This is a genomic window from Pikeienuella piscinae (assembly GCF_011044155.1).
Taxonomy (GTDB): domain Bacteria; phylum Pseudomonadota; class Alphaproteobacteria; order Rhodobacterales; family Rhodobacteraceae; genus Pikeienuella; species Pikeienuella piscinae.
Map to the genome: position 1 here is coordinate 2,423,866 of NZ_CP049056.1, position 57,671 is coordinate 2,481,536.

49 protein-coding genes (2 of these 49 only partly in view) are annotated in these 57,671 nt (G+C 66.5%); 18 read left to right on the plus strand and 31 right to left on the minus strand.

Features of this window, described 5'->3' with window-relative positions; genetic code table 11:
- The 10 genes from G5B40_RS11620 to G5B40_RS11665 form a co-directional block, all read left to right on the plus strand.
- Positions 1-847 carry the 3' portion of an ATP-binding protein gene (locus G5B40_RS11620; RefSeq protein WP_165098747.1) on the plus strand. It extends 509 nt beyond the left edge of the window, so 847 of the gene's 1,356 nt are visible here — the last part of the coding sequence; the start codon falls outside the window, past its left edge; the stop codon is at positions 845-847.
- 79 nt (positions 848-926) lie between these two features.
- Positions 927-2,027 carry a CDP-alcohol phosphatidyltransferase family protein gene (locus G5B40_RS11625; RefSeq protein WP_165098750.1) on the plus strand — a complete coding sequence of 367 codons (1,101 nt, stop codon included), beginning with the start codon at positions 927-929 and terminating at the stop codon, positions 2,025-2,027.
- Positions 2,028-2,451: 424 nt separating this feature from the next.
- Positions 2,452-4,080 (plus strand): TolC family protein, encoded by a 1,629-nt coding sequence (locus G5B40_RS11630; protein ID WP_165098752.1) that lies wholly within the window; start codon positions 2,452-2,454, stop codon positions 4,078-4,080.
- Positions 4,055-4,906, plus strand: coding sequence for an efflux RND transporter periplasmic adaptor subunit (locus G5B40_RS11635; RefSeq protein WP_165098755.1), 852 nt, complete (start codon positions 4,055-4,057; stop codon positions 4,904-4,906). Before G5B40_RS11630 ends, G5B40_RS11635 begins: the two co-directional genes overlap by 26 nt.
- 171 nt (positions 4,907-5,077) lie before the next feature.
- Positions 5,078-6,091, plus strand: coding sequence for an efflux RND transporter periplasmic adaptor subunit (locus G5B40_RS11640; RefSeq protein WP_165098759.1), 1,014 nt, complete (start codon positions 5,078-5,080; stop codon positions 6,089-6,091).
- Positions 6,088-8,151 carry a site-2 protease family protein gene (locus G5B40_RS11645; RefSeq protein WP_165098761.1) on the plus strand — a complete coding sequence of 688 codons (2,064 nt, stop codon included), beginning with the start codon at positions 6,088-6,090 and terminating at the stop codon, positions 8,149-8,151. Before G5B40_RS11640 ends, G5B40_RS11645 begins: the two co-directional genes overlap by 4 nt.
- Positions 8,152-8,534: 383 nt before the next feature.
- Positions 8,535-9,632 (plus strand): TRAP transporter substrate-binding protein DctP, encoded by a 1,098-nt coding sequence (gene dctP / locus G5B40_RS11650; protein ID WP_165098763.1) that lies wholly within the window; start codon positions 8,535-8,537, stop codon positions 9,630-9,632.
- A gap of 86 nt (positions 9,633-9,718) precedes the next feature.
- A complete protein-coding gene (locus G5B40_RS11655; RefSeq protein WP_165098765.1) occupies positions 9,719-11,029 on the plus strand; it encodes a TRAP transporter small permease subunit in 1,311 nt (436 codons plus the stop codon).
- A 5-nt stretch (positions 11,030-11,034) separates the two neighbouring features.
- Positions 11,035-12,390, plus strand: a complete 1,356-nt coding sequence (locus G5B40_RS11660; protein WP_165098767.1) for a TRAP transporter large permease — start codon at positions 11,035-11,037, stop codon at positions 12,388-12,390.
- A gap of 87 nt (positions 12,391-12,477) precedes the next feature.
- A complete protein-coding gene (locus tag G5B40_RS11665; RefSeq protein ID WP_165098769.1) occupies positions 12,478-13,452 on the plus strand; it encodes a LysR family transcriptional regulator in 975 nt (324 codons plus the stop codon).
- 28 nt (positions 13,453-13,480) lie between these two features.
- On the opposite strand, the gene G5B40_RS11670 is transcribed toward G5B40_RS11665, so the two are convergent.
- From G5B40_RS11670 to G5B40_RS11700, 7 genes are all read right to left on the minus strand, one after another.
- Complete coding sequence (locus tag G5B40_RS11670) at positions 13,481-15,607, minus strand: acetate--CoA ligase family protein (protein WP_211907323.1); 2,127 nt, start codon at positions 15,605-15,607, stop codon at positions 13,481-13,483.
- A gap of 12 nt (positions 15,608-15,619) precedes the next feature.
- On the minus strand, positions 15,620-16,768 hold the full coding sequence (locus G5B40_RS11675) for an acyl-CoA dehydrogenase family protein (protein ID WP_165098771.1): 1,149 nt from the start codon (positions 16,766-16,768) through the stop codon (positions 15,620-15,622).
- 13 nt (positions 16,769-16,781) lie between these two features.
- Positions 16,782-17,561, minus strand: coding sequence for an enoyl-CoA hydratase/isomerase family protein (locus G5B40_RS11680; RefSeq protein ID WP_165098773.1), 780 nt, complete (start codon positions 17,559-17,561; stop codon positions 16,782-16,784).
- Positions 17,562-17,584: 23 nt separating this feature from the next.
- On the minus strand, positions 17,585-18,361 hold the full coding sequence (locus tag G5B40_RS11685) for an ABC transporter permease (RefSeq protein ID WP_165098775.1): 777 nt from the start codon (positions 18,359-18,361) through the stop codon (positions 17,585-17,587).
- Positions 18,358-19,272, minus strand: a complete 915-nt coding sequence (locus G5B40_RS11690) for an ABC transporter permease (protein ID WP_165098777.1) — start codon at positions 19,270-19,272, stop codon at positions 18,358-18,360. The genes G5B40_RS11685 and G5B40_RS11690 overlap by 4 nt, the downstream gene beginning before the upstream one ends.
- Positions 19,250-20,314 carry an ABC transporter ATP-binding protein gene (locus tag G5B40_RS11695; protein WP_165098780.1) on the minus strand — a complete coding sequence of 355 codons (1,065 nt, stop codon included), beginning with the start codon at positions 20,312-20,314 and terminating at the stop codon, positions 19,250-19,252. The genes G5B40_RS11690 and G5B40_RS11695 overlap by 23 nt, the downstream gene beginning before the upstream one ends.
- A gap of 104 nt (positions 20,315-20,418) precedes the next feature.
- Complete coding sequence (locus tag G5B40_RS11700) at positions 20,419-21,504, minus strand: extracellular solute-binding protein (protein ID WP_165098783.1); 1,086 nt, start codon at positions 21,502-21,504, stop codon at positions 20,419-20,421.
- 653 nt (positions 21,505-22,157) lie between these two features.
- Here G5B40_RS11700 and G5B40_RS11705 point away from each other — a divergent pair.
- From G5B40_RS11705 to G5B40_RS11715, 3 genes are read left to right on the plus strand one after another with little or no spacing between them, the layout of a single operon-like run.
- On the plus strand, positions 22,158-23,504 hold the full coding sequence (locus G5B40_RS11705; RefSeq protein WP_165098785.1) for a flavin-containing monooxygenase: 1,347 nt from the start codon (positions 22,158-22,160) through the stop codon (positions 23,502-23,504).
- A 24-nt stretch (positions 23,505-23,528) separates the two neighbouring features.
- Positions 23,529-23,954: a RidA family protein gene (locus G5B40_RS11710; RefSeq protein ID WP_165098788.1), complete on the plus strand. Its 426-nt coding sequence runs from the start codon at positions 23,529-23,531 to the stop codon at positions 23,952-23,954.
- Positions 23,951-24,625 carry a DUF1028 domain-containing protein gene (locus tag G5B40_RS11715; RefSeq protein ID WP_165098791.1) on the plus strand — a complete coding sequence of 225 codons (675 nt, stop codon included), beginning with the start codon at positions 23,951-23,953 and terminating at the stop codon, positions 24,623-24,625. The genes G5B40_RS11710 and G5B40_RS11715 overlap by 4 nt, the downstream gene beginning before the upstream one ends.
- Positions 24,626-24,727: 102 nt before the next feature.
- Here the strand turns inward: G5B40_RS11715 and G5B40_RS11720 are convergent, their stop codons facing one another.
- The 10 genes from G5B40_RS11720 to G5B40_RS11765 all read right to left on the minus strand — a co-directional run bounded on the left by G5B40_RS11720 (position 24,728) and on the right by G5B40_RS11765 (position 35,504).
- Positions 24,728-26,047, minus strand: coding sequence for an NAD(P)/FAD-dependent oxidoreductase (locus G5B40_RS11720; protein ID WP_165098793.1), 1,320 nt, complete (start codon positions 26,045-26,047; stop codon positions 24,728-24,730).
- Positions 26,044-27,063, minus strand: a complete 1,020-nt coding sequence (locus G5B40_RS11725; protein WP_165098795.1) for an ABC transporter ATP-binding protein — start codon at positions 27,061-27,063, stop codon at positions 26,044-26,046. The genes G5B40_RS11720 and G5B40_RS11725 overlap by 4 nt, the downstream gene beginning before the upstream one ends.
- A complete protein-coding gene (locus G5B40_RS11730) occupies positions 27,060-28,067 on the minus strand; it encodes an ABC transporter ATP-binding protein (RefSeq protein WP_165098797.1) in 1,008 nt (335 codons plus the stop codon). The genes G5B40_RS11725 and G5B40_RS11730 overlap by 4 nt, the downstream gene beginning before the upstream one ends.
- Positions 28,064-28,945: an ABC transporter permease gene (locus G5B40_RS11735; protein ID WP_165098799.1), complete on the minus strand. Its 882-nt coding sequence runs from the start codon at positions 28,943-28,945 to the stop codon at positions 28,064-28,066. The genes G5B40_RS11730 and G5B40_RS11735 overlap by 4 nt, the downstream gene beginning before the upstream one ends.
- 4 nt (positions 28,946-28,949) lie before the next feature.
- Positions 28,950-29,900 (minus strand): ABC transporter permease, encoded by a 951-nt coding sequence (locus G5B40_RS11740; RefSeq protein ID WP_165098801.1) that lies wholly within the window; start codon positions 29,898-29,900, stop codon positions 28,950-28,952.
- A gap of 54 nt (positions 29,901-29,954) precedes the next feature.
- Complete coding sequence (locus G5B40_RS11745; protein ID WP_246209486.1) at positions 29,955-31,616, minus strand: peptide ABC transporter substrate-binding protein; 1,662 nt, start codon at positions 31,614-31,616, stop codon at positions 29,955-29,957.
- An 80-nt stretch (positions 31,617-31,696) separates the two neighbouring features.
- Positions 31,697-33,028 carry an NAD(P)/FAD-dependent oxidoreductase gene (locus G5B40_RS11750; RefSeq protein WP_165098804.1) on the minus strand — a complete coding sequence of 444 codons (1,332 nt, stop codon included), beginning with the start codon at positions 33,026-33,028 and terminating at the stop codon, positions 31,697-31,699.
- The gene (locus tag G5B40_RS11755) at positions 33,029-33,730 is read right to left on the minus strand and encodes an SDR family NAD(P)-dependent oxidoreductase (RefSeq protein ID WP_165098807.1); all 702 of its coding nucleotides are present in this window, start codon (positions 33,728-33,730) and stop codon (positions 33,029-33,031) included.
- Complete coding sequence (locus G5B40_RS11760; protein ID WP_165098809.1) at positions 33,727-34,215, minus strand: MarR family winged helix-turn-helix transcriptional regulator; 489 nt, start codon at positions 34,213-34,215, stop codon at positions 33,727-33,729. The genes G5B40_RS11755 and G5B40_RS11760 overlap by 4 nt, the downstream gene beginning before the upstream one ends.
- Positions 34,216-34,715: 500 nt before the next feature.
- Positions 34,716-35,504 (minus strand): helix-turn-helix domain-containing protein, encoded by a 789-nt coding sequence (locus G5B40_RS11765; protein ID WP_246209848.1) that lies wholly within the window; start codon positions 35,502-35,504, stop codon positions 34,716-34,718.
- A 149-nt stretch (positions 35,505-35,653) separates the two neighbouring features.
- Here G5B40_RS11765 and G5B40_RS11770 point away from each other — a divergent pair, with 149 nt between their 5' ends.
- Complete coding sequence (locus G5B40_RS11770; protein ID WP_165098815.1) at positions 35,654-36,592, plus strand: S66 peptidase family protein; 939 nt, start codon at positions 35,654-35,656, stop codon at positions 36,590-36,592.
- Positions 36,593-36,599: 7 nt separating this feature from the next.
- Here G5B40_RS11770 and G5B40_RS11775 read toward each other — a convergent pair whose 3' ends face one another.
- Positions 36,600-37,568, minus strand: a complete 969-nt coding sequence (locus G5B40_RS11775; RefSeq protein ID WP_165098817.1) for a type 2 periplasmic-binding domain-containing protein — start codon at positions 37,566-37,568, stop codon at positions 36,600-36,602.
- Between the two features lie 71 nt (positions 37,569-37,639).
- On the opposite strand from G5B40_RS11775, the gene G5B40_RS11780 reads away from it, so the two are divergent.
- Positions 37,640-39,514 carry a hypothetical protein gene (locus tag G5B40_RS11780; RefSeq protein WP_165098819.1) on the plus strand — a complete coding sequence of 625 codons (1,875 nt, stop codon included), beginning with the start codon at positions 37,640-37,642 and terminating at the stop codon, positions 39,512-39,514.
- A 47-nt stretch (positions 39,515-39,561) separates the two neighbouring features.
- On the opposite strand, the gene G5B40_RS11785 is transcribed toward G5B40_RS11780, so the two are convergent.
- On the minus strand, positions 39,562-41,682 hold the full coding sequence (locus G5B40_RS11785) for a ComEC/Rec2 family competence protein (RefSeq protein ID WP_165098821.1): 2,121 nt from the start codon (positions 41,680-41,682) through the stop codon (positions 39,562-39,564).
- 89 nt (positions 41,683-41,771) lie between these two features.
- Between G5B40_RS11785 and gltX the strand changes: the two genes are divergently transcribed.
- From gltX to G5B40_RS11800, 3 genes are all read left to right on the plus strand, one after another.
- Entirely contained in the window at positions 41,772-43,187 is a 1,416-nt protein-coding gene (gene gltX, locus G5B40_RS11790) for a glutamate--tRNA ligase (RefSeq protein WP_165098823.1), read from the plus strand.
- A gap of 72 nt (positions 43,188-43,259) precedes the next feature.
- Positions 43,260-44,555: a citrate synthase gene (gene gltA, locus G5B40_RS11795; RefSeq protein ID WP_165098826.1), complete on the plus strand. Its 1,296-nt coding sequence runs from the start codon at positions 43,260-43,262 to the stop codon at positions 44,553-44,555.
- An 87-nt stretch (positions 44,556-44,642) separates the two neighbouring features.
- The gene (locus G5B40_RS11800; RefSeq protein WP_165098829.1) at positions 44,643-46,265 is read left to right on the plus strand and encodes a pentapeptide repeat-containing protein; all 1,623 of its coding nucleotides are present in this window, start codon (positions 44,643-44,645) and stop codon (positions 46,263-46,265) included.
- Between the two features lie 45 nt (positions 46,266-46,310).
- Here the strand turns inward: G5B40_RS11800 and fabZ are convergent, their stop codons facing one another.
- The 12 genes from fabZ to rpsB form a co-directional block, all read right to left on the minus strand.
- Positions 46,311-46,793 (minus strand): 3-hydroxyacyl-ACP dehydratase FabZ, encoded by a 483-nt coding sequence (gene fabZ, locus G5B40_RS11805; protein WP_165098831.1) that lies wholly within the window; start codon positions 46,791-46,793, stop codon positions 46,311-46,313.
- A gap of 86 nt (positions 46,794-46,879) precedes the next feature.
- Positions 46,880-47,461: an OmpH family outer membrane protein gene (locus G5B40_RS11810; protein ID WP_165098834.1), complete on the minus strand. Its 582-nt coding sequence runs from the start codon at positions 47,459-47,461 to the stop codon at positions 46,880-46,882.
- Positions 47,462-49,852: an outer membrane protein assembly factor BamA gene (bamA, locus tag G5B40_RS11815; RefSeq protein ID WP_165098836.1), complete on the minus strand. Its 2,391-nt coding sequence runs from the start codon at positions 49,850-49,852 to the stop codon at positions 47,462-47,464.
- A gap of 62 nt (positions 49,853-49,914) precedes the next feature.
- On the minus strand, positions 49,915-51,243 hold the full coding sequence (rseP, locus tag G5B40_RS11820; protein WP_165098838.1) for an RIP metalloprotease RseP: 1,329 nt from the start codon (positions 51,241-51,243) through the stop codon (positions 49,915-49,917).
- A 31-nt stretch (positions 51,244-51,274) separates the two neighbouring features.
- Positions 51,275-52,441 (minus strand): 1-deoxy-D-xylulose-5-phosphate reductoisomerase, encoded by a 1,167-nt coding sequence (dxr, locus tag G5B40_RS11825; protein ID WP_165098840.1) that lies wholly within the window; start codon positions 52,439-52,441, stop codon positions 51,275-51,277.
- On the minus strand, positions 52,441-53,271 hold the full coding sequence (locus tag G5B40_RS11830; protein ID WP_165098843.1) for a phosphatidate cytidylyltransferase: 831 nt from the start codon (positions 53,269-53,271) through the stop codon (positions 52,441-52,443). The genes dxr and G5B40_RS11830 overlap by 1 nt, the downstream gene beginning before the upstream one ends.
- A gap of 9 nt (positions 53,272-53,280) precedes the next feature.
- Positions 53,281-54,027 (minus strand): polyprenyl diphosphate synthase, encoded by a 747-nt coding sequence (gene uppS / locus G5B40_RS11835; protein ID WP_165098846.1) that lies wholly within the window; start codon positions 54,025-54,027, stop codon positions 53,281-53,283.
- A 73-nt stretch (positions 54,028-54,100) separates the two neighbouring features.
- A complete protein-coding gene (gene frr, locus G5B40_RS11840; RefSeq protein ID WP_165098849.1) occupies positions 54,101-54,667 on the minus strand; it encodes a ribosome recycling factor in 567 nt (188 codons plus the stop codon).
- 39 nt (positions 54,668-54,706) lie between these two features.
- Positions 54,707-55,438, minus strand: coding sequence for a UMP kinase (gene pyrH, locus G5B40_RS11845; protein ID WP_165103567.1), 732 nt, complete (start codon positions 55,436-55,438; stop codon positions 54,707-54,709).
- 148 nt (positions 55,439-55,586) lie between these two features.
- Positions 55,587-56,138 (minus strand): cytochrome P460 family protein, encoded by a 552-nt coding sequence (locus G5B40_RS11850; RefSeq protein ID WP_165098851.1) that lies wholly within the window; start codon positions 56,136-56,138, stop codon positions 55,587-55,589.
- Positions 56,139-56,262: 124 nt separating this feature from the next.
- Positions 56,263-57,153, minus strand: coding sequence for a translation elongation factor Ts (tsf, locus tag G5B40_RS11855; RefSeq protein ID WP_165098853.1), 891 nt, complete (start codon positions 57,151-57,153; stop codon positions 56,263-56,265).
- A gap of 116 nt (positions 57,154-57,269) precedes the next feature.
- A protein-coding gene (rpsB, locus tag G5B40_RS11860; RefSeq protein WP_165098855.1) for a 30S ribosomal protein S2 crosses the window boundary here: on the minus strand, positions 57,270-57,671 show its final stretch. Its footprint extends 447 nt past the window's final position; 402 of the gene's 849 nt are visible here — the last part of the coding sequence; the start codon falls outside the window, past its right edge; it ends in the stop codon at positions 57,270-57,272.

Here is a 57,671-nt window from a genome sequence, read left to right on the forward strand (position 1 = left end):
CTGGGTAGAGCGGATGACGCTCGGCGCGGTGGACATCCCGCCCTTCAGCGCCTCCTTCCCGGCCCGGCGAATCGAAACGGCGCTGGACTGGGACGATCTCGTACTGCCCGAATCGGCGCGCGCCCGGCTCGACGAACTGTTGCGCTGGGCGACCCACCGGCGCGCTCTGGAGGAGGACTGGGGTTTCGGCGCGCGGCTCCGTCCCGGCTACCGGGCGCTCTTTCACGGCGCCTCGGGCACCGGCAAGACCTTTGCGTCGACGCTGCTCGGCAAATCCACCGGCCGGGAGGTCTTTCGCGTCGATCTGTCGGTCGTCGTCTCGAAATATATCGGCGAGACGGAAAAGAACCTCTCCAGCCTCTTCGAGGCGGCGCACAGGCGCGACTGGATACTGTTTTTCGACGAGGCCGACGCGCTCTTCGGCAAGAGGACCTCGGTGAAGGACAGCCACGACCGCTACGCCAACCAGGAGGTGAGCTATCTGCTCCAGCGGGTGGAGGAATATGACGGGCTCTGCATTCTCGCCTCGAATCTCCGCGCCAATATCGACGAGGCGTTCCTGCGCCGGTTCAACGCGATCATCCGCTTTCCGGAACCCGGACCGGACGAACGCGCGGAGATCTGGCGGCGCGCCTTGCCGCCACGCGGCGACGACGGGGGACGCGCCGAACTGATCGAAGCGGTGAAAGGCTATGAGCTGACCGGCGGCGGCATCGTCAATGTCGCGCAATTCGCGGCGATCGAGGCGGTCGCGGCGGGTCGGCGCGACGTGACGCTAGAGGATGTCGAGCTTGGCGTCCGGCGCGAGCTGGAAAAGGAGGGCAAGGTTTTTCGAAGCCTCCGCTGACGCCCCGCCGATGGACCACCGCCGCTCGATCCCCTAAACAATCGCCGCGCCGGATGAACACGCGCCGCGAGGAACCGCCATGCCAGCCACCCGCCAGACCGCTTTCATCGCCGGAGAGAGTGCGGCGCGCGTATTCGGCCTCACCCCGCGTGAGCGTCTGACCCGGCAGGCCCTGCAGGCTGGCGTCGACATCACGTCAGACCCGGCGGAGGCCGGCGTCATTCTCTCCGGCGCGCATGTCTACGGCGCCGGGGTGATTTCGGCGCTGGCGAGCGCGGCGCCGGGAACGGCGCTGTCCGATAACACGGGCGCGTTTGCGGGAAGCAGGACCGTGGACGGCGCGCGGGATGCTGCGCGGATCGCGGCGGGCGCGGCGGCGCCGGCGGGCGCGCTTTCCGGCGCCGGCCTCGCCGGGCGATACGACAAGGCGCTGCGAAAACGCGCCGATCCGATGACGAACAGGGTCATCGCGGGCGAAGAGAAGCCCGCCGAGCAGGAAATTTTCGACGCCACCTACAAGGGCGTCACCGATTTCGTCACCAAGCATGTCTGGCCCGTCCCGGCGCTAGCGGCGGTCCGGTTCTGCGTTCGCTTCGGCATCACGCCCAATCAGGTGACGCTGGCGAGCCTCGCGCTCGTCTTGCTGACGTTCTGGCTCTTCTGGACCGGTTCGTTCGCCATCGGCGTCGTGGTCGCCTGGGCGATGACGTTTCTCGATACGGTCGATGGCAAACTCGCCCGCGCCACGCTCACTTCGTCGCGGTTCGGCGACGTGCTCGATCACGGTATCGACCTCATCCATCCGCCGTTCTGGTGGTGGGCCTGGTGGGTTGGCCTTGGCGGGACCGACGCCGGCCTCAACGATGGCGGGCTCGCGCTTGGCGTCATTCTGGCGGGCTATGTCCTTCAGCGGGTGATGGAGGGGATATTCATCGCGCGTTTCGGCATCCACATGCATATCTGGCGCCCTTTCGACAGCTTCTTCCGGAAGATCACCGCGCGCCGAAACCCGAACCTGGCGATCCTAACCGTCGCCGTTCTGCTGGGCGCTCCCGACGCAGGGTTCGTCGCGGTCGCGCTCTGGGTGTTCGTCGGGCTGATCGTGCACGGCGCGCAGATCGCGCAGGGCCTCTTCGCCGCGAAGCGCGGTCCGATCACCTCCTGGCTGGCCGAAGACTGACGGAACGCACCCCCCCGGCGGGCGTGACGAGGCGCGGAAACAAGCCTCTCAAATCCGATTCAACTATCTTCTGTATTGGCTTACGGAAATAGATTTGCGTTTCATTGTTTCTGTAGTCGATTTGCGGACATTTCATGACGTTGCGTGCAATTCTTCCCAGTCGTGGCGGCGGATGGGCCGTCCCGTTTCCGTCAGTTCGGTGCTGGCGGGCCGCCATCTTCATTCTCACGACAGGCTGCGCCTCGGAGATGGTGGAGAACGTGAACCCGAACAGCGAGGTCGCCGCCGCCGCGCGCTAGCAATACAGAACCTTCGTGGTCGAGGCGCAAGAGGATCTCGGGCGAAGGTTTGCGACCGAAGACGGCCGCGTTGTCCCGGCCCCGGACGATCGCGGCTCCGGCGCGGCGCCTATTGGGCGGACCGGATGTCGCAACCGCAGGGCGACGGCGCCAATATCGTCGAACTGGACGTCAACGATCTTCTCGACCGGATGCTCGCCCGTTCCAACCAGCTCAAGGCGTTCTCCGACCTGCCCCTGATCCGCGAGGCCGTCGTCCGCGAGGCCGAGGACAGATGCGACACGTTCATCTTCGGCGAGGCGGATGTCCGGACGGCGGACGACATCCGCTCCAGCACGTTGGAGCCCGGAACCTCCGGCTCCGCCCCCGACAATCTCGAGGAGGACGAGTTCGGCATCGAGGTCGGCCTTCGTCAACCGCTGATTACAGGCGGCGAAGTTCGCCTTTCACAGCGCTTCGGCGGCCGCGACAGCAATTCGGAATTCTTCGTGCCGGACGACCAGGCCGAGAGCGAAATCAGGCTGGAGCTGCGCCAGCCCCTGTTGGAGGGCGCCGGCGTCACCGTCAACTCGGCGCCGATCCAGCTCGCGCAGCTGGAGCGGGACCGCTCCGGCGCGGAGCTTCAGCGCCAGATCGACACCCAGATGCTGGAGGCGCTGCGCACTTACTGGGCGCTGTATTCCGAGCGCAGCCGGGTGCTCCAGCGCCAGCGTCTGATCGCCGATCTCGGCGGAATCTCGGCGCGCCTGTCTTCGCGCGCCGGGTTCAACGCCCTGCCGGGCGAAACGGCGCAGGCGCGCGCCGCGTTGCGCAAGGCCGAGGCGGCGCTGATCCGCGCCCGCGCCGGCGTCGACAATTCCGAGGCGCGGCTGGCCGCGCTGCTGAGCGATGGTTCGCTCTACAGGCGGGATATCGAGATCATCCCCGCCCAGCCGGTGATGGTGGAATTCATCGACGCGCCCCTCGACGATGTATCCATCCTCGCGCTGGAGAACCGGCCCGAAGTGAAGGTGGTGGCGCTGGAGCTGCGCGGCGCGGAAATTCGGACCGAAGTGGCGCGCAACCGCCTGCTACCCGATCTCGATCTTTTCGCCTCGGCCTCCAGCGCCGGGCTGCAGGGCGACTATGACTTCGACAGGGCGTTCGGAAAACAGTTCGGGCAGACCGGCATCGATGCGGCGGTTGGCGTCCGCTTCGAGATTCCGATCGGCAACACCACCGACAAGGCGCGCTATGACCGCCGTCGGGTCGAGGCGCGGCAGCTGACGTCGCGGCTTCGCAATGTCAGCGACTCCGTGCTGCTGGAGACGCAGGTCGCCGTACGCGAGGTCAGAACCTCCTATGAGGAGATGCGCGCGCGCGAAGCCGAACTCTCGGCGATCAATTCCGAACTCAGCGCGCTCCGCTCGTTGGCCGTAAACGGCGCGGAAGGCGGCAGCGCGTTCCTCGCGACGCTGATTTCGAGCTATGAGGACCGCGCCAACGCCGGGGAGCGGCCGATGCTGTCCGCCGTGTCCTACACGCCCGCGCTCTATACGCTTGAGAACGTCGCCGGCACGATGCTTTCAGTGCGCGATATCCGCGCCGAGCGGGTCAACACGAACAATCTCGATTACATCCGTCTGGTGCGCGGGAACGTCCCCCCGCCGCCGGGTGAGAGCGTCAGCCCCGACATTCTCACCGACCCGGATGCGATCCTCGACGCGTCGACCATTCCGAACGCCGTCGATGATGCCGCGCCGGAAGCGGAGTAGTCTGCTCGGCGCTGCGTGTCTCTGCGCGCTTTCCTCGGCCGGCGCGGCGGACGAATGCGCCGCGACAAGCGCGATCGGCTTCGCGGACCCGGCGAAACGCGTGGAGGTCGCGGCGCGCGAGCCCGGCATCATCGCCCGCCAGCACGTGGATGTCGGCGCGCGGGTGACGAAGGGCGATCTTCTGGCTGAACTGGACAAGCGACTCGGTGCGGCGGATGTCGCGTTGGCCCGCGCCCGCGCCGAAGCCGAGGGCCGCATCGCCGCGGCGGAGGCGCGACGGGATCAGACCCGGCGACGAGCCGAAGAGCTCAAGCGTCTGAGCCGCTCAGGCGCCGCGCGCCCGTTCGAGGTCGCGGAGGCCGGGGCTCAACTGACGATCGCCGAAGCCGAACTCCAGACCGTTCTCGACGAACGGCGCGTCGCGCGGCTTGAGCTCGAAAGCGCCGAAGTCCGGCTTGCGCTGCTCGATGTGCGCGCGCCGTTCGATGGCGTTGTGGAGGACATCCTGCGGCGCGAATCCGAACTTGCGGGCGCCGGCGGCGACGCCCGGATTCTTACTCTGGTGGAGACGGACAGCCTGCACGTCGAAATATTCGCGCCGGCCGCATGTCTCGACGATATCGCCATCGGCGATGTCTTGACCGTCGCCGCCGTGCGTTCCGGCGCCGACTTCTCCGCCCGGGTGCGGGAGCTTGGCGGCGAGATCGACGCCGCGACCGGGCTGCGCGGCGTCGTGCTGGAGATCCGAAACGAAAAGACCGGCCTTCTGGTCGGCGAACGCATCAGCCTCGCCCTGCCCCCGGATCCGCGCCCCGGCGAGCGATGAGCCAGCCGCAAAAGCTCTCCAGGGGCGCCCCCAAGCCGCCCGCCGCGCCGCCGCCAAGCGCGCGGATCAGGGCGCTCGCGCCCGGCGCCCCGCTTGACCCTTGCGCGGAGCGCGGCTTTCTCGTTGCGCTGGCCGAGACGGTCGACGCCGAAGCCGCCGCCGTGGTGGTCAATGAGGGCGCGCCGGTCATCCGCAGCATCGCGCTCGACGCCCGCCGCGGCGCTGGAGCTGGCCGCCCGCGCCTTCGGCGGCGCCGGCGAACAGGGCGAGGCGCCGTTGAGGACCGCGCTGAACCAGTATCTGGCGGCGCTCGACGGTGATGCGCCCGAAGACGCCGCCGGCTTCGTCGCGCGGCTGCGCGCGGCGTTCGGCGCCCGACAGGCGGTGCTGGGGAGCTGGGACGGAAAGGTGATCGCTACGGGGCTGGTGATCGGCGCGCTATTCATCCCCCTCCCGGACCGGGTCAGGGACGACGCGCAGCTTGAGCCTGAGGGCCGCCGCTTCGTCGCCGCCAGCTTCTCGGCGGTGCTGCGGCGAACACTGGTCGAGCCGGGCGACAAGGTCGCGGCCGGCGAAGCGCTGGCGGAACTGGAGGGCGAGGCGCTGCGCCTCTCACGCGTCGCCGCCCAGGCCAGGTTCGAGGAAGCGACCCGAAAACACGACGCGGCGCTCGGCGAAAAGCGGCTCGCGGCGGCCGAGCTCGCGCGCGCCGAGGCCGAGGCGGCCGAAGCCGAGCGCGACCTGCTGGACTGGCGCATCGCCCGGCTCGCGCTCGTCTCGCCCGTCGACGGCGTGGTCATCGAGATGCCGCTGCGCGACGCGGACGGCGCGCCCGTGCGCGAAGGCGACGTGATCGCCGAGGTCGCGCCGCTCGATCGCCTGCGGGTGCGCGTCGACCTGCCGATCGGCGACCTGCCGCGCCTGCCGGAGGCGCCGGTGGCCGAGATCACTTTCGACGGCGGGGACTCCGGCGCGCTCGAAGTCCGCGGCCTCTCACCCGCGAGCCGGGTCGAAGCGGCGGAGGAAGAAGGCGTCCTGCCCCTCACCGCGACGATCGACAACCCCGGTGGCGACCTGAGACCGGGACAGAGCGGGGTCGCGCTGATCCGGATCGGGTTCACGCCGCTCGGGATCATCATCTTTAGCGACGCCTGGCGCGCGCTTGAGCGCTGGGCGCTGCGGTGACAGGGGCGGGTGATCCGGTCCTGCGGCGCGAGCTTCGGTTTCGCCGGCGCGCCACGGGCGACACGGTGCTGATCGAAGACCCGATGACCGGCGGCTATTTCGAAACCGACAGGGAAACCTCGAGCTTCGTCCGGCTCCTCGACGGAAGACGCTCGCCGGAGGCGGCGCTAGCACGGCTGCGCCGCGACCTGCCGGACGCCCGCCTCACCGAGGAGGACGCGCCACGACTGCTCGACGAGTTGGACCGCCAGGGCCTGCTGGAGAAGCGCGCCGCCGGCCCGCCGGAGCGGGCGCCGGCCAGGCGGCTCGACGCGGTCTCCCAGAGGTTGCGGCTCGGCGCTTATGACGCCGCTTTCGCGTGCTGCGCGCGGCGCCTCGGCGGGATGCAAAGCTGGGCGACGCTGCCGTTCTGGCTGCTTCTGCTCGCGGCGGCGCTCGGCGCGCTGGCCGGGAGTTGGGACCGCTTCGCTTTCGAGATCGGACGGTTGATCGCCGTCGACTCCGTGATCTGGCTCTGGCTCGCCTGGCTGCTCAGCGAGGCGTGGCATGAGTTCCAGCATGGTCTCACCGCCCGGCGCTACGGCGTGGCAGTGCGCGAGGTCGGGCTGCTCTTCGTCATCTTCCTGCCATTGGGCGCCTATGTCGACGTGACCGGCGTCTGGCGCGTCGACAACCGCTGGAAGCGGCTTCACATCACCCTCGCCGGCATCCTCGGTGAACTGGCGCTCGGCGCGGCGGCGCTCCTGCTCTGGACGCAAACACCGACCGGCGAGTTGAGCGCGTTTCTCCAGTCCCTTGTGGTGGCGACGACGGTCAGCACGCTGCTTTTCAACGCGAGCCCGCTGATGCGCTTCGACGGTTATCACGCGCTCGTCGATCTCTTCGACGCGCCCAATCTCTATCAGCGGAGCGCCAGCGCGATCCGTGCGCAGGCGGTGCGCGCGATTTCGGGCGCGCGCACGACGACGCCGGAGCCGCGCGGCGTGATGATTTACGGCTGGCTGTCCTTCGCCTGGCGCATGAGGGTGATGGTGACGTTGACGGTTCTCGCGGCGCATCTGGCGTTCGGTTTTGGCGTCGCGCTCGGCGCGCTCGTCATCTGGCGTATGGCCATCGTTCCGCTCGGCCGGCTCGTCGCGCTGATCTGGCGGCTGGAGCCCGGCGCGCGGCGCGTGGCGGCGTTCCGGCTCGCGGCGGCGCTCGGCGCGGGCGCGATGCTCTGGTTCGCGCCGGCGCCGGTTTTCCTGCGCGCGCCCGGACTTGTGGAGTTGCGGGACGCGGTTCAGTTGCGGGCGACGAGCCCGGGAGAGGTCGTCCGGCTCTTCGTCGCGGACGGCCAGAGGGTCGCGGAGGGGGACCCGATCATGACCCTCGAAAACCCCCAGATCCGCTCGCAGGCGCGCAATCTGTCGGCTGAGCGCGCCAAGCTGGAAATCCAGCTCGCGGTCGCCCAGAGCGACGGCGCGCTCGCCGCGGCGAGCGACTTTCGACGCCGGATCGTTACGCTGGACAGCGAGATCGAGGAACTGGAGACGCGAATCGCGGGGCTTTCGATCACGGCGCCCAGCGCCGGGGTGTTTTTCCGCCGCGACTTCGACTCGCTGCTCGGCGCCTGGATCAATCGCGGAGATTTGATCGCGGAGTTCGCCGATCCGAAACGGCTCGACGCGCGGGTCTGGCTGACGCCGGAGGATGCGCGACGGCTTCGGCGCGAGCCCGACGGGCTGCGTCTCCTTTCCGACGGCGCGCCGCCGCCGGGCGTCCCCGTCCGGCTGAGCCGCATCGAACCTTCGGCGACCACCGATCTGCCGCCGGCCGCGATCACCGCAGAGGGCGGCGGCCCGCTGCTGGTGCTGGCTGACCAGGAAGAGCGACGCCTCGCGGAAACCTGTGTCGAGGCGACGTTCACGCCCGCCGCGACGACACCCGGATGGCCCCCCGGCGCGCCGGGAACGCTTTCCGCGCCAACACGCTGGCGCCGCTTCGGCGGCATCGCCCTCGAATGGATCGGAGAGGTCGATCTGTTGGGACCGGCGAGCTGGAATTTCTCATCGAGGTGAAGCGAAATATGCATCCGCGGCCTGTTCCCAGGCCCGGATGACGCGCTCTTTTCGCAAAAGCCAAGGGTGTGAGCCACGGCCCATCTCCGCCACGCGAAAGCCGCGGCGCCGATTCTGCTCTCCCTTCTCCAGCGATCACGAACCGTCGGTGCGTGAAATTGGCCCACCACGGGCGCGGCCTTGCAAAGGCGGCGATTTTTGGCATTTATGCGAGAAGTAGGCAGGGTGGAACTTGTCGACTCTAAATGTTTGACGCGTTTACCAAGGGTGAACGCTTCGTAACGCCCGCTCAAAGACGATCGTCGGTGCAGGTTAACGAGGCGCGTTCTTGCAAATAGGGCCGGTGGATTGCCTGCGTCGCCGGCGCGATAGGTGAGGAAAGCATGAAACAAATCACAAACCGCAGAAGCGTTCTCCGGTCGCTCGCTGGCGCCAGCGCCGTCGGGCTGGCCGCGCCGCATATCGCGACCGCCGCCGGAAAAGGCACGACCTGGAAGATCCAGACCTCCTGGCCTGGCGGCATCGGGCTCCAGACCTTCAAGGACTGGTGCGGCACCATTCAGGAGAAAACCGGCGGCGAATTGGCGTTCACGCCCTTCGGCGCAAACGATGTCGTCGGCGATTTCCAGCTGTTCGACGCCGTGAAGAACGGCGTTCTCGACGCGGTGAATCCGTTCACGATCTACGCACAGGGGATCATCCCCGCCGCGTCGTTCCTGACCAGCTACCCGCTTGGCATGCGCAACCCGCACGAATGGGACGTCTTCTTCTACAGCCTGGGCGGGCTCGAGATCGCGCGCGAGCTCTACGCCAGCCAGGGCATGTATTTCGTCGGCCCGGTGCAGCACGGCGCGAACATCATCCACTCGAAGGTGCCGATCCGCTCGATCGACGATTTCGTCGGCCGCAAGATGCGTCTGCCTGGCGGCATGGTGGCGGAGGTGTTCGATGCGATCGGCGCGAAGACCACGGTTCTGCCCGGCTCGGAGATCTTCCCGGCGCTTGAGAAGGGCACGATCGACGTGGCCGACTATACCGGCCCGGCGGTAAACTACGCCCTCGGCTTCAGCCAGGTCACCAAATACATCTCCATGGGCCCTCCGGGTTTCATGTCGCTCTATCAGCCGGTCGATCTGATGGACATCACCGTGGGACAGGCGGCGTGGGACGCGCTTTCGCCCGAAATGAAACAGTTCGTCGAAATGGAGACGCATGTCTATTCGGACATGCACCATGCGGCGATCCAGAAAGCCGACCTGGAGGCCTGGGCCAAGTTCGAGGCCGACGGCACCGAGGTCACCCGGCTTTCGCAGGACGACGTCGAACTGATGACGGACGTCGCCGTGCCGATCTGGTTCAAATACGCCAACCGCGACAAGAATGCGGCGCGCATCTTCAAGATCCAGCTCGATTACATGCTGTCGGGATCCCTCGGCTATGTGACGCGCGAGCAGATTGAAGGGCAAACGCTCGACCTCTAGGCGTCGGCGCGTAGATTTTCTTTCGGGAGCGGCCCGCGCGGGCCGCTCCTTCCTGCGCATACTGAAAAAACAGACAGGATCGCCGAATGCCTGGCCTCAGCTTCATGCTGCCCCACTGGCTCTACCTGGTCGGGCTGATCGTCTTTCCCGCCATCGCCATGTATCTCGCCCGCAGACCCCGGCCCGCGCAGCGACGATATTCTTCCTGGCTCGGATACATGATCCTGTTCACCGGCGGCATCATCGGGCTGCACCGCTTCTATCTGAGAAGCCTGCTGGGAATTGTCTTCATTCCCGTTTTCGTCTTCATCCTCTACGCCAACAGCGCGGGTCATGACGCCCGATCCAATGTCTCGGATTTCGGGAATCGCGCCGACATCGCCCAGCGGGTCATCGACCGCGAGGGGCCGCGTGTCGAAGCCGCGCGCGCCAATCTGCCGGAGTTGGAGGCCGCCGTGGCCGCCAGCGAGGAAGGCTCCTTCAGCCGCCTCAGCGCCGAGAAGAAAGTCGCACGCGCGAAGGACGCTCTGAGCACCGGCGCGGCGAAACTGGAGGAGGCGCGCGCCGTGCTGGCGGAAATGAGGCCGCTCGCCGAAAAGGCCGCGGCGACGCGCGCATACTGGAACAACGCCGCCCGCTACGCCCTTTATGTTCTTCTCGCACTGCTCGCGATCGACGCCATTCTCATGCCGATCCTCGTCAGGCGCGCGAACGCCGGCATCAACGATGAAGAGGACGACACATCGCCCGACCCCGCTCTCGAACAGGTGGAGGGCGCCGAGTCCTCGGAGACGGACGCGCGGCGCGCGGACAATTTCATCGACCGTCTCTCACTTTTTTGCGGAGAATTCGTCGCTTATTGGTGTGTAATCGCAGTATTCGTGTATTATTATGAAGTAATAGCAAGATATGTTTTTAACAGCCCTACAAACTGGGCGCATGAGGGCATGTATCTGATGTTCGGCATGCAATACCTGATCTCAGGCGCCTATGCGATGTTGACGGAGAGCCATGTGCGGGTCGATATCTTTTACGCGCCGATGTCGCCACGCAGAAAGGCGCTCATCGATATCCTCACTTCGGTATTCTTCTTCATCTTCGCGGGAACCCTGATGGCGACATCATGGATCTTCGCGATGGACGCGCTCGCGGTCCCGACCGGCAACGGACTCCTTTCGGACTGGGCGCGGGGACAGATATCGACATCCGAGATGCTCTCCCGCTTCGATCTCGGGCAATTCACCGACCCGGCGATTCGCTGGGGCGAACTCAGTTTCAATGAATGGGAAGTGCCGCTCTGGCCGATGAAATGGGCGATGGTCGTCGGCGGCCTTCTGCTGCTGCTTCAGGGCGTATCGAAGATCGGCAAAGACATTCGCACGCTGGTCCGGGGGTAGCGGAAATGGGCATCGAGATATCGATCGAGATACTGACGCTGCTGATGTTCGGCAGCCTGCTGGTGCTGCTGATGGCGGGAATGCCGCTGGCCTTCGTCACCGGCGGACTGGCCTGCGTGTTTCTCTTTATCCTCGGGGACGCCAACACCCTGAACATCGTGCCGAGCCGCATCTTCCCCATGATGACCAATTACCAGCTCTCGGCGATCCCGCTGTTCATATTCATGGCGGCGATGCTCGAGCGCGCGGGGCTCATCGGCGAAATGTTCGATGTGATCTACAAACTGCTCGGCTCCGTCAAAGGCGGGCTGGCCTCGGCGACGATCATCGCGTCGACCATCCTCGCGGCGATGGTCGGCGTGATCGGCGCGGCGGTCGTCACCATGGGCATCATCGCGCTGCCGGCCATGCTCGCGCGCCGGTACGATCCGAAGATCGCGATGGGCGCGATCATGGCCGGCGGCACGCTCGGCATCCTGATTCCGCCCTCGATCCTGGCGATCATCTACGCCGTCGTGGCCGAGCAATCCGTCGGCGAACTCTTCATCGGCGCGGTTCTGCCGGGCCTGCTCCTCTCAAGTCTGTATATCCTTTATGTGACCGTCCGCTCCTATCTCAACCCCGATCTCGGCCCGCCGATTCCGATCGAGGATCGGGTCGACAACATCGAGAAACTCCGCCTCATCGGAAGGATGGCGGCGCCCATCATCCTGATTATCGTGGTTCTGGGCCTGATATTCAGCGGCGTGGCCACGCCGGTCGAGGCTGCGGGCATCGGAACGTTCGGCGCGTTCATCGTCGCCGCGATTCACCGCAGGCTGGACTGGCCGACGGTGCGCGAAGCCTGCCTCACGACGCTCAAGGCCACTTCCATGGTGCTCTGGATCATGTTCGGCGCGACGATTTTCGTCGGCCTCTACGTGCTCGAGGGCGGTCAGGAGTTCGTCCAGGCGAGCCTCGCCGCCACCGGACTCGGCCCCTGGGGCATCCTGATCATCATGCAGATCCTGCTGATCATCCTCGGGATGTTCCTCGACTGGGTCGGGATTCTTCTTCTCTGCGTGCCGATCTTCGTGCCGGTTATCAAGGCGCTTGGTGCGCAGGCGTTCGGGCTGGACGACCCGAACGATCTGGTGCTGTGGTTCGGGGTGCTCTACCTCGTGAACATGCAGATGAGCTTTCTTTCGCCGCCCTTCGGTTACGCGCTCTTCTATCTGCGCGGCGTTGCCCCCGCCCACATCCCGATGAGCGATATCTTCCGCTCGGCCCTGCCGTTTCTCGCCATCCAGTTCATCGGGCTGGCGCTCTGCATGGTTTTCCCGGAAATCATCACGTGGCTGCCACGGGCGGTCTATGGATGACCGGCCGAAGGCCGCCGGCGCGGCATAGGCGGATCGCGCGGCGCTTCACGCACTTGACGGGGCGGGAAGCGCAGGCGAATTACGCTCATGTCCTTGCGCTACACGCTTCGTCAGCTTGAGTATTTCGCCGCCGTCAGCGACGAGGGGAGCATCGTTCGCGCCTCCGAGAAGATCAATGTCAGCTCTCCGTCCATCTCGGCCGCAGTCACGCAGCTGGAGCAGGAATTCGGCCTGAAGCTCTTCGTCCGGAAGCACGCGCACGGCCTGACGCCGACGCAAGCGGGGCGCCAGTTCCTGGTGCAGGCCAGACGCGTTCTGCACGAGGCCGTCGAGTTGAACCGGCTGGGGGACAATATTTCCGGAAACGTCCAGGGCCCTCTGAACGTCGGGTGCCTGTTGACCTTCGCGCAGTTGGTCGTTCCGAACCTGCGACGGCGGTTCGAGGAGAAATACCCACGGGTCGAGATCAGCCAGATCGAACTGGATCAGCACGCAATTTTCGAGGCGTTGCGCCGCGCCGAGATCGACGTCGCCCTGACCTATGATCTGGGGATTCCGCGCGACATAACCTTCCTGCCCCTGGTCGAGCTGCCGCCTTTCGCGATGATGAGCGAGACGCATCCGCTGGCCCATCTACCCGTGGTGTCCGCCGCGGAGTTGCAGAAATATCCCATGCTGCTGCTGGACCTGCCGCATAGCGCCGAATACTTCCTGTCGTTCTTCGACCATCTCGGCGCGCGCCCCCGGATCGCCGAGCGGACGAGGGACATGGCCGTGCTTCGCAGCCTCGCAGCGAACGGCTTCGGCTATGCGATGGTCAACACGCGCCCCTTGAACGACGTGGCGCCGGACGGACGGCCTCTCAAGTTTCTGCCCATGAGCGGGCCAGTACGCTCGATGCAGCTGGGCATCGCGCTCATCGGCGACACCGAGAAGGTTCTGACGGTGAAAGCCTTCATCGAACATTGCCGGAACAGCATCCTGGAAACCGAAGCCTTCAGAGACCGGAAGCCGCGACAAGCTCGCCCCGTGACGACGCGGACCGACGGTCAAGCCGATTGAAGAACCCGCCGCCGGCGTCGCGCCGGTCTCACCGCAGGAGCGCCCTGGCGTCAAGCGCGCAGACGCCTTCACCCTGAAGCCTGACGCCCAGCGGGTTCACATCGAGCTCGACCAGCCGATCGCCATGGCTCACGGCGATCTCGCTCAACGTGCTCAGCGCCGTCGCCGCCGCGTCGATATCAAGCGGAGCCCGGCCTCTGAACGCACCGAAAAGCGGCGCTATGCGCAGGGACAGGAGAAGATCGCGCGCTTTCGCGACGCCGATCGGCGCAACCGCGACGGCGACGTCGGAGAAGAGTTCCACGAGGACGCCCCCCGCGCCGCAGACGACGACAGGGCCGAAGAGCGGATCGCGCTTGATACCCAGGATCAGTTCGAGTTCGGGCTTCCACATCTCCTGGACCGAACAGCCCTTGAACGCGGATGGCGGGAGGTGCTCGCACACCGCCGTCTCGATCTCACCATATGCCGCGCGAACGGCGGCGGCGTCCGTCAGGTTCAGCTTGACGGCGCCGATATCGCTCTTGTGGACCAGCCCTTCGGCGACGGGTTTCAGAACCACAGGATACCCGATGTCGTCGGCGGCGGAAACGGCGGCGTCGGCGCTTGTCGCCTCATGCTGCCGCGTCACGCGGACGCCGTGATCTTCGAGCAGCGATTTCACGACAGGTTCCGAAAGCAGTTCACCGGGCCGCCCCTCCAGCGGCGCCACGGCCCGAGGGGCGCGCGGCTGCGGCGCGGCGGCGTCATCGGGCGCCTGTTCGCGCATCCGGAAATAGGCGTCCCGCGCCCCGAGCACGCGGATACAATCATCGACGCGGTCGAAATAGGCGCAGCCAAGCTCACGCAGTATCCGGCGCGGCCCGTCGGCGGCGCTGCCCGGCGTAACGAGAAAGATGAAGGGCTTGCCCGACGCCAGCGCCGTCCGCGCGATCAGTTCGGTCATCCGCTCGTAAAACGGAACCGTCGTCAGAATGATCCAGACGAGCCCGGTGTCCGGATCCTCCGCCATGGCGCGATATGCGCGTTCCGCCCCTTCGAACGGGTCTGAAACCGTCCTCCCGCCGAGATCGATCGGATTGTTCGCCTGCGGCGGCAACAACACCTCGCGCAGGTTAGCGCGCGTCTCCTCCGACAGGATCGAAAGACGAAGCCCGGCTTCCGACGCCCTGTCGACGCCGATGCCTGCGCCCCCGCCCGAGGCCGAATAGACCGCGACGCCGTCGCCGCGCCATGTCGGCCACCGCGCCAGGATGTCAGCCGTCTCGATCATCCCGTCAGGATCGTCGAGCAGGACAATGCCATGATCGCGGCAGGCTGCTGAAAACACATCGTAGGAGCCGGCGAGGCTGGCGGTATGAGACTTCGCGGACTCGACGCCCGCCTCGGTCCTGCCGGTCTTCACGACCAGCATCGGTTTGCCGACCCGACGCGCTTCGTCGGCCAGCGCGAGAAAGCGCGCCGGGTCCCGCAGCCCCTCCATATAGATGCAGATCACCTTCGTCGCGTCATCATGGATCAGGTGCTCGACGAAATCGCTGATCTCCAGGTCAGCCTGATTGCCGAGAGATACGCAGGCGCTGAAGCCGATTTCCGCATCATCGGCGCGATTATACATCGACACCATCAACGCGCCGCTCTGCGAGATCAAACCGACCGACCCCGCCCTGAGATGGTCGGTTTCGAGCACCAGGGACGAGGTGAGCGCCATCTTGCTGTGCGGGCTGATCAGTCCCATGCAGTTCGGCCCGACGATCCGCATTCCGGTCCTGTGCGAAATCTCGATCAACTCCGCCTGGCGCGCCGCGCCTTCCTCGCCGGCTTCGGCGAAGCCGGTGGTCATGACGATGCAGGCGCCGACCCCAGCCTCGGCGCAATCGGCCAGCGCCGCGACAAGCATATGCGCGGGCAGAGCGAGAAGCGCGACATCGACCGGCCCCCCGGCCTTGGAGATATGCGGCGCGCAAGATACGCCGAAAACAGTGTCGCGCTTGGGGTTCACCGGAACGATGCGGCCTTCGTAGCCGTGCTTGACCAGATAGTGCATGACCCGGCCGCCGAACTTTCCGACATCTTCGCTGGCGCCGATGACGGCGACCGAGCGGGGATGGAGGATGCGCTCGGCGCCGAGCCGATGGGCGATTGCTTCAGACAAGATGTAGTCTCCTCAAACGAAGGCGGCGACGCCGAATTCTTCGCGGCCGACGATCAGCCGCTGGATGTCCGAAGCGCCGTCGATCACCGTCAGCATCGTCGCGTCGCGCAAAAGACGTTCGACACCGGCGGCCTCCGACAGGCCATGCGCGCCCATGCAGGACATAGCGGCCATGCAGGCCGCGACAGCCGCCTCGGTCGCGAACACTTTCGCCATCGCCGCCTCGCGCGGGCAGCGCCGGCCGTCATCGAGAATGCGGAGCGCGGAGATCGAAAGCGCGCGCGACGCCTCGACCGCCGCGGCGGCGTCGGCGATCCTGGTCTGGACCGCCTGGAATTTTGCGAGCGGGCGGCCGAAAGCCGTGCGCTCCTTCGCGTATTCCTTCGCAAGGCGAATGGCCTCCGCCGCGAGGCCGGCCGCCTGCAGGCCGATCAGCGCGCGCGAGGCTTCGATGCCGCGATAGAACCCCTCAACGCCGTCGGTCCCGCCGGCGAGCAGATTGCCTTCGTCGAGCTGCAGATCGTCGAAGCCGATCTCGGCGAAAGAAACGTTCCGAATGCCGATGCAGGGAAGCTCCTCCGCCGTCCAGGGCGTGGCGTCGCGTTCGATGAAGAAGCGGCTCATGCCTTTCGGCTTGGTCTCCGGATCGGTGATCGCCAGCACAGTCATCGCATCGGCGACGCCGCCGAGCTTGATCCATTTCTTGCGGCCATTGAGGCGGTAACCGCCATCCGCCTTCACCGCGCTCGTCGTCATCGAACGAAGATCGGACCCGGCCTGCGGCTCGGTGATCGCGGCGGTGGCGACCATGTCGCCCGCGAGAAGCCGCGGCAGCCAGCGTTCACGCTGCGCCTCGTCGCCGAGAAAAAAGATGCTCCGCGGCGGCACGATTTCCCCAAGCATGACCGGTGATGAGCCGAGCGCCTCCAGCAGGAGCCCGTATTGGAGATAGGAGAGCCCGGCCCCGCCCGCTTCCTTCGGGATCGTGCTGCCGAGATAGCCCATCGGCGCGAACGCCTTGTAGAGGCCCCGCATCTCGGCGTTTGAGAGACGCTCCCCCTGCTTTTTCGCGTCGACGACCGGTTTCACATGCCGGGCGATGCGTTCGCGCGCCTCTTCGCGAAGCGCGCCGCTGGCGCTGTCGATGTCCTTCGTTTCCATTTCGCCCGCGCCCCTATTCGCCGGTGAAGGTCGGGGTGCGCTTCTCCAGGAACGCGCTCATGCCTTCCTTCGCGTCCTTCGAGGCGAAGATGCGGCTCGCCCACGCCTCCTCCAGCAGGGCGGCGCGGTCCACGCCCTCGCGGCATTGCGCGCGGACGGCCTCCTTGATCGCCTGGATCGGCAGCGGCGCGCCGGACGCGAGGCGTTTCGAAACGCGGTCGACCTCCGCCTCGAAATCCGCGTCGGGAACCACGCGGCTGACGATCCCGAGCTCCAGCGCGCGATCGGCGGAGATGTCCTCGCCAAGCAGCAGCAGATCCAGCGTCCGGTTTCGGCCCAGATAGTGAACGAGGCGCACCATGCCGACGCTCCAGGACGGGATGATGCCGAGATAGACGTCGCCGGCGCGGAATTTCGCGGTGTCGGAAGCGATACGGATATCGCAGGGCCAGGCGATTCCGGTGCCGCCGCCGATGCACCAGCCGCGGATGGCGGCGATCACCGGCTTGGGATAGGTCTCGATCCGGTCGACAAGGGCGCGTCCGGCGTCGCGCAGCCCGCGCCCTTCGCCGGCGGGGCCTTTTTCATGGCCGATATCGGCCCCAGCGCAGAACGCGCGCTCGCCCGCGCCGCGCAACACGACCGCGCGCGTCTCGGCGCGGGCCTCGAGCTGATCGAACGCGGTCATCAGTTCTTCGACCAGCTCCGGCGTGGCCAGATTGAATGGCGGGCGGTTCAGCGTAACCGTGGTGACGCCTTCGTCATGGTCCACCTGTATCGTTTCAAACGTCATCTGTTCGCTTTCTGTGTTCGAGGTCATTTCACGAAGGATTTCAGTCCGCCGATCCGCTCCAGAATCAGGATAAGGACGAGCGACATGAGGATCAGCAGCGAGGAGACCGCGGCGACGGTCGGGTCCACCTGGTCGGAAAGATAGTTGTAAATCCGAAGCGGCAGGGTCTGATAGGATGGCCCGGTCATGAAGATCGTCACGGTGACTTCGTCGAAGGACATGATGAAGGCGAAGATGAACCCGGCGGCCACCCCCCGGAGCGAAAGCGGCAGCGTCACCCGCCAGAGCGCGCGAACCCGGCTCGCGCCGAGATTCATCGCCGCCCATTCCAGCTCCTTCGGCACATCGCGCAACGCCGCGTCGATCGCCCTGATCGCGAAAGGCGTGATGACGACGACATGCGTCGCCACGAGGCTGAAGAAGGTGTTGTAGAGGCCGACGCCGTTCAGGAACTGCAACATCGCAATCCCGAGCACCACCGCCGGGATCAGAAGCGGCGACATGAAATACGCGTCGAGCGCCCGTTTTCCGGAGAAGCTGAACCTCACCAGCGCGTAGGCGGCGAAGAAGCTGAGCGCGGTCGCGATGACCGACGAGATCAGCGCCAGCCGGACACTCAGGAAGAACGCGTTGGTGAAGCCGGGATGCTCAAATATCTGCCAGTACCAGCGAAGGCTGAACTCCTGCGTCGGCAGGATGAAGAATTCCGCCGGCGTGAAAGACATCCAGACGATCAGGATGAGCGGGGCCAGCATGAACGCAGCGATCAGCCAGGCGTAGATTCGCAGAAGGAAGCTCATTCGAAGATCACCTTCCGTTTGCCCGAAGTGGTCGCGTAGTGGGAGAATTGGATAAGCGACATCGTCGTCACCAGGAGAAGCACCGCCATCGCCGCGCCGAACGGCCAGTTCAGGTCGACCAGGTTCACTTCGTAGGCGAGATAGGACATGACCCGCGCGCGTGAGCCGCCGAGCAGCGCCGGGGTCGCGAAAGCCGCCATGTTCATCGTGAAATTGATGATCATCCCGGCCAGCAACGCCGGCAGCGTCAGGGGGAAGACCACCTTGGTGAATACGTCCGCCCAGTTCGAGCCAAGATTGCGCGCAGCCCAGATCAACGATCGGTCGAAGCTGGCCAGCCCCGCCCAGAGAGGCAGCAGAACGAACATGAAGTGACCGTGGACAAGGCCGATCACGATCCCGGTTTCGTTGAACATCAGCATCAACGGCCGGTCGATCACGCCGATCGCCCGAAGGCTGGAGTTCACAACCCCGTTCGGGCCGAGGATCAGCGTCCAGCCGAAGGCCTTGACCGCCGTATTGACGAGCCAGGGCGCGACGAACAGCATCAGCCAGAACGCCTGCGCCCTGCCGGGACGGCCGGCGATATACCACGCGATCGGAAACGCTAACACCGCAGTGATCGCGGAAGTCATCAGGCTGACCCGGATCGTGCGCCCCAGCACGCCGAGATAGAAACTCTCGAAGAGCTTCTCGTAATTCTCCAGTGTCCAGACCGACCGGTCGATCCCGGAGAGGCTATAGGTGTGGAAACTGTTGACGATGCTCTGGAGCAGCGGCCAGACAAAGAAACCGAGCAGGACAAGCGCCAGCGGGGCGGTGAACAAGAGCGGAGTCCAGCGCAGGATCGCGCGCGCCTGTCGAACTGGCGGGTTCACGCCCTCGCCCTCAGCGCTGGAAGAACGTGTCATGCTCATCCCATCCGACTGAGATCGGCGCCCCGGCGGCCGGCGGACGCCGCCCGACATTGGCGGCCTGCGCTGAAACCTCGGTTCCACCGACACGCAACCGATAAATGATCATGCTGCCGAGATAAGTCGCGGATTCCAGCGTCGCCTCCATCCGGTTCGGCAGCCCGTCAGCCTCCACATCAACGCGGACGCGTTCCGGGCGGATCATCAGCGTCGCGTCCTCGCCCTGCTTCGTCTCTCCGGCGACCGGCCGAAAGCTGATACGCAGCCCGCCCTCGGTCTCCAACACCGCGCGGTCCGCCTCCAGATCGACGACGCGCCCTGAGAAACGGTTGATCTGGCCGGTGAATTCAGCCGTGAACATGGTGCTCGGAGCGGAATAAATCTCCTCCGGCGTTCCGATCTGTTCGATCCGGCCGGCGCTCATCACCGCGATCCTGTCGGACATCGCGAAGGCTTCCTGAATGTCATGCGTCACAAGGATCGTCGTGATGCCGACGCTCTTCTGAATCTCGCGGACTTCGTGGCGCATCGTCTCGCGGAGTTTCGCGTCGAGATTGCTCAGGGGCTCGTCCAGCAGGAGAAGGTCCGGTTCGACCACGAGCGCGCGCGCCAGCGCCACGCGCTGCTGCTGCCCGCCGGAAAGCTGGCCCGGATACCTGCTTTCAAAGCCGGAGAGATGCACGAGTTCGATCGCTTCGCCGACGCGCCGCGCGATCTCCGCCGGCTTCTGACGGCGCATCTTCAGCCCGAACGAGACGTTCTCGAAAACGCTGAGATGGGGAAAGAGCGCATAATTCTGAAACACCAGCGCGGTGTTGCGCTCGCTCATCGCGCGGCCGCAAAGCGCGCGGTCATTGAGCATGATCTCGCCGGAATCCGGCTCGTAGATTCCTGCGATGGAGCGTAGCAGCGTCGTCTTTCCGCATCCGGAAGGGCCGAGCAGAGAAAAGAACTCGCCATCGCTGACATCGAGATTGATATTTTTCAGCGCTTCGACGCCGCCGAAAGTCTTGCTGAGGCTTCTGATTACGAGCGACATGCAGCTCCCCTGATCGCATCTCCGCCGCGGGGGCTCGGCATGCGCATTTGAAATTCGGCGGGTCGCGCCACCAGGGCGGCGCGACCCTTGGGTCGACCCTAAACTCAGCGGATCGGGGCGATTTCTTTCTCGAACCGCTCGTTCCATTCCGCCCGGACAGGAAGCACGCTCTCGTAATCGAGAATATCGAGGCTCGCCTTCTGCTCGTCGGTGAGGAGATATTGCGCGGCCTCCGGAGAGACCTCGATTTCTCTGTTCATCGCGTTGCTCCCGAAACGCTCGGCGCGATAGGACTGGAATTCCTTCCCGATGATGAAATTGAGCAGCGCGCGCGCGCCTTCGGGATTGGGCGCGTCCTTCATGACGCCGACGGCCGTGGGGCTCAGGAAGTTGGGCGTCGGGATGACGACTTCGGCGGGGATGCCCTTCTTCTTGATCTCATAACCGGAATTGGCCCCGAACACCGCGATCGCAACCAACTCGCCCTGGAGGTATCCGCCCAGCTTGGCGAAGGTGCTGGTCCAGTCGACGACGCCCGGCGCGATTTCCCGCAGCGCGTCGAACCCCGGCTCGATGTCCTGGACCCCGCCGCCATTCGCCATCGCCAGAAGCACAAGCGTATAGAGCCCGTATGTATTGCTTACCGGCGGAATAGAGACCATGCCCTTGAATTCCGGTCGGCCAAGATCCTCCCACTTCGTCGGCGGCTCCCAGCCGTTCCGCTCGAAGATCTCGGGCTGATAGATCAGCGAGAGCGTGTCGGTGTAGGTGAAGGCGCCGATCGTCTCCTCGCCATCCCTGATCGGCGCGGTGTCATAGAGTTTCGCAAGGTTCGGAACCGACGCCTCGTCGATCGCGCCAAAGAGACCCTGGTGCTTGCCCTGAAGCCAGGCGGCGTAGTCGCTCATGACGACGTCGACCTGCGGATTGTCCTTTTGCGCGATCGCGGTGGCGATGATCTCGGACGACGTCGCCTTCGGCACCAGCACCATTTCATAGCCGGTGGCTTCCTTGAACTTTTCCGCCCAACCTTCCTTTTCGAAGGACGTCTGAATCGTTCCGCCCCAGCTCAAGAGGTAAACGGGATCCTTGTCCGCGGCGGTGGCGGTGGCGGCGCCGAACGCCATGATCGCCGCGATCACTCCCGCCGCCCCTATTCCCCGATAATTCCGATTGAACGTCATCGCCATGTCTTGCTCCGTCACCATGTTGTATTCGTTGGCCTGGGTTTCGATTTTCTTGCTTATTATTACTCACCTCTTCGGTCATATGACTATGACTGCTGGCCCGATATATTTATCCGCATTCTCACATCGAAGATGCTGATCGTGACCAGCTCGATATCCAGTTACTGATTCCGCAAAGCTAGTGACAGAGGCGGCTTTGGGGAAACACAATCATTCTAACATCTGGTTCGGAAAATCCGATCCCGCCATTCCGGGCCGCGCGCCGCTGCGCGGCGACCGGGCCTCATACGTCCGCCGACGGCGCCCGCGGCGCGCGGACGGCGATCCGCGCCGGGCCCGGCGCCGGGCAGGAACGTGCTTAGACAACGCCTAACCGACGGTGAGCGATACTTTTCTTTTTGGATCACGCGCGCGCTCCAATAATGGCGCGAACTATGGTTCCACGCCGCGTCCTTCTTCGGGGAGACGCCAAATCGTCATTCCAATCCGTATCCAGTCGCTCGGTCGGGTCTGCGACGGAAACGAAATTCAAAGGAACCGCGAACGTATCCGGCGCGCGGACATCCGCGCGACCGGTCGAAGTGAAAGACGCTTTCGGCGCGTCCAACGCCAACAGATCCGGTGACAACCGGGTAAAGGACCAAAGGGACCTGGAAATGCCAATCGAAGAAACGGATACGCTTGTGGTCGGCGCGGGTCAGGCCGGTGTGGCCATGAGCGAGCACCTTACGCGGCGCGCCGTGCCTCACCTCGTATTGGAGCGGACCCGCATCGCCGAGCGCTGGCGCTCGGAGCGGTGGGACAGCCTGGTCGCGAACGGTCCCGCCTGGCACGACCGCTTTCCCGGCATGGAGTTCACCGACGTCGCGCCCGACGGCTTCGCCACCAAGGATATGGTCGCGGATTACCTCGTCGCCTATGCGAAGAAATTCGACGCGCCGATCAGGTGCGGCGTCGAGGTGACTTCCGCGCGCCGGAATGTCGGGCGGCCGGGGTTTCGCGTCGAGACGTCGGATGGCGTGATCGAAGCGAGAAACATCGTCTCCGCCACCGGCGCTTTCCAGCGCCCGGTGATTCCGCCGCTCGTTCCCGCCGGGTCAGACGTTCCGCAGATGCACTCCACAGCGTATCGCAACCCCGAACAGTTGCCCGAGGGCGGGACGCTTGTCATCGGCGCGGGGTCTTCGGGCGTCCAGATCGCCGAAGAACTGATGCGCGCGGGCAAACGCGTCTACCTTTCGGTCGGCCCACATGACCGTCCGCCGCGCGCCTATCGCGGCCGCGATTACTGCTGGTGGCTGGGCGTGCTCGGCAAATGGGACGCCCCAGCGCCCGCGCCGGGCACGGCGCATGTCACCATCTCGGTGAGCGGCGCGCGGGGCGGCCACACGGTCGACTTTCGGCGCCTCGCCGCGCAGGGGATGACGCTTCTTGGGATGGCGGCGGCGTTCGATGACGGCGTGATGCGCTTCGCGCCCGACCTGGCGGAAAACATCGCGCGCGGAGACGCCAACTATCTCTCCATGCTGGACGAAGCCGACGAATACGTCATCCGCAACGGCGTCGACCTGCCCGAGGAGCCGGAAGCGCGCATCATCGATCCGGACCCGGACTGCCTCAGGAATCCGATTCTCGAACTGAATCTCGGCCAGGCCGGCGTAACGTCGATCATCTGGGCGACAGGGTTCACGCGCGACTACGGCTGGCTGAAGGTCGACGCCTTCGACGAGAACGGCGAGCCGAAGCACCAGCGCGGGGTTTCGACGGAACCGGGCGTCTATTTTCTCGGCCTTCCCTGGCAGTCGCGCCGGGGTTCATCCTTCATCTGGGGCGTCTGGCACGATGCGAGGCATCTGGCGGACCATATCGCCACGCAACGCGCCTATATGGATTACCATTCGGAAGCGTTGCGGAACGCCCGCGACGCATCGCAGGACGGCGCGGCGCCCGCCGACGATCGTCAGACGGATCGTCGGGTTTCGCCACGACTGGCTCAAACCTGAAACACAACAGATGGAGCGCTTCGCATGGCTCACACGCGTATCCGCAAATTCAACACCGCGGACACCTATCCGGAACAGAACCTGGACAACGATCTCTGCCAGGCCGTCGTCACGCAGGGGGGGAAGACCGTCTACCTGAGGGGACAATGCCCGCAGAACCTGGACGACGCGAAGAACATCGACAGCCACGACCCGGTCGAGCAGACTCACAAGGTCATGCAGAATATCAGGCAACTGATAGAGGAAGCGGGCGGGACGATGGAGCATCTGGTGAAGGTGGTGGTCTACATCACCGATGTGCGCCATCGAGAGGCCGTCTACCGCACTATGGGCGGCTATATCAAAGGTGTTCATCCGGTCTCCACCGGTCTGGTCGTACAGGCGCTGGCGCGCCCGGAATGGCTGGTTGAGATTGACGGCACCGCGGTCATTCCGGATCAGGCGCAATGACGTTCTCCCTTGTCGCGCGCTGCGCCGAGACGGGGATGTTCGGCGTCGCGATCTCGTCCTCCTCGCCCGCCGTCGCGGCCCGCTGTTCGTTCGCGCGCGCCGGCGTCGGCGCGGTCGCGACACAGAACGTGACCGACCCCAGGCTCGGGCCTCTCACGCTGGACTTGATGGGAAAAGGGCTGAAGGCGCCGGAGGCGATCGCCGAAATGCGCCGCTCCGGCGCGTTCATCGCGTACCGTCAGGTTCTGGCCGTCGACAATCGCGGATCGTCCGCCATCCACTCCGGCCCGAATTCACTGGGGATCTGGGCCGATGCGCGGGACGAGGATGTCGCGTCGGGCGGCAATCTCCTGGCGAACGCAGGCGTGCCGCAGGCCATCGTGGACGGGTTCCTCTCGGCCTCGGGTCATCTCGGCGACCGCATGATCGCCGCGATGCGCGCGGGGCTGGAGGCGGGGGGCGAGGCCGGGCCCGTCCATTCGGCCGGAATGAAGCTCGTCGACAAGGTAAGCTGGCCGGTCGCCGACCTCCGCTGCGACTGGACCGAGGATTGCCCGATAGACGCCGTCGCCGCCGCCTGGAAGGTCTACAAACCGCAACTCGACGCCTATGTGCAACGCGCGCTCGACCCCCGCGAGGCGCCTTCCTACGGCGTTCCGGGCGATGAATGATCCCTCCGCGGCGCGGTCCCGCCGTCAACCCGGCGACGGGCGCGGGCCGAAACGGCGCCTCGCGCGACGCGACCGGGCGCGGAACGCCGCTCTCGCCGCTCTCTAGGCGTGAGGCGGCGCGGGCGCGCCGGCAAGACGCTCTCCGATCCTGTCGCGCAGCGCCCACCAGCGCAGGGCGAGGCGAGGGCCGTGACGCATGTAAAACGGCGCGGCGTGCAGGGGCTCGACCGGCAGCGCAAGCTCGGTTTCCGGCGCGCCCAGCGCCCATTCGGACAGAACGTCGCCCAGGATCGAACCGGTCGGGACGCCGCGCCCGGAAAGCCCGGTGACCGCGACCGCGCCGTCGCCGAGGCGATAGAGCCGGGGAATGGTCTTGCGCTGCATGTCCAGTTCGCCCGTCCAGATGAAATCCCAGCGGACGCTCGCGGGCGTCTCGGGGTGCAGCCAGCGCAGCCGATCGGTAAGTACACGTCGGGTGAAGTCCGGATCGCGCCCGCGGCGGCGATGCGGAAACATCGAGACGACGATGCGATCCCGCCCGTCGCGCTTGTAGACGAAGATATCGCCGCGCCCGTCATGCACGGTGGTGTTTTGCGGCAGGATCCGGTCCGCCAGTTCCGGCATCGGTTCGGTCGCGGCGACGAAGACGCGCATGATCTGGAAGGTCTTCTCGACTCCGCTCCAGCCATCGCGCGAATAGGCGCCGGTGGCCACGATAAGGCGCTCCGCCGTAACCGCGCCGGCCGGCGTCGGGACGCGCCATTTTCCGCCCGTCCGGATCGGCTGGCCCGCCGGCGAGCGGATGAACGCGCGCGCGCCCATTGCGACCGCCGCGCGGGCGAGACCGCGCGAATAGCCGAGCGGGTTGAGATGCCCGCCCTGCGGATGAAACCAGCCGCCGTACTGATGGCGCATGCCCGTCATCCGCAGCGCCTCCTCCTGCGAGATGATGCGGGTCTCCTGTCCGGCCGCGTTATAGCTTTCCGCCTTCGCTTCGAGCCGCCTCAGCGCGCGCGGCGTATGGGCGGCCATGAAATAGCCGTTCTGCACCCATTCGCATTCGATCTGATGGTCGCGGATCAGCCGCCCCACCCTGTCGGCCGCGTTGATCTGCAACCGGATGAATTTCCCGGCCCGTTCTCCGCCCAGCAGGGCGCGCACGCCGTCGATCGAATGATGGTGGAAAGTCGGCGTGCAATGTCCGGCGTTGCGCCCCGACCCGCCGAACCCGATCTCCTCAGCCTCCAGCAGCGCGACGCTGGCCCCGGCTTCCGCCAGACGCAGCGCCGTCGTCAGCCCGCTATAACCGCCGCCGACGACGCAAACATCCGCCTCGATCTCATCCTCCAGCGCGCCAAGATCCGGCGCCGGGGCGGCGCTGGCGTACCAGAGCGAGTCCGCGAAGGGCGAAAAATCCGTCATTCGGCTGGCTCCATCGGCGTCACGCCCGGCGCCGGGGCGAGATCCAGATCGTCGCGGATGCAGGCGGCGGTGGTCCCGGCGCCGCGGTCGCGCAACACGGGACGCGCTTCGGCGCAGGCCGGCAGGGCGTAGCGGCAGCGGGTCCGGAACGCGCAACCCGAGGGCGGATTGACCGGGCTCGGAATGTCGCCCTTCAACACGATCCGGTTCGCGGCCCGGCCGGGCGTCGGCTCCGGCGCCGCCGAGAGAAGCGCCTCCGTATAAGGGTGGCGCGGCCGGGCGAAGAGCGTGCGCGTTGGCGCGATCTCGACCACCCGGCCAAGATACATCACCGCGACCCGGTCGGAGACATGGCCGACCACCGCGAGATCATGGGTGACGAACAGCATCGTTAGGTTCATCTCCTTCCTGATCCGGGTCAGGAGATTGAGCACCTGCGCCTGCACCGAAACGTCGAGCGCGGAGACCGCCTCATCCGCCATCAGGAAATCCGGCTCCACCATCAGCGCGCGGGCGACGCCGATGCGCTGGCGCTGACCGCCGGAAAACTCGTGCGGATAGCGGGTGAGATAGGCGCGCGGCAGCCCGACCCGCTCCAGCCCGTCGCCGGCGCGTTTCATCTTCTCGGCGGCCGAAAGCTCCGGCGCGTTGAATCGGAGCGGCATGGTCAGCGTCTGGGCGATGGTCATGCGCGGATTGAGGCTGCTGAACGGGTCCTGAAACACCATCTGCATCCTGCGTCGATAGGCTTTCAGCTCCGGCGCCGACAGCCCCGCCAGATCGACCCCGTCGAACCGCATCGCGCCGGAGGTCGGCGGCTGCAGCGCCATGAACGCCCGCCCGAGCGTCGACTTGCCGGAGCCGCTCTCGCCCACCAGCCCCAGCACCTCACCCCGCGCGATGTCGAGCGAGACGCCGTCCACCGCGCGCACCACGGCGTGGGCGCGGCCAAGAAGCCCCTGACGAATGCCGAAATGCTGCTTCAGATCGACGGTGCTGATGAGCGGCGCGGTCATCTTGCGCCTCCCTCCACTTCGCGCCAGCGCTTGCAGCGCAGGCGATGATCGGCGGTCGCGCTCTCCAACGCGGGCGCGCCGACATCGCAGAGCCCGGGCTTGTGATGCGCGCAGCGCGGGTGAAAGGCGCAGCCGGGCGGCATCCGGGCAGGGTCCGGCACGAAACCCTCGATGGTGGCGAGGTCGGCGTCGCCCAGCCCGGCGCTCTCCAGCCTCGGGACAGAGCGCATGAGCCCGCTGGTATAGGGCATCAGCGGCCGCTCCAGCACTTCCGCGACGCCGCCTTCCTCCACCACGCGGCCCGAATACATCACCATCGTCCTGTCGGCGATCTCCGCCACCACGCCGAAATTATGGGTGATGAACAGCATCGCCATGCCGGTCCGCTCCTGCAATTCGCGCAGCAATTCGAGAATCTGCGCCTGCACGGTGACGTCGAGCGCGGTCGTCGGCTCGTCGGCGATCAGCACTTCCGGCTCCAGCGCCAGCGCGATGGCGATCATCACCCGCTGGCGCATGCCGCCCGAAAGCTCATGCGGATAGCTTTCGAGACGCTGCTCAGGCTCCGGAATGCCGACCTGCTCCAGAAGGTCGAGCGCGCGGCGGCGCGCCGCTTGCGTGGTCACATCTCGGTGGCAGCGGATCGACTCGACAATCTGCGCGCCGACCCTGTGCACCGGGTTCAGCGAGGTCAGCGGCTCCTGAAAGATCATCGCGATCCGGTCGCCGCGAAGGCGGCGCACCCGGCGCTCCGGCAGCGCAATAAGATCGACATCCGCTTCCCCGTGCAGCACCGCGCGCCCGGACAGGACGGCGCGCGGCGGCGGCGGCAGAAGCCGCATCACCGCGAGGCTGGTGACGGATTTGCCGGAGCCGCTTTCCCCGACCACCGCCAGCGTCTGGCCATCTTCGAGCGTGAAGCTCACGTCGTGAACCACTTTCAGTGGCCCGGCGGCGCCCTGAAAGGCGACGCCGAGATCGTCGACGGTCAGCCGGACGGTCATCGCAGATCGCTCCTTGCGTCCAGCGCGTCGCGAAGCCCGTCGCCGATGAAGTTGAAGCTGGTCACGGCGGCGGTGATCGCGACGCCCGGCACCAGCGCCAGCCAGGGCGCGCTGTCGAGATATTGCTGGGCGTTGTTCAGCATGTTGCCCCAGCTCGGCAGCGGCGGCTGGATGCCGTAGCCGAGAAAGCTGATATAGGCTTCGATCAGGATCGCGCGGGCGACGGTCAGCGTCGCCGCGACGATGATCGGCCCGGCGGCGTTCGGCAGCAGTTCACGGAACATGATCCACCAAGCCGGCGCGCCGCTCATCCTCGCCGCGGTGATGAAATCGCGCTCGCGAAGGCTCCGGACCTCCGCCGCCACGATGCGGGCGATCTCCATCCAGCTGGTGATCGCGATGATGATGGTGATCATCACCGCGCTCGGCTCGATGAAGGCGGCGAGCGCGAGCAACAGGAATATCTGCGGAAAGCAGAGGAAGGAATCGGTGAAGCGCATCAGCGCGGTCCCGGTCCAGCCGCCGAAATAGCCCGCAACGATGCCGATGATCGCCCCGATCAGCGTCGAGAGCACCATCGAGGCGAACCCGACCAGAAGCGACACCCGCCCCGCCATCAGCAGCCGCGCCGCAACGTCGCGGCCCAGCGGGTCCGTCCCAAGGTAGTGATCGCCACTCAGGGGCGGCGCGAAGCGCCCGCGCAGGTCGATATAAAGCATGTCATAGGGGAGGAGATGCGGGCCGACCACGCAGGCCAGCAGAAGCAGGACGAGCATCACCAGCCCGGTCACCGCCAGCTTGTGGCGGAAGAAACGGCGCAACGCCCGCGCGCGCCACCAGCGCGGTTCCGGCGAATGGATATCGAAGGTCGCGGTCATCGCCTCACTCCAGCCTGATGCGCGGGTCGGCGACGGCGACGAGCAGGTCCGCTACGAGATTGCCGATCAGGACAAGAATCGCGGAGAACATCAGCAGCCCCATGACGACCGGATAGTCCTGATAACCGAGGCTATCGAGAAAGAGCCGTCCCATGCCGGGCCAGGTGAAAACCGTCTCCGTCACCAGCGCGCCCGAAAGCAGCGTCGGCAATTGCAGCCCCGCCAGCGTGATCATCGGGATCAGCGCGTTGCGGATCACATGGCCGTAGAGCACCCGGCCACGCGGCAGGCCCTTGGCGCGGGCGGTGCGGACATAATCCTGATCGATCACGTCCAGCATCGAGGAGCGCATGTAGCGCGACCAGATCGCGACATTGACCAACGCCAGCACGAACGAGGGCATGATCAGGTGAATCGCGTAATCGTAAACCGACCCGTCGCCGATCGTGTACATGTTTCCGGCCGGCAGCCAGCCGAGTTCCAGCGCGAAAACGTAGATCGAGACCAGACCGAACCAGAATGTCGGGATCGAAAGGGCGATCATCGCGAGCACGGTCGCCGAATAGTCGAAGAGCGAGTAGCGCCGCGTCGCCCCGATCACGCCGACGATGGTGCCGAAACCGACCGAGATGACCGTCGAGCTGACCATCAGGAGGAGCGTGGCGAAAAGGTGCCGGCCGATCACGTGCAAGACCGGAACGCCGTCGCGAAAGCTCTCGCCCCAGTCGCCGATGAAGAGCCGCCAGAACCAGTCGAAATACTGGACGATGAGCGGCCGGTCGAGCCCCATCTGGGCCGCGATGCGGTCGAGATCGGCCTGGCTCATCCCCGGCGCGAGGGCGAATTGCGACAGCGGCCCGCCGGGGGCGAGGTTGAGGACCGCGAACCCGACGATCGAGACGAGAACCAGAAGCACCAGGGAGTGCCCCAGCCGGCGTATCAGGAATCGCGACATGGCCACCTCGCTCGGCTTGCGCCGCCCCGCAGGCGCGGGGCGACGACGGTCAGCTCAGGCCCATTTCCAGGTGTTCACGTTCCAGGTCGTGATCCGGAGGTTCACGTTCGGCGTGTAGCCCTCCAGCCCGTCCTTGTGGCCGCGAAGGTTCGCGTACTGGAAGATCGGCAGGAAGGGCAGCTTCTCGCGCATGATCTCCTGAATCTCGAAATAGACCTTCTTGCGCTCCTCCGGCACGAAGATCCGGCCGCCCTCCTGCAGAAGCTCGTCCACCTCGGGGAAGTTGATCTGCCAGGTGTTCTGCCCGGCGCCGCCCTGCGCGTTGATCGCGGTGGAGCTGAAATAGTCGGAGGTGTCCGGGTCCGGTCCGGTGACGAAGGTGATGCCGACGACCACCGAATCCCATTGCGACATCATCCAGTATTCGCCCCACATCACCGCGGGCGGCAGGTTCTTGATGGTCATCTCGGCGCCGATCTCGGCGAAGGACTGCTGCACGAACTGCTGCATCTGCTCGCGCGTATGGTTCCCCGCCGTGGTCGAGTTGGTGAAGGCGAGGCGGAGGCCGTCCTTCTCGCGGATTCCGTCGGAGCCGCGCACCCAGCCGGCGTCGTCGAGCAGCTTGTTCGCCTTCTCGATCGAGTATTCATGCTTCGGCAGGTCCGGATTGTAGTAGAGCGACTGCTGCGGCATGTAGCTCTCGGTCGGGTTGGGGATGCCGTAATAGAGCGCTTCGATGATCGTCGCCTTGTCCAGCGCGTGATAAAGCGCCTGGCGCACCGCATGATCCTGGAACTGCGGCCGCTCCATGTTGAGCGAGATCGACTCCATCGCCGCCGAGGGCGCGATGACGACCGTCTTGCCGTCCAGCCCCTTCGCCTCTTCGTAATGGTCGGGCGTGATCCCCTGGAGCGCGATGACGTCGATGTCGCCGGTCTTGAACTGGGTGTACATCACCGTCATGTCGGGAATGTACTTGAAGACCAGTTGCTCCAGATGCGGGCCCTCGCCCCAGTATTCTTTGTTCGCCCCGAGCGTGATGTGGTCGCCCGCGATGCGCTCGACCCATTTGTAGGCGCCGGTGCCGACCGGGGCCTGATTGAAGTCCGCGGTGTTCGGGTCCGCCGCTTCGCCGAGAATGTGCTTCGGCACCATGAAGGTCCAGGCCAGGATCGCCGGATACGGGGCGAAGGGCGCCTCCATCTCCCAGGTGATCTCATGGTCGGAGACGACCTCGATATTGCGCACCAGCTCGTGCCCGGTCCGGCGGCCGGAGCGGAAATCCGGATCGACGATCAGTTCGAGCGTGTATTTCACGTCCTCGGCGGTGAAGGGCTCGCCATCATGCCAGGTCACGCCCTCGCGCAGCTTCACCCGCCATTTCAAGCCGTCCTCGGAGATGCCGCCATTCTCGACGCTCGGCACCTCGCTGGCGAGCGCAGGGTAGAAGGAGCCGTCCGGCAGCACGCCGAAGAGCGGGTCGAACACGTTCCAGTGAACGCCCTCGTCGACCTCGATATGCAGCATGTGCGGGTTGAAGACCGTCGGCTCCTGCGAAAAGCCGACGATCACCTGCCCCGACGGGGCGTCATTGGCGGCGAAGGCGCGGCTCGCCGCGCTCGACATCAAAAAGGCCGCGGCCCCGAGCTTCATCGTCTCCCGGCGGCTGATCCCTGAGCGGGCGGGCGTCCGGCCCTTGGAACTGTGCGTGGTCATTGGTCGACACCTCTCTGTTTATAAGCGTTGTCTTGCTGTTGCGAGGCGCCGACCCGGGCCGGCGCTCCGATTCGTCGCGGTCAGAACCCTTCTTGCGGGGCGATCTTGCTCCCATCGGTGAAACGGGAGAAACGAAATTCCTTCGGATCGACGCAGGGCGTCGAACCGGTGACGATATCGGCCATCAACCGCCCGGCGCCGGGCCCGATGCCGAATCCGTGGCCGGAAAACCCGGTGGCGATGTGAAAGCCCGGCGTTCCCTCGACGGCGGAGATGACCGGGATCGCGTCCGGCGTCACGTCGATGCAGCCGGCCCAGCTCTGCGCGATCTCTGCCGCCGCCATCGCCGGGAAGCTTTTCGCGACCGCGCCGATCAGATTCCGGAGCATTTTCGGCGAAGGCTTCGGATCGAACACGCGCTCGTATTCGAACGGGCTCGCCTCGTTCAAGCGCCAGCGTTTCGGCCGGTTCAACTCGTGGAAGAACCGTCCGCCGAAGCGGAAACTCAGGTCGCGATGCTGCATCCGCAGCGCCGAGAAGAACCGCCGGCCATACCGAAACGAGTCCGGCACGATGTCCACCGTGTTGCCCGACCCGCGCGAGATCGTGTAGCCGCCGTCGAGGCGTTTCCTGATCGCGAATTCGCCGCACCATACCGCCGCCTCCGGCCCGCCCTCCAGCGGTTTCGTGCGCAGCACATGGCTGACTACGCCGAGCATCGGCAGATCGAGGCCGAGATTGCCGCAGAAGAGGTTCGACCATGCGCCGCCCGCCAGAACCACCGCGGAGCAGGCGATCGGCCCGCGCTCCGTCACCACGCCGGAGACGGCGCCGCCGGTCGTCTCGATCCCGCGCACCGCGCACTCGGTCAGGATCGCGGCGCCCTTCGCCCGCGCCGCCTCGGCGATGGCCGGCGCCGCCCTCTGCGGCTCCGCCCGCCCGTCCTCGGGCGTATAGAGCGCGCCGGGATAGGGCAGGTCGGCGCCCGGAAACATCTCCTTGATCTCGGCGCGCGACAGGATGCGCGCGCCGATCTGATAAGGCTCCACATGCCGGCGCCAGCGATCGTAATTGCCGACCTCTTCCTCGGTGTCGCACATGAAGGCGATGCCGGCGCGCCGGTACCCGGTCTCGGCCCCGACGCGCTCGTTCAGCCCGCTCCAGACGCGCAGCGATTCCGCCATCAGCGGCACCTCGCGCGGGTCGCGGCGCGAAATCCGCACCCAGCCCCAGTTGCGGCTCGACTGCTCATGCCCGACGCCGCCCTTTTCGCAGAGCGCGACGCGCTGCCCACGCTCGGCCAGCTCCAGCGCCGTCGAGGCGCCGATGATGCCGCCGCCGATCACCACGACATCGACGGCCTCGGGCAGATCGGCGTCGCCATGGACGGGGGTGGGGCGCGGGCCGGGCATTCAGTAGAACTCCTCGAGCAGACAATTGACGTGCAGTTCCGCGACCGCCGCCTCGTTCGGCGTCTCCAGCGCCAGCGAGACGAGACGGGCGACATCTTCGGCCTGCGTCATCTCCTCCGCCGGATGATCGGTGATCGCGCGCGCCATGTCGGTGGCGACAAAGCCCGGGCAGACAGCAGTCGCGCGCACGCCATGGCGCCAGCCCGCCTGCCGGACGCCGTGGTTCAGCGCCATGACGGCGTGCTTGGTCATGGCGTAAGCGCCGCTCGTCTCGGACTTCACGCGCTTGCCGGAAAGCGACGCCAGCAGCACGACCCGTCCACGCCCGCTCTCGCATAGCTGCGGCCATGCCGCCCGGATCAGCCGCCGCGGCGACTTGACGTTCACCTCCCACATCCGGTCGAGCTCGTCGTCGGTCGCTTCGATCACGGATTTCGGCGTCATGACGCCGGCGCTGCAGATCACGACGTCGATACGGCCGAAACGTTCCCGCACGACGTCGACCCAACCGGCTTCATCCGCCTTGAGGCAATCGTGCTGAATGACATGCGCGGATGCGTCGATCCCTTCGGGACGTGTCTCCGTTCGCATTCCGAGCGAAAGCGTCCAGCCCTCATCCTGAAGCCGGCGGGCGATCGCGGCCCCGATGCCCCGGCTGGCGCCGGTGATCAGCGCAACGCGGTGGTCGCTCCGCGCGCTCATTGCTCCACTCTCATCTTCAGATAGAGGTCGCGCAGTATTCTCATGAGTTGGTCCCGGTCCTGTTCTGGCAGCACTGAAAAGAACGTCTCCGACTGATCCTTGGCGATACGCCGGACGCGCTCCGCGACTTTATGGCCGCGCGGCGTGATGAAGAGCTCCGAAGCGCGCCGCTCATGCGGCGCGATCCGCTTCTCCACCAGTCCGGAGTCCACCAGGGGCGCGATGATCCGGCTGATCGACGGGCGGTCGCGAAGCGTCGCCGCGGCGATGGCTGAAGGGCGGAGGCCGGGGTGGGAGTCGATCAGCAGGAGCGCCGTGATCTTCCCGGTGCCCTGCGCCACCTCAAGCCCGTCCATCCGCCGGTCCAAGTCGCGCGAGAGGCCATAATTGACGGCGCGCAGATAGAAGCTTAGGAGATGCTCAAGCATGTCCAGATCGACGCCTGGTGGCGTAGAGCGCCTCGGTTTGAACTTTTTCTCGCTCATCAACACCGGGTTCGCCTTGAAACGCGCAAATTCATTCAACGCGACATCTGTTGTGATTCGCAACTATAATCGGCCCCTACGGCGCCGCCGGGGCAGGAAACGAGAGCGGGCGCGCTCGCCGTGGGGTTGCCGGCCCGCCTGTTCCAGCCTGAACGAAGAACAGGCGCTCAAGCGGGACTCCGCCTTCGGGCGAAGGATAAGCGCCGAATGGCGTCCGCTTCATCCTCCACATCGCCGTGATGATGAGGGGCCGGCGCGACGACACGTCCATCCGCGCCACTATATCGGGATGTTCCGCCCGAGACGGCGATACGTTTACGCGCCCGTCTAGAGCCCGCCCTCCTACGGATCAGCGCGGCCGCTATCGCGGCGGATCTCCCCGTCGATGGCCCGATATGAAACGCCCTCCACGGCGTCCCCGCCGCCGCGTCCGTCTCTCGCGAAAACGCCGCGCACATGCGCGCCACCCTACCGAACGCGCCTGGCCGTCCGGGGGCGCCTCACGCTTTCGGCGGAAAGAACTTCGTCATGACTTCGTCGAGATCGGCCGCAATCCGGGGCTCCCAGAAGCCCTCCCGCCCGAAAGAGCCGGTTTTCCCGGCCTTTTCAGCCTCGGTCGCTGAAAGATCGGTGCGCATCACGTGCACCGGGCTTGCGACCGGGTAATAGCCGATATCCAGCACCTCGTTCATGGTCTGAAGGACGCCGCGCATGACTTCTCGCGTCTCGCCGTCCTCCATCACCTCACGCCGGAGCCGCCCGAGGTTGACGGTCCGCAGATAGCCGTCGTCGATGGCGACAAGCTGCAACGCGCCCACCGCGACCGCGTGATTCACATCGCCCTTGAAATCGTTGAAATGCTTCCTGCCATCGGGCGCGACGGTTCTGAGCCGCTCGTGGAACCTGCCATGTCCGCTGACCGGATCGCGGGTGATCTCCAGCGCAGAGCAGATGATCCTGTCGGCGTGATCGAAGGAACGGCGAAAGATCAGATAAGCGCCGACATAGCTCTCCGGAATATGAGGGTTCAGTCCCTCGTTCGCGGCGGGCGCAGCGACGCCGGGCGCGGCGGCGGCGGGCGGCGCGCCGCTCTCGTCTAGCCGCTCGCCGAGCGCGCGTTCGATCTTGAGCAGGCTGTCCGGCGCAATCCGCTCGCCTTGCAACAGGCGGTCGACGGTCTTGCGATGAACTGCGCTCTGGTCGGCAAGTTGCTGGACCGGCATACGACGATGCGAAAGCGCCTTGCGAAGCCGCTCCGCCACGATGGGCCAGTCGATATCGTCGGCCATGACCGTCACCGGTTGTCTCAATCTGTCCGACAATGCCCGAAACTGGCCGATCCTGTCTATAGCGCCGCGAATCGGGGCCGTGGCATAATCCCCTTGGCGCAACGCGCCGCAGCCCGCCAGGGCGAACGACAAGGAAACGAGGCGAGCGGATGAGACTGAGACCACTCGAAGCCGGCGATCTGATCGGGTTGACGAGCCCCTCCTTCCGGCCGGACCCAAGCGTCTGGCGGGGCAGTCGCGCGAGCATCGAAGCGCATGGCTATGGAACGGCGTTCTTCGGCGAAGACGAGGCCCCGAATGGTCGCTACGCCGGCGCGCCGGAGATGCGCGCCGCCCATCTCATGGCCGCGTTCGAGGATACCTCCGTCGCCGCCGTCATCTGCACGCGCGGCGGGGCGGGCGCTTCGGACATCATCGACCATCTCGATTTCGACCGGATCGCGGCGAATCCGAAGCCGTTCGTCGGGTATTCGGACGCGACCGCGCTCCTGATGGCGCTCGGCGGCAGGGCGGGAACGCCGGTCTTTCACGGGCCGATGGCCGTCGATCTCGCGAAGGGAGAGGACGCCGCCGGCGCCGCCGAACTTTTCGCGATGCTCGCGGGCGCGCGCGATATCGTCGAGATGAAGTCGCGCGGCGCCGCGCCCAACCGTCCGGGCGTCGTCGCGGGGCGGGTCGTGGGCGGCAATCTCGCGGTTCTGGAATCGCTGATCGGCACGCCGGAATGGGATGTTCCCGAAGGCGCCATTCTCCTCCTCGAGGATATCAACGAATACGGCTACCGCGTCGAACGGGCGCTGGGGCATCTCGGCCGGGCAGGCGTCCTGTCGCGCTGCGCGGCGGTGCTGTTCGGCAGGAGCGTCCTCGCCGACGACCCCGACCCGGCCGCGTTTGTCCGGCGGGCCGCCGCGCGGATGGAGGGGTTCGCCGGGCCGCTCGCGTTCGATCTCCCGTTCGGCCACGCCGGCCGGCAAGCGACGATCCCGCTCGGCGTTGACGCGCGGCTGGAGGTCTCCGCCGATGGCGCGCGTCTGACATACGAGGGCATATGGCGCCGGGCCGCCGCCCCGCGGATCGCGGCGGAGTAGCGCCGGGTCAGTTCCGCGGCGCGGTTTCCGCCTCCGCCAGCTCGCCGATCGGGATCGCGCCCTGAATGCGCGCGATCCGCAGGAAGCCGACATCGAGATCGGCGCCGAACAGTTCCACCAGCGACTTGCGAAACGCCGCGAAATGCTCCGGCGCGAATTTTCGTTCAATCAGAAACCTGTTGAAACGAAAGGCGAGATCGCTCCTTGGGCCGTTGGCGTCCGCGCGCTTGGGAAAGACGACCGCATAGGGCTGGACGACGATGACCCCGTCGTCGATGCGGAACCCGTCCTCCGCCGCCAATTTCTCCAGGATCGCCGTGAGGATCGGCCGGTCCGCCACATAGATGTCGATATCGCCGCTGGCGAGCGCCCGCGCGGCCTGATCGTGGCTCTCCATCGGACGGTGCGTGAGCGCGACGCCGGGGAAAGCCGTTTCAAGGTAACGAATGGTCGGCCGCCACGCCTTGTCGTTCTCGTCGGATGTCGTGCCTTTTCTCACCCCGACCACCGCGCCGCCGGAAAGATCGGCCGATGGCTTGTGCAGATACGTCGTCGCCGTGAGGAACGTGTAGAGTGAGGTCTCGAACCTCCGTCGAACCTCCAGCGTCGCGGTCGTCGCGCCGCACAGCATGTCGATCGCCAGATCCGCGGGCGCGTCGGCGTCGAGCGCCCGGAACCGGGTCTGCGGGTCGACCTCACGAAAACATGCGCGTGTTCCATCCGTCGAACGCAGCGCTTCCGCGAACTCGGCGCAGAGGCCGACGGTGTAGCCGGCGAAACGCGCCGCGCCACCGTCTTGCGCGCGATAGGAAAACGGGCGCGCGTCGGATCGGACGCCTATTCTGAGAACGTCGGGGGCCGCCTCTTCGCCGCAGACCTCCTGCGCCGTCGCGCCGCCCGCGCTCAAAGCGCAAAGCGACAGCCCGAGCGCGGCGCCCGTCAATCGACGCAGACGATGTGGCGAACGGAGCGCCAATGCACTTGCTCCTGTAGAATACACTCCTTAGAGTGCAACCTGCGATTTAGTCAGCCATACTTGGCGAAGATATGCAATATGCCGTCACCGGCGCGCTGGTTTTTCTCGCCGTGATCGTCGTTCACGGCGGCGGCTGGCTCGGACTGGGCCCCGAATTGCGGGACGATGCGGATGTCGGGGCCGGGACGACGCCGACCACGCTGATCGTCGTCCTCGCGCTCGCTCTGGTCTTTTTCTTCTACAGGCTCAAGTTCGCCGACTGGGCCGATCCGGCCCGCAAGCCGCTCGGTTTTCCGGCGCGGCCGACACGGCATTTCACCACCTGGATCCAGTATCAGATGTGGGCGGCGATCTATGCGCTCACGGGCGCGTTCATCGTCTTTCTAGTCTATTCGACCCCGTCGGAGGTCATCGGGCTTCTTCAAGCGTTGCAGGCCAAATTCATCGCCAACGAGGTTTCGAGCGCCCTTGGCGAAGGGGCCATGGAGGGCGCGATCCCGCGCTATACGCTGGAGGCGCTGCTTCTGGGCGTCGCCGTCGCGATGGCTTTTCTCGGCTTTCCGCAGGTCGAGCCGCGCTGGCGCGCGATGCTGCAGCGCGCGGCGTTCATTCCGACCCGCGCGACAAGCCTCGTCGACACGTTTCGGGAGGATTTCTCCCGCTTCAGCCCGGGAACGGACGAGATCGAGCGGTTCATCGACGCGCAGAACACGCGCCCGGAGTCGCGCCGGCTCTACGCGGCCGATTTCGAGCAGAACAACCGGGATGACGGCTATCTCGAAATCTATCCCCGGCTGGAGTTCATCCTCTGGAAGTTCCGCGAACTGAGCGCGGACCGCCGCGTGGAGCTCGGAATTGACGTCTTCAGGGACGACCTTGCCCGGATCGAGCGCGATATGGACCCGGTGCGCGCCTCGATCCGGGGCATCGGCCAGGCGATCGATTCCGTTTACGGCGCCAGGTTTCCGGGCGAGATCGCCAATCTTCACGATGAACACGGCTTCGAGCGCGGCGGCGACGACGGCGCCGCCGTCATTCTCTACGACGACATCCTGCGGAACGTGCTGAAATCCTGGATCGGCGGACAGCCGCGACATGAGGACAAGGTCCTGACCGACCACATGCTGCGCAACATCAAGGACGTCCGCACGCGCTGCGACCTCCTTCTCGAACAACTGATGCAGATCGTGGTGATGATGGCCCTGCGCAACATCTCGCCGGGCCGGTTTCTGGAGGAGCTCGGCTTCGGCGACCAGATCGCCGCGCGCGAACGGATCGGCGCTGACGTGCTGCCCTGGCTGATCCTTTCCGTGAGTTTCGTGAGCATTCCGATCGCGGTCCTTCTCGGCGCCGCGGGCGAATGGGCCGGAAGACCGGTCGACCAGTTCCAGGTTGTCGTCTTCAGCATCGTCATGCAATCGCCGGCGATCGTCACCGCGTTTCTGATGGCGAACCTGATCACCACCCAGAGCGGGTTCGGGATCCGGGGCTCCGGCCGCGCGAAGTACTGGACCTTCGACGTGCTCGTCTGTTTCGTGTCCGCCGTCGCGATGGTCGTTGTGTTCGTCTCGCTCCTCCCGCGTCTGGGCGACGAGTTCGACCGACCGGCGGCGTTGTCCTACGTGCAGGCGCCGGCGGTTTATGGAACCTATGTCGCGATCGCCTTCTTCCGCGGGATCGCCAACCAGCCGATCTTCAAACCTCTCGATCTCGTCATGCTGCCGATCTGGGCTGCGGTCGCCACCGTGCTCGGGCGAATGATCGTCGCCAGGGACGTCATCGGAATGCTGAGCGGGGACGACGGCAAGCTCACTGCCGGTCTCGTCGCCGCCGCGGTCATCAACGCGCTGGCGGTGATCGCGCCGATCTATTTCCTGCCGCGCTATCTCGGCGCCGGCGCCGACCTGGCCTCCGCCCGCCAGGCGCCATCGCCGGCGACGCCCTAGCCGCTCACCCCGCCGGCGCGAGACGCCCGGCTCTTCCGCGCATGCGGTCACTCCGTCGCCAGGCCCGTGGTCTGGCTCTCGTCCCCCCCCGCAGCCAGAGTCCAGGGGCGGCGCCCGGCCTCCTCCGCCGCGGTCCTGATCCTCACCGCGTCGCCGTCGGCGTCGATGGCGAGCGCGCCCAGTCGCGAGAGACCGGCGCCGAATAGCGTCCGGCACGGCCCCGATGGAGCGGCCGAGGCGCCAGGCGCCAGAATCAGGACGCGGGGCGCGCACAGCGCCTCTATTCCGCTCGGGTCCGGACGCCGCCCAAGGACATTGGCGATCTTCCAGCCGTTCGAAAGCGTCGCGACGGACCCCTCGTAGCCCGGCGCGAATCCGCCGCGCGCGGCCGCCTCCTCCTGATTGGCGTCGTCGCCGTCGCGCTCCAGCCAATTCCGCGCGGCGTAGGATTGCGCCTTGGCGTGGTCGAGCGCCCGGCCATCGGGCCCCATCACGCCCATGAGCCGGCCGTCCTGCGCGATCAAGGCCTCCGGCCGCGCGTCGACGCCGAGCCAGATCAGAAACCCCGCCACGGTCAGCGCCACCCCCGCCCAACGGAACGCCCAGCGCCCGAGGCACATTCCGAGCCCGCCGAGCGCGATCAGCGTGAGGACGACCGGCGGCGCCGCGGCGACGCCCCGCGTCGCGCCGTCGAGACCGGCGACGAACCGCGCGGCGATCATGATCGCGTCGATCCCGCGCCCCATCACCTGCAGCGCCCAGCCCTCCAGCCCGAATGGGGTCAGCGCAGCCGCCACCAGCGCCGCCGGCGCGACCCAGAACCCCATTGCCGGCACCGCCGCCAAATTCGCAATCAGCCCGTAATTCGCCACGCGGTTGAAGTGAAAGGCTGCGAACGGCGCCGTCGCCAGGCCGGCGAGAAGGCTGGTCGCGGTCAGCGCCAGCAGATACCCCGCCAGCCGCCGGCCGACTCCCCCCTCGCCGAGACGCGCGGTCCAGCCACGCTCACGCGCGAAATCGAGCCCGGCGATGATCGCGGCGGTAGCGGCGAAGGACATCTGGAAGCCGACATGAACAAGGCTTTCCGGCCTGAACACGAGAATCAGGATCGCCGCGACGCCGAGCGCGCGGAGCGTGATCGCAGGCCGGTTCACGATCACCGCCACAAGGGCGACGACCGCCATGATATAGGCCCGCTGCGTCGCCACAGATGCGCCGGAGATCAACAGATATCCAGTCGCGGCGGCGAGCGCGATGATCGCCGCCAGCCGTTTCGTTCGCCAGCGGCGGGCCGTATGGGGGATCGCCGCCAGAATCAGCCGCGCCGCGCCAAAGACCAGCGCCGTCACCAGCCCCATATGCAGCCCCGAGATCGCCAGCAGATGCGCGAGATTGGACGCGCGAAGCGCCTCGGTCGCCTCTCGACTGACCGCCGCCCTGTCGCCGACCGTCACCGCGGCGGCGAAAGCCCCTGTTTCACCGGGCAGCCGGGCGCGCAACCCGGCTGAAATCTCGGCGCGAAACCGGGCCAGCCCGATGCTGAGCCGGCGCGTCAGCCCCGGCGCGCCGGCGTCCCCGATCACCGCCGGCGCGCCGCGGGCGAACCCTATGGCGCCCAGCGACTTGAACCATGCGTTGCGTCGATAATCGAACCCGCCCGGCTCCACGGGCCCGCCGGGCGGGCCGAGCCGGGCGAAGATCGAAACACGCGCGCCCGGACGAAGCCCGTCGAGATGCCGCTCGCTCAGCAGCGAGACCTGCGCCCTTTCCGGCGTCGCGTTCGCCCCGACGCCGAAGATCACAAGCCGGTCGAGCACCAGCCGCGGCCGGCCTGTCGCGGTGCGCGTGATTTCCCGGACCGTCCCCTCCACCGTCGCGTCGATCGAGGCCGGCAGCACCGGCGCCGCCACGATGCGCGCCCTCGCGCCGGCGAGGCAGAGCCCGACCGCCAGCAGGATCAGCGCGCCGCCAAGGAGCGGATACCGGCTGAGCCGCCGCCAGAAGATCGCCCAGACCAGAACCGGCGCGGCGAACACCAGCGAATAGGTCCAGCCCGGGGGCTCGGCCGGCAACCAGAAATAGATCTGCACGCCAAGCCCGATCAGCACCGGCGCCCAGAGAGGAGCCGCCTGCCGCTCCTCGAGCCAGAGCGTCCTGAGCCGCTCCATTCCCCCTCCGTCTTGTCCTCGCCCGTCCCTCAAGCCATAAAGGCCGCGCCCGACGGGCGCCATGTTTTTCCAAACAGCAGGATCCAGACATGACCGACAAGACGGCCGAGGAAATCGTGACGCGCTTCGCGCCCTCGCCGACCGGATACCTGCATATCGGCGGCGCGCGCACCGCGCTTTTCAACTGGCTCTATGCGCGCGGCCGCGGCGGCAGGTTCCTGCTCCGCATCGAGGACACAGACCGCGCACGCTCGACGCCGGAGGCGACGGCGGCGATCTACGAGGGCCTGAAATGGCTCGGCCTCGGCTGGGACGGCGATGCGGTGAGCCAGTTCGAGCGCGCCGACCGGCACCGAAAAGCCGCCGCGCGGATGCTGAAATCGGGCGGCGCCTATCGCTGCTTCGCGACGCAGGAGGAGATCGGCGCGGCCCGCGAGGCGGCGAAGGCCGCCGGCAGGCCACCGGTCTTTCACTCGCCCTGGCGCGACAAGGGCCCCGAGGACTGGCCCGACGCGCCCTACACCGTGCGCCTGAAAGCCCCGCGCGAGGGCGCGATCACCATCGACGACCAGGTGCAGGGCGAAGTCACTTTCCCCGCCGGACAGATCGACGATCTCATCCTTCTCCGCTCGGATGGCGGGCCGACCTACATGCTGGCGGTCGTCGTGGACGATCACGAGATGGGCGTCACGCACGTCATTCGCGGCGACGACCATCTGACCAACGCCGCGCGTCAGGTCGCGATCTATCGCGCGCTCGGCTGGACGCCGCCGGTCTTCGCGCATATCCCGCTGATTCACGGGCCCGACGGCGCCAAGCTCTCTAAGCGCCATGGCGCGCTCGGCGTCGACGCCTATCGCGAAATGGGCTATCTGCCGGAAGCGATGCGCAACTACCTCGCCCGGCTCGGCTGGGCGCATGGCGATGATGAATTCTTCACCACCGCCGAGGCCCTCGAATGGTTTGATCTTCCGGGCGTCGGCCGCTCCGCCGCGCGGTTCGATTTCGCCAAGCTGGAGAATCTGAACGGCCGGCACATGCGCGCCGCCGATGACGAAGCGCTGCTGAGCGCGGCGCTGGACCTCGCCGCGCTGACGCGGCGCCCCGAGCCCGACACAGCGAAGCGCGCGATGCTGCTTTCGGCGATGCCCGGCCTGAAGGAGCGCGCCAAAACGCTGATCGAGCTCCTTGATTCGGCGTATTACATTCTTGCCGACCGACCGCTGGAGCTGGATGGGAAGGCAATGAAATTGCTGGATGAAGAGGCCAGAACGCGCCTCACCAGATTGACCGAGCGCTTGCGAAATGTTAGCGAATGGCGCGCTGAGGCGCTGGAAATTGAGGCCCGCGCCTTCGCCGAAGAAGAAGGTTTGAAACTCGGTAAAGTCGCGCAGCCTACGCGCGCCGCCTTGACCGGACGGACGACGTCGCCGGGAGTGTTCGACGTCCTCGTCACCCTCGGCAGGGACGAAAGTCTCGCGCGGCTTTCGGATCAGGCGATCTGAGCCGCTCATTCTCCGCGCCCCCCGCGGCGCGACCATTCAGCAGCGGCGCCCGCCGCTAGATAGGGGAACGTTATGCCTGATTCCCAACGCATGGCGACGTTGACGATCGATGGTGAAAGCTACGAGTTGCCGATTCTTTCCGGCTCCACCGGCCCCGACGTGATCGATGTCGCGTCGCTCTACAAGAAAACCGGCAGATTCACCTACGATCCGGGCTTCACCTCCACCGCCGCCTGTTTCTCCGACATCACGTTCATCGATGGCGACAAGGGCGAGCTTCTCTATCGCGGCTATCCGATCGACCAGCTCGCGAAGCAGAGCCACTTCCTGGAGGTGTGCTATCTCCTCCTCTATGGTGAATTGCCGACCGCCCAGCAGCTTGAGGATTTCGAGAACAGGGTGACGAGCCACACCATGCTGCACGAGCAGATGGTGAACTTCTATCGCGGATTCCGGCGCGATGCGCATCCGATGGCCGTGGTCTGCGGCGTCGTCGGGGCGATGTCGGCCTTCTACCACGACAGCACCGATATCAACGACGCCTGGCAGCGCGAGGTTGCGACCGTGCGCCTGATCGCCAAGGTGCCGACGATCTGCGCCTGGGCCTACAAATACGCCATCGGCCAGCCCTTCGTCTACCCGCGCAACGATCTCGATTACGCGTCGAACTTCCTCCACATGTGCTTCGCGGTTCCCTGTGAGGATTACGTCGTCGATCCGATCCTCAGCCGCGCGATGGACCGGATCTTCACGCTGCACGCCGATCACGAGCAGAACGCCTCGACCTCCACCGTCCGGCTCGCCGGGTCGAGCCACGCCAATCCCTTCGCCTGCATCGCCGCCGGCGTCGCCTGCCTCTGGGGTCCGGCGCATGGCGGCGCGAACCAGGCCTGCCTGGAAATGCTGCGCGAGATCGGCACGCCGGACCGGATTCCCGAATTCATCGCCCGCGCGAAGGACAAGAACGATCCCTTCCGCCTGATGGGTTTCGGACACCGGGTCTACAAGAATTTCGATCCGCGCGCGAAGGTGATGAAGGAAAGCGCCGACGAGGTTCTCGGCCTGCTTGGCGTCGAGGACAACCCGGCGCTTCAGGTCGCGAAGGAACTGGAGAAGATCGCGCTCGAGGATGAGTATTTCATCTCCAAGAAACTCTACCCGAATGTCGACTTCTATTCCGGCATCATCCTCGACGCGATGGGCTTCCCGACCTCGATGTTCACGCCGATCTTCGCGCTCGCGCGCACCGTCGGCTGGATCGCCCAGTGGAAGGAGATGATCGAGGATCCGGTGCAGAAGATCGGCCGCCCGCGCCAGCTCTACACCGGCGCCACCGCGCGCGATTATGTCGAGGTCGAAGGGCGCTGAACGCGCCGACCCGAACGGCAAGATGGCGCGGCTTCGGCCGCGCCTTTTTTTCGCCGGCGTCAGCGCGACCTGCGCTATGCTGGCGACGTGAGTTATCTGGATCTCTACAAGGCCGGACGCGGCCGAAATCGCTTTTCCCCGACCGGCGCCAGCGAATGGCCCGCCGATCTCGCGCTCACGCGGATCGAGGCGATCAGCGCCAGTGCGCGGGCGACCTGGTTCGCCCTTCTCGGCCTTCTCGCTTTCGTCGGTGTGACGCTGATGGGCGTCTCCGACGCCGATTTCTACGCCTATTTCCATTTCTATCTCATGAAGCTCTGGGACGCGCTCGGCCGCGCCCCGGCGAAGATCGGCGCCGACCCGATCGGGGAACGCATCCACCCCTGGCTGGTCTCGGACGCGGCGTTGCTTCTGCGCCGGAGGGAAGGCGCGGCGCCGAAACGCGCGCTCCGCTGGCTCTCGGCCATTGTCAGCGTGGCGCTGACATGGGCCTTCGGCTGGATCGTGCTCGGCTACGCGCTGCTCCAGTCTCTCCCGGCGCGGAGCGAGTTTCTGAGCCTGATCGCCGCTGCCGCCTTCCTTTTCTCGGTCTGGGTCGGCCTCTCCAGCATGCTGGCGGCGCTTGTGCGCGTGGCGGAGCGTGATTTCGCGCGTGATACGCGCTTTCTCTGGCGCGCGCGGAGATTCTTGCTGCCGTTTCTCCTCTTCGCCGTCGCCACCCTTTGCTTTACCTGGGTCAGGACCGAGGGCGGGCTTGAAAACCACCTGGGCCGCACCGCGTCGCGCATCAGCGATGTCCGCACCGGGATCGCGAACACCTGGCTCGAAACCGATCAGGAGAGGTGGTTGCGCCGACGCAGCGCCCTGCCTCAATGGCTGACGACACGCGCCCTCGGGACGGACGACCCCGATACGGACTGGGAAGACGAGTCGATCCAGGGCGTTTCCCGGATTCTGGCCAGGGTCGATCTCGCCGGCGCGCATCTGAGCGGAAAGCCGGCGGACTGGACGGATCGCGACACCGCCGAGAAGGAAGCCCGCCGCAAATGGTGCGACCGGCGCGACATGAACTGGGATCTCTGCGTCAAGGACCCGTCCGCCCGACAACGCGCCGCGCGCGAGACCTGGTGCCTGGCGCCGGCGGATGACGAACTCGACCTCGAGTCCGCCGCCTGCGCCGAATTCTTCGCCACGGAGGAGAGCGCGTTCCAGAATGAATGGGCGGCGCGGCGGGCGGACTATCTCTCCGTCCTCAAGAAACCGGACCTCTCGGGGCGCGATCTGCGCGCGGCAGATCTTTCCGACGCCTTCCTCCCCGGAGTCAAGCTGATCGGGCCGCGGATGGAGGGGGCGAACCTCAGCCGGGCGCGGATGGAGGGGGCGGACCTCAGCGGGGCGCGGATGAAATCAGCCGATTTCAGCGGCGCTACAATCGGCGCCTCGCCGCTGAAATCGGCTGATTTTACCGCTGCGCGCAACCTGACGCAAACCCAGCTCGACGCGGCGATTGGCGATCAGGCGACACTCCTGCCGCTCGACGCGGAAACCGGCGCGCAGCTTTTCGTCTGGTCCTGCTGGGTGGAGCGGCCGGCGGCGATGGAGAAACGGCTGTCGCGCGCCCCGGAATTTATCCGCAATCAACTTCTCGCCGCTTGGCTCTGCGACGCGGACAGCCCGCCCTATCGGACCGGCCGCTCCGCCCTCACCTAGCGCCTTCAGGGCGTGCCGGAAAGCGCCCGCTGGGGGTATTGAGCCTCAGCGCCGCTTTTCGTCGTCCGGGGTGATGATCATGGCGGAAAACTCGGCCTCAGCGACCACGGCGCCCTCGACCTTCGCCTCGCCCCAGAATTTCCAGATCTTGCCGCGGCCGCGCAGGATCGTGACGTGAAGCTCCAACTGGTCGCCCGGCACGACGATGCGTCGAAAGCGGGCCTTGTCCAGCGTCATGAAATAGACGAGCAGCCCGCGATCGATCATCCCCAGCGTCTCGACCACGAGGACGCCCGCAGTCTGCGCCATGGCCTCGACGATCAATACGCCCGGCATCACCGGTTTCGAAGGGAAATGCCCCTCGAAATGCGGCTCGTTGACCGAAACATTCTTGATCCCGACAGCGGACTCGGCGACCCTGATGTCCTTCACTGTGTCGATCAGAAGAAATGGATAACGATGCGGGATCATGCGCTTGATCCGCGCCACATCCGCAAATTTCAGCCCGGTCGTTTCGTTTCCGTCCATGCCCGCCGCTCTCACCGTCCCGGACCCCTGCCATCTGTCATAACGCCCCGGACGCGCGGGTCAAGCTGCGCCGCCCCGGAACCGCATCAGCGCCCGGATGACGGCGCTTTCGAGGACGGCGCTTCCGGCGGAAGGGCGATCTCCGCGCGCTCGTTGAATCGCCGGATCACCTCCTCGGTGACATCGGCGCCGCTTCGCGCCGCGAGCACGGTGCGCGCGTCGACGATCAATGACGCGCCGGTTTCGTCGAGCAGCTCCTGTAGCACAGGTTCGAGCGCGGCGGCGAGGTCGCGGCGCGCGGCGACGAAGCGCGCCTGCAGCGCCTCGCCCTTTTCCTGACTCTCGCGGCGCGCGTCGCGCACGCGAATGTCGAAGGCGCGAACCCGCGCCTCGAAGACGTCCTTCGGCGCGATCTCGCGCATCGCGGCGATATTCGCCTCTTCCTCCTCGAGCTCGGCGCGCAGCTTGTCGAGCTCCTTCTTGAGCGCGATCCGCGCATTCCGCTCCTGCTCTCCAAGACTGGCCGCCGGTCGGCTTTCACGCAGCGCCTTTTCACGGTCGACAATCAGGATCGGCGGCGCGCCCTCTTTCACCGTTTCCTGGGAAACGGCCGGCCAGACGGCGAGCGCGAGCAGGGCGGCCGCGATCCAGCTGCCGCCCCGGCGCACTCAGAACCTCGTCCCGACCGTCAGCCTGAAGAACTCCGTCTCGTCGCCGCTCTGCTTCTTCACCGGGATCGCGAAATTCAACCGGAGGGGGCCGAAGCCCGAGTCCCAGAAGATGCTGGCGCCGACGGCGGCGCGCAGATGGGCGCTATCGTCCACCGTGATATCGAGCCCGTTCGAGGCGCTGTCGACATTGGTGTCGCGGGCGGAGTTGTCGTCGAGACCCCAGAGCGTCCCGACATCCGCGAATAGCCCGCCATGGATGCCGAACTCCTCCGGCAGGCCGACCGGGAAGGACACCTCGGCCCGTCCGACCGCGTAGAAGTCTCCGCCGAGCGCGTCGTCGCGCTTCTTGCCGTCCACGCCGAGCGACTGGTCGCGCGGCCCGATCCCGCCATAGGCGAAGCCGCGCAGGCTGTCGCCGCCGATGAAGAAGCGCTCGTTGACCTCCAGGTCCTTGCGCGTCGAATAGACCGCGCCGCCCTCGAGCTCGATGCTCGCGATCACGTCATCCGCGAAGAACGAGGTCCAGCCCTTCGCGCTCACGACCGACCGCGAGTACTGCGCATCGCCGCCGAGCCCGGCGAAGGTCTGCTCGAAGGTCAGGAAATAACCCGAGGTCGTCTCGATTGGATCGTCTCGAAGATCATGCGTGTAGCGGAACCCGATCGCGGATGTCAGCTTGTCGCCTTCGTCCCTCTGGATCAACGGCGAGACGTTGTCGTCGAGATCCCGGATGTCGTCATTCGATATCTCGTAGAAGAGCCTGAGCCGGCCGGGTTCGCTCACCGGAAAGGCGATGGAGGGAATGAAGCCGATGCTGGTGATCTCATAAGAGCTTTCGTCGTCGAGATCCTCGTCGCGGTAGAAGGCGTTGAGCCCGAGCCTCAGATCGCGATCAAGGAAAGCGGGCTCTTCGAAGGTGAAATCGACGATCTGACTGTCTTCGGCGACCCGCACCCTGGCCCGCGCGAACTGCCCGCGACCGAGAAAGTTCGCCTCCTGGATCGAGATTTCGCCGGTCGGCCCGACCGCCGAGGAGAAGCCGAGCCCGAAATTGATCGAACCGGTCGACTGCTCCTCCACCTCGACCTTGATCACGGCGCGGTCGTCGGTCGCGCCGCGCTCGGTGCGCACGTCGACATCGGCGAAGAAGCCGAGCGCGCGAATGCGCCCGCGCGCCTGCTCCACCGCGCGCGCGTTGAAGGCGTCGCCCTCGACGATTTCGAACTGCCGTCGGATCACCCGGTCCAGCGTCCGGTCGTTGCCCTCGATGTCGATCCGTTCGACATAGACGCGCGGCCCCTCGACCAGTTCGAACGCGACATCGATGGTCCGCTCGGCTTCGTTGCGCCGCGCGCGCGGACGGACGTCCATGAAGGCGAAGCCCTGTTGGCCCGCGAGATAGACCATGTCCTCGATGATCGCCTCGACCTGCGTGGCGTCATAGGTCTGGCCCGTCAACCCTTCGGGAATCAGCGCCTGGAAATCCTCCGGGTCGAGCGCCGGCGCGGAGTTGATCACCTCGAACTCCCCGAACGTGTAGAGTTCCCCCTCCTCCACGGTGAAGGTGATGTAGAACCCCTCGCGGTCGGGCGCGAGCTCGGCGACGGCGGAAAGGACGGTGAAATCCGCGAACCCCTGCGAGAGGTAGAACCGGCGCAGCAGTTGCTTGTCGAATTCCAGCCTGTCCGGATCGTAGACGTCGGAGTTCAGGATGAATCCCAGGAAACCGGATTCAGACGTGTCGATCACGCCGCGGAGCCGGCCGTCGGAAAACTGCTCGTTGCCGACGAAATCGATCCGGTAGATCTCCGTCACGTCGCCCTCGGAAATCTCGAAGACGAGGTCGACGCGGTTCTCCGGCAGCTCGATGATCACCGGCTCCACGACGGCGCCGTAGCGGCCGGTGGCGCGGTAATTGTCGATCAGCGCCTGCGCGTCCGCCTCCGCCTGCGCGCGGGTGAAGGAGCGGCGCGGGCGCGAGGAAATGATCGCCAGCATCTGCTCGTCGGAGATCAGATCGTTGCCCTCGAAATTGATCCGGTTGATCGAGGGGTTCTCAGCCACCTGGACCAGAAGCTTGCCGCCGTCGACCGCAACCGCCGCGTCGCGAAAGAGGCCGGTGTCGTAGAGCTGGCGCACCGACTGGTTCAACGCCGCCTCGCTGATCGGGTCGCCGACCTTGAGCGTCAGATAGGAGATCACCGTCGCCGGCTCGATGCGCTGATTGCCGAGCACGACGATATCGGTGACGGTCGGACCCCGCGCGCCAGCCGCAGCCGCGCCCTGCTGGGCCTGCGCCGCCGACGGCCCGAGCATCGCCGCCGCCATGCAAACCGCAATCACGGCCAGTCCGCGCGCCATGCGCGTCATCCGCTCAATGATCGCCATCGCCACCTCTCATCGCCACCCGCCGCCCCCAGGGCGCGCCCGTTCCAAGTCGCCCGCCAGCCTCAGCGCAGCAGGTCATTATATGTCGCGAACACCATTAGCAGCATTATCATGCCGAAGCCCACTCCATTTCCGATCTCCTGCCAGCGCGCCCGGAGCGGTTTCCCGCGCACGGCCTCCAACGCGTAAAACACCAGGTGTCCGCCGTCCAGAACCGGAATCGGAAAGAGATTGATCAGCCCGATCGACGTGGAGATCAACGCGATCATCATCGCCAGCGACTCGAGCCCCTGCTCCGCCGCCTGGCCGGAGACCTTGGCGATCTGGATCGGGCCGCCCAGCTGGCTCGAATCGGCCGCTCCGGTAATCATGTCGCCGAGATAATCCATCGTTCCCGCGATGATCGCCCAGGTCCGCGCCGCGCCATATGTCAGCGCATCGAACGGGTTGGCCGTCTCGACGATCGGCTCGATACCGCCGAAGGACATGTTCCTCACGCCGATCATCGGCCTGCGCTCAATCGCGCCGTCCGGCCCCGGCATCTCCACCATCTCCGGCGTCATGGACAGAACCAGCTTTTCGTCGCCGCGCGTCACGTCAAGCGAGAGCATCGCGCCGCCGGACGCCGCGATGCGGGCCCGGAGGGAATCGAAGCTCGGCGTGGGCTCTCCATCCACCGCGGTGACGACATCGTCCGGCTGCAGCCCGGCGTCGGCGGCGGCGCCGCCGGGAACCACCTCATCGACCCGCGCCGGGCGCAGATAGAAAATCTCGATCTCCTCCTCGCCGGCGCCGCGATCCACCAGCGCAGTCGCGCGCTGGCCCTCCAGCGCGGCGAGCTCGACCAGGATGTCGGAGAAGCTCTCGACATAATTGCCGTCGATCGCGATCACCCGATCCCCGGCCATCAGCCCGAGTTCGGGGTTGGCGTCGGCCCGGATCGAGCCGATCACCGGCTCGTTGACCTCGCGTCCCGCCAGCATGGCGAAAAAGGCGAAGACCAGGATCGACAGGATGAAGTTCGCCACCGGGCCGGCCAGCACCGTGAGCGCGCGACGCCAGATCGCGGCGGTATGAAACGCGCCCTTTCTCTCCTCCGCGGACATGCGCGCCAGCGCCTCCCGGTCGACCCCGGCGGAAGCCGCGTTCATGTCGCCCGCGAATTTCACATAGCCGCCGAGCGGCAGCGCCCCGACGCGCCAGCGCATCCCTCGCTTGTCGCGCCAGGCGAGCAGTTCCGGCCCGAAACCGATGGAAAACACCTCGGCCCGGATTCCGACCCACCGTCCGACGATGTAATGGCCGTATTCATGCACGAAGACGACCACGCCGAGAACGACGAGGAACGGAATCACCCAACCGACATAGGGAATCTCGGCGATATAGGACATGATGCTCCTGTATAGAGTCGCGCGCCGCGGCTCAGGCCGCGCTCCGCGTCATTTCCTCGTCGGCCAGCCGCCGCGCAATGCGATCCGCTTCCAGCACGTCGGCGATATCGCGCGCCCGACCGGCCGTCGGCGTGGCTTCTAGCACGATCTCGACGACGCGCGCCATGTCGAGGAAGCCGATCCGCCCGGCGATGAACGCGTCAAGCGCCGCCTCCTTGGCCGCATTGAACGCCGCGCCGCAAAGTTCGCTCCGGTCCATCGCCGCCCACGCGAGGCGGAGCGCGGGGAAACGCGCCTCGTCCGGGGCGGAAAAGTCGAGCCGGCCAAGCGCGACAAGATCGAGCGGCGCCACCGGCAGCGCGCCCCGTTCCGGCCAGGTCAGCGCGTAGCCGATCGCCGTCCGCATGTCCGGCGCGCCAAGCTGCGCCAGCATCGAGCCGTCGGCGTAACTCACCGCGGAATGGATCACCGATTGCGGATGGATCACCACGTCAAGCGTCTCGACCGTCGCGCCGAAAAGCCAGCGCGCCTCGATCATCTCCAGCGCCTTGTTGAACATCGACGCGCTGTCGATGGAGATTTTCATCCCCATCGGCCAGTTCGGATGCGCCGCCGCGCTGGCCGGCGTCGCCGCCGCCATCCGTTCGAGCGGCCAGTCGCGAAACGGCCCCCCCGAAGCGGTCAGCAGAAACCGCGTCGGCGCCCGCCCCGCATTGGCGTCGAGGCACTGAAAGATCGCGGAATGCTCGCTGTCCACCGGAATCACCCGTGCGCCATGCGCCCGCGCGGCGGAGAGGAAAAGACCGCCGGCCGCCACCAGGCATTCCTTGTTGGCGAGCGCGATCGTCGCCCCGGTCCGCGCCGCCGCCAGCGTCGGCGCCAGCCCCGCCGCGCCGACGATCGCCGCCATCACCCAGTCCGCCGGGCGCGCCGCCGCCTCTGTCAGCGCCGCCGCCCCGGCCGCCGCCTCGACACCGGACCCTTCGAGCGCGGCGCGAAGATCGTCGAGCCGCGCCTCGTCGGCGGTGACGGCGATCTCGGCCCCGAACTCCCGCGCCGCCGCGGCCAGCGCGTCGATATTCGCCGCGCCGGTCAGCGCGACGACGCGAAACGCCTCCCGTCCGCCGAGCGCGCGAAGCACCTCCAGCGTGCTCCGCCCGACGGAGCCGGTGACGCCGAGGATGGAGACGGCGCGCATCACCAGGCCCAGATCGGCAGCTCGGGCCGGATCAGTGAAAGCACGCCGACCGCCAGCGTCGCCGCGATCATTCCGTCGAGCCGGTCGAGAAGCCCGCCATGGCCCGGCAGCAGCCGGCCGCTGTCCTTCTTGTCGAATTTCCGCTTGTAGGCGCTTTCGGCGAAATCCCCGGCCTGGCTGATCGCGGAAACCAGCACCGCCGCGAGAAGCGCGCCGCCGCCGACCCCCCGCCCGGCGCCGAGACCGACCAGCGCCGCCGCCACCGCCGCCAGCGTCACGCCGCCGATCCCTCCGGCCCAGGTCTTGTTCGGACTGACGCGCGGCCAGAGTTTCGGCCCGCCGATCAGCCGGCCGGAGAAATAGGCCCCGATATCCGTCGCCACGACCACGAGCACCAGCCAGATGATCACCTGCAAACCATGTTGGGGGCTGCCCAGCAGAAGCACGAAAAACGAGAGCGCCGCGCCAAGATAGAGCGCGCCGGCGAGGCTCCACCAGGGCGAGCGCGCGCGCGCGATGTCCACAGCGGCGCCGAGCGTGGCGACCGCGAACAGAAACACCGCCGCCTCGACGATCCGGCCGTGAAAGGCGACGAAGACCGCGCCCGCCACCGCCAGCGCCTGAAACCCGGCCAGCACCCGGTCGCCGGGGCGCGCCGCGATGCGGCGCCATTCCCAGGCCATGATGCCGCCCGCGATCATCACGAAAGCAAGCCCCCAGCCGCCGCCGGCCCAGATCGCGCCGAAACCGGTCGCGGCGAAGATGACGGCGATGACCGAGCGCACCGCGAGGTCGCCGAATCGGCGCGGGGGCGCCGGCGCCGGCGTCATCCCCCCGTCCTAGATCGCGACGGCGCCGAAACGCCGTTCGCGCGCGCCATATGCCGCCAGCGCGCGGGCCAGCGCCTCGCGGCCGAAATCCGGCCAGAGTTCGTCCACGAACATGAACTCGGCGTAGGCGCACTGCCAAAGCAGGAAATTCGAGATGCGCTGTTCGCCCGAGGTGCGGATCAGAAGGTCGGGATCGGGAAGGCCGCCAGTGTCCAGCGCGGCGTCGAGCGCCGCTTCGTCCACCGCTTCCGGCTCGATCTCTCCCGCCGCCGCGCGCTTCGCGAGCCGCCGGGCCGCGGCGGCGATCTCCGCCCGCCCGCCATAATTGATCGCGATGACGAGGGTCAGCCGGTCATTCGATGCGGTCTGCGCCTCCAGCCCGGCCATCAGCTCGCGGATATCCGGCGCCAGCCCCTCGCGGTCGCCGATGAACACCACCCGCGCGCCCCGGCGCGAAAGCTCCGCCGCCTCGCGCCGCATGTAGCGCCGGAAGAGATTCATCAGCCCCGCGATCTCCTCCACCGACCGCTTCCAGTTCTCGGTCGAGAACGCATAGAGCGTCAACACCTCGACGCCGAGATCGGGGCACGCCTCGACCACCGACCTGACCGCGTCGGCGCCCTTGCGGTGCCCGGCCAGCCGCGGCAGCCCGCGCCGCGTCGCCCAGCGGCCGTTCCCATCCATGATGATCGCGACGTGACGCGCCCGCTTCGCGGGCCGCTCCGGCGTCTCGTCGAGGAATTCCGCTCGTCCCATATCGCCGGAGGTCCCTGTATTCGCCGGCCGCGCTCGCCCCGGCTTCCTTGTCGCCGCCCCATCCATCAGGGCGTCAGACCTGCATGATCTCTTCTTGTTTCGCCTGAAGCGCCTCGTCGATCTTCCTGATCCCGGCGTCGGTCAGCGCCTGCACTTCCTCGGACCAGAGCTTCTGATCGTCCTCGCTCATGCCGTCGGCCTTCGCCTTTTTCACCTGGTCCATGCCGTCGCGGCGCACATTCCTGACCGCGACCCGCGCATTTTCCGCATAGTGACCCGCGAGTTTGGCGAGTTCGCGGCGCCTTTCCTCATTCAACTCGGGGATCGGCAGACGCAGGATCGTGCCGTCGACCACCGGGTTGATACCGATCCCGGAGGAGCGGATCGCCTTCTCGACCTTGCCGACGAGGCTCTTGTCCCAGACGTTCAGCGTCAGCATCCGCGGCTCCGGCACGTTCACCGTCGCGACCTGGTTGATCGGGGTCATGGCGCCATAGGCGTCGACATGGATCGGCTCGACCATCGAGGCGGAGGCCCGCCCGGTCCGAAGCGACTGGAACTCCGTCCGCATGTTCGCCAGCGCGCCGTCCATGCGCTTCTCGAGGTCGTCGAGGTCGATCTCGAATTCGTCTTCGGCCATTTCGTCCACTGCTCCCGGTTTCAAGTCGCCGCGCGGGCGCTACGACTGTTCGACAATGGTGAATTTTCCCTTCCCGCTCAAGACCGCGGCGAGCCCGCCCTCATGGTTCAGCGAAAAGACGATGATCGGCAGCCCGTTGTCCCGCGCCAGCGCGATCGCGGAGGCGTCCATGACCTTCAGATTGCGCGCCAGCACCTCGTCATAGCTGATGCGGGAGTAATGTTTCGCCTCCGGGTTGGTTTTCGGGTCGCAATCATAGACGCCGTCCACCTGCGTTCCCTTGTAGATCGCGCCACAGTTCATCTCCATCGCCCGGAGCGTCGCCGCCGTGTCGGTGGTGAAATAGGGGTTTCCGGTGCCGGCCGCGAAGATGCAGATGCGCTTCTTCTCCAGGTGGCGCACCGCGCGGCGCCGGATATAGGGCTCGCAGATCTGGTCCATCGGTATCGCCGAGATGACCCGGGTATGGAGCCCGAGCCCCTCCATCGCCGACTGCATCCCGAGCGCGTTCATGATCGTCGCCAGCATGCCCATGTAATCGGCCGAAGCGCGCTCCATCCCCTGCGCCGAGCCGGCGATGCCGCGGAAGATATTGCCGCCGCCGATCACCATGCAGATCTCGACGCCGAGCTCGTGAACCCGTTTCACCTCCGCGGCGATGCGCGCCACGGTGGGCGGGTGGAGTCCGTAGCCCTGATCCCCCATCAGCGCCTCGCCGGAGATTTTCAGAAGGATGCGCGGATAGATCGGTTTATCGGCCTCTTCTGTCATATCCGGCATCCCAGCGACTCCTTTCCTGACCGCGGCGCAACCTGTCCGAAAGGCGGCGCCGACGCAAGGCGCGGTCGCACCGGGCGCGACGCTTCGCGCAGCTTTCGCCAGACTTGTGCAAAACCCGGGCGCGTCCGGACGCCGGGCGCTATTCGAGCGGCTTCATCGCGAGATGCTCGTAACTGTAGAGGAACTCGCTGTCGGTCAGCGGCGTATGGCATTCGCGGCAGGAGGTGGTGTCCTTGCCGAGGTTCTCGCCGTCCGGGCTGAACACATCGAAGGCCCAGTCGCCGACCTTCAGGTCTTCGCCCCATTTCGCGTCATTACCCTCGATCCGCTGCATCACGGCGATCGCCGCCATCTCCTCGGCGCCGATCAAATGGCCGAGCATGCTCTGCATCGGCTCGCCATCGGCGTCCTTCAGCGCCGGGGTCAGTTCGCCGACCAGGATCGAACCATAGGGCAGCTTGCCGTCGCCGCGCGCGCCGTTCAGCGCGATGTCGTTGGCGTAGATCGATATGATCTGCGTCCCGTTCTGCCGGTCGGCGGTCAGATAATGCGTGAATTCGGTCTTGTAGTCGGCCGGAAACGCCAGCGCGACATCATCCTCCGCCGCCTCCGCCGGAACCGATGCGATCATCGCCGACATACCGATTGCGAAGCTGAGTGCGGCGACCGCGTGGGCTGTGAAACCAGTCATGAGTGCGAACCTCCCTTGCTGCATCAGGATGATACGACAGGTGGCCCGAAAGAAGTTTCACAATTTGGCGTCGGACGAAAGAAATATGCGGCGCGGCGACCAATCGCCGCCGCGCCGCGGGGCGTCAGCCGCCCATTGTCTTTGCGACTTCGGCGGCGAAATCCTCTTCCGCCTTCTCGATTCCCTCGCCGACCTGCACGCGGGCGAAACCCGTGACCTTGTATGGGCCGGCCTCGGCCACCGCCTTTTCGACCGTCAGATCGGGATTGATGACGAAGGCCTGTTTCAGCAGGCAGACCTCCTGGAAGAACTTGTTCATCCGCCCGGAGATCATCTTCTCGATCACCGCCTCGGGCTTGCCGCTTTCGCGCGCCTGCTCGGTCAGCACCTGCTTCTCGCGCTCGACCAGAGCCGGGTCGAGATCGTCCCGATCCAGCGAGGCCGGGCTCGTCGCCGCGACATGCATGGCGACCTGCTTGCCGATCGCCAGCGCGCCCTCCGCGTCGCCGCCGTCGATCCCGACGAGAACGCCGATATTGCCCATGCCGTCGGCTGCGGCGTTATGAATATAGGTGGCGACATGGTCCGCCTCGACGCGGACCATGCGGCGCACCGACATGTTCTCGCCGATCGTCGCGACCTTGGCGGTCACCGTGTCGGCGACGGACTTGCCGTCGAGATCCGCGTTCAGCAGCGCGCCCAGATCGCCGGTCTCGAGCGCGGTTTTCGCGATCCCTGCGACCATCGCCTGGAATTCGGCGTTCCGGGCCACGAAATCCGTTTCGGAATTGATCTCGACCGCGACGCCGACGCCCGGCTTCGCGGCGACGCCGATAAGCCCCTCGGCGGCGGTGCGGCCGGATTTCTTCGCGGCCTTGGAAAGGCCCTTGGCGCGCAGCCAGTCGACCGCGGCCTCGATCTCGCCGCCGGTTTCGGTCAGCGCCTTCTTCGCGTCCATCATGCCGGCGCCGGTCATGTCGCGCAGCTCTTTCACGTCCTTGGCCGTGATCGCCATCGTCATCGCTCCTCGGTGTCGTCCACTGCGCCCGGCCGGGGCCGGGGCGCCGCTGAAACAGGGTTGGCGGGCGACGCGTTCACGACGTCGCCCAACGTTCATTCGGGCATTCGGCCTCAGTTGGCGGCGGGCGCCTTTTCCGCCGGAGCCTCTTCGGCCGCAGCCTCAGGCTCGGCCGCCGGGGCCTCCTCGATAGGCGCCTCCGCCGGGGCGGCGACGGCCTCTTCGAGGACCGGCTCCTCGGCTTCACCGATATCGAACCCGGCCGCGCCCATCTGCTGCGCCATACCGTCGAGCGCGGCGTCGGAAGCGAGGTCGCAATAAAGCTTGATCGCCCGCGCCGCGTCGTCATTGCCGGGGATCGGATAGGCGACGCCGCTCGGATCGGAATTCGAATCCAGCACCGCGACGACCGGAATGCCCAGCTTGTTGGCCTCGGCGATCGCCAGCGCCTCCTTGTTGGTGTCGATGACGAACAGCATGTCGGGCACGCCGCCCATCTCGCGGATGCCGCCGAG

Excerpts from the sequence above, each read along its gene's own strand:
- G5B40_RS11625 (WP_165098750.1), top strand. The coding sequence starts at position 927 with ATGCCAGCCACCCGCCAGACCGCTTTCATCGCCGGAGAGAGTGCGGCG.
- G5B40_RS11630 (WP_165098752.1), top strand. The coding sequence starts at position 2,452 with ATGTCGCAACCGCAGGGCGACGGCGCCAATATCGTCGAACTGGACGTC.
- G5B40_RS11635 (WP_165098755.1), top strand. The coding sequence starts at position 4,055 with ATGATGCCGCGCCGGAAGCGGAGTAGTCTGCTCGGCGCTGCGTGTCTC.
- G5B40_RS11640 (WP_165098759.1), top strand. The coding sequence starts at position 5,078 with ATGAGGGCGCGCCGGTCATCCGCAGCATCGCGCTCGACGCCCGCCGCG.
- dctP (WP_165098763.1), top strand. The coding sequence starts at position 8,535 with ATGAAACAAATCACAAACCGCAGAAGCGTTCTCCGGTCGCTCGCTGGC.
- G5B40_RS11655 (WP_165098765.1), top strand. The coding sequence starts at position 9,719 with ATGCCTGGCCTCAGCTTCATGCTGCCCCACTGGCTCTACCTGGTCGGG.
- G5B40_RS11660 (WP_165098767.1), top strand. The coding sequence starts at position 11,035 with ATGGGCATCGAGATATCGATCGAGATACTGACGCTGCTGATGTTCGGC.
- G5B40_RS11665 (WP_165098769.1), top strand. The coding sequence starts at position 12,478 with ATGTCCTTGCGCTACACGCTTCGTCAGCTTGAGTATTTCGCCGCCGTC.
- G5B40_RS11675 (WP_165098771.1), bottom strand. The coding sequence starts at position 16,768 with ATGGAAACGAAGGACATCGACAGCGCCAGCGGCGCGCTTCGCGAAGAG.
- G5B40_RS11680 (WP_165098773.1), bottom strand. The coding sequence starts at position 17,561 with ATGACGTTTGAAACGATACAGGTGGACCATGACGAAGGCGTCACCACG.
- G5B40_RS11685 (WP_165098775.1), bottom strand. The coding sequence starts at position 18,361 with ATGAGCTTCCTTCTGCGAATCTACGCCTGGCTGATCGCTGCGTTCATG.
- G5B40_RS11690 (WP_165098777.1), bottom strand. The coding sequence starts at position 19,272 with ATGACACGTTCTTCCAGCGCTGAGGGCGAGGGCGTGAACCCGCCAGTT.
- G5B40_RS11695 (WP_165098780.1), bottom strand. The coding sequence starts at position 20,314 with ATGTCGCTCGTAATCAGAAGCCTCAGCAAGACTTTCGGCGGCGTCGAA.
- G5B40_RS11700 (WP_165098783.1), bottom strand. The coding sequence starts at position 21,504 with ATGGCGATGACGTTCAATCGGAATTATCGGGGAATAGGGGCGGCGGGA.
- G5B40_RS11705 (WP_165098785.1), top strand. The coding sequence starts at position 22,158 with ATGCCAATCGAAGAAACGGATACGCTTGTGGTCGGCGCGGGTCAGGCC.
- G5B40_RS11710 (WP_165098788.1), top strand. The coding sequence starts at position 23,529 with ATGGCTCACACGCGTATCCGCAAATTCAACACCGCGGACACCTATCCG.
- G5B40_RS11715 (WP_165098791.1), top strand. The coding sequence starts at position 23,951 with ATGACGTTCTCCCTTGTCGCGCGCTGCGCCGAGACGGGGATGTTCGGC.
- G5B40_RS11720 (WP_165098793.1), bottom strand. The coding sequence starts at position 26,047 with ATGACGGATTTTTCGCCCTTCGCGGACTCGCTCTGGTACGCCAGCGCC.
- G5B40_RS11725 (WP_165098795.1), bottom strand. The coding sequence starts at position 27,063 with ATGACCGCGCCGCTCATCAGCACCGTCGATCTGAAGCAGCATTTCGGC.
- G5B40_RS11730 (WP_165098797.1), bottom strand. The coding sequence starts at position 28,067 with ATGACCGTCCGGCTGACCGTCGACGATCTCGGCGTCGCCTTTCAGGGC.
- G5B40_RS11735 (WP_165098799.1), bottom strand. The coding sequence starts at position 28,945 with ATGACCGCGACCTTCGATATCCATTCGCCGGAACCGCGCTGGTGGCGC.
- G5B40_RS11740 (WP_165098801.1), bottom strand. The coding sequence starts at position 29,900 with ATGTCGCGATTCCTGATACGCCGGCTGGGGCACTCCCTGGTGCTTCTG.
- G5B40_RS11745 (WP_246209486.1), bottom strand. The coding sequence starts at position 31,616 with ATGACCACGCACAGTTCCAAGGGCCGGACGCCCGCCCGCTCAGGGATC.
- G5B40_RS11750 (WP_165098804.1), bottom strand. The coding sequence starts at position 33,028 with ATGCCCGGCCCGCGCCCCACCCCCGTCCATGGCGACGCCGATCTGCCC.
- G5B40_RS11755 (WP_165098807.1), bottom strand. The coding sequence starts at position 33,730 with ATGAGCGCGCGGAGCGACCACCGCGTTGCGCTGATCACCGGCGCCAGC.
- G5B40_RS11760 (WP_165098809.1), bottom strand. The coding sequence starts at position 34,215 with ATGAGCGAGAAAAAGTTCAAACCGAGGCGCTCTACGCCACCAGGCGTC.
- G5B40_RS11765 (WP_246209848.1), bottom strand. The coding sequence starts at position 35,504 with ATGGCCGACGATATCGACTGGCCCATCGTGGCGGAGCGGCTTCGCAAG.
- G5B40_RS11770 (WP_165098815.1), top strand. The coding sequence starts at position 35,654 with ATGAGACTGAGACCACTCGAAGCCGGCGATCTGATCGGGTTGACGAGC.
- G5B40_RS11780 (WP_165098819.1), top strand. The coding sequence starts at position 37,640 with ATGCAATATGCCGTCACCGGCGCGCTGGTTTTTCTCGCCGTGATCGTC.
- G5B40_RS11785 (WP_165098821.1), bottom strand. The coding sequence starts at position 41,682 with ATGGAGCGGCTCAGGACGCTCTGGCTCGAGGAGCGGCAGGCGGCTCCT.
- gltX (WP_165098823.1), top strand. The coding sequence starts at position 41,772 with ATGACCGACAAGACGGCCGAGGAAATCGTGACGCGCTTCGCGCCCTCG.
- gltA (WP_165098826.1), top strand. The coding sequence starts at position 43,260 with ATGCCTGATTCCCAACGCATGGCGACGTTGACGATCGATGGTGAAAGC.
- fabZ (WP_165098831.1), bottom strand. The coding sequence starts at position 46,793 with ATGGACGGAAACGAAACGACCGGGCTGAAATTTGCGGATGTGGCGCGG.
- bamA (WP_165098836.1), bottom strand. The coding sequence starts at position 49,852 with ATGGCGATCATTGAGCGGATGACGCGCATGGCGCGCGGACTGGCCGTG.
- rseP (WP_165098838.1), bottom strand. The coding sequence starts at position 51,243 with ATGTCCTATATCGCCGAGATTCCCTATGTCGGTTGGGTGATTCCGTTC.
- dxr (WP_165098840.1), bottom strand. The coding sequence starts at position 52,441 with ATGCGCGCCGTCTCCATCCTCGGCGTCACCGGCTCCGTCGGGCGGAGC.
- G5B40_RS11830 (WP_165098843.1), bottom strand. The coding sequence starts at position 53,271 with ATGACGCCGGCGCCGGCGCCCCCGCGCCGATTCGGCGACCTCGCGGTG.
- uppS (WP_165098846.1), bottom strand. The coding sequence starts at position 54,027 with ATGGGACGAGCGGAATTCCTCGACGAGACGCCGGAGCGGCCCGCGAAG.
- frr (WP_165098849.1), bottom strand. The coding sequence starts at position 54,667 with ATGGCCGAAGACGAATTCGAGATCGACCTCGACGACCTCGAGAAGCGC.
- pyrH (WP_165103567.1), bottom strand. The coding sequence starts at position 55,438 with ATGACAGAAGAGGCCGATAAACCGATCTATCCGCGCATCCTTCTGAAA.
- G5B40_RS11850 (WP_165098851.1), bottom strand. The coding sequence starts at position 56,138 with ATGACTGGTTTCACAGCCCACGCGGTCGCCGCACTCAGCTTCGCAATC.
- tsf (WP_165098853.1), bottom strand. The coding sequence starts at position 57,153 with ATGGCGATCACGGCCAAGGACGTGAAAGAGCTGCGCGACATGACCGGC.